We start from the raw sequence: 56,848 nt of genomic DNA on the forward strand, positions 1-56,848 counted from the left end.
TTGACTTTTGGCACGCTGTTGAGTTCTCAAGGAACGGTCGCTTCCTTTGTACTCACCCTCTCGGGCTTTCCTCCGGGCTTCCCTTCGGTGTTTCCAACCTTACCAGATCCGTTTTCCGTTCCGTTTCCGGTCGGAATTCAATTCCGGTGGCCGCTGGACAGCCTTTGCCTTTTCGATTGCCTTCCGGCTCTCTTTCGGCGAGTCCGACTTTATCAGAAGTTCTTGGCCGGTCTGACCGGCCACTCATTCCTGAGTAAATCGGGGGTGGCTTCAATGTCTCGGAGAGAACTCTCCGTTGTGAAGCAGATCGATTCTAACGATCAGCCCCGAACCTGTCCAGTTCTAGGCAACTGTTTGAATCTACCTCCCCATCCAACCCGTGTCAACGGGTCTTCCGGGGCGAAGAGGAGACTAGCAGCTCACAGGGGGTCTCCGCACATCAGGCGGCCGTCGGGACGAGCGCGCTGCGCTCGGACTCCTCAAGGTCACCCGTCTCGCCGGCGCGAGCGGCACGGCCGCCGACGACGAAGACGTAGGCGAGAAAGGCCAGCTCAGCGGCTACTCCGATGCTTATACGCGCCCACGTCGGCAGGCCCGATGGGGTGACGAAGCCTTCGATGGCACCGGAGACGAACAGGACGAGGGCCAGGCCGATCGCCATGCCCACGGCGGCGCGGCCCTCTTCGGCCAGGGCTGTACGGCGGCTGCGTGGGCCCGGGTCTATGAGGGTCCAGCCGAGGCGGAGTCCGGTTCCCGCGGCCACGTAGACCGCGGTGAGTTCCAGCAGCCCGTGCGGGAGGACCAGGCCCAGGAAGGTGTCGAGTCGGCCGGCCGAGGACATCAGGCCGAAGCCGACGCCCAGGTTCAGCATGTTCTCGAAGAGGATCCAGAGGACCGGGAGACCGAGGAAAACGCCCAGGACCAGGCACATCGCGGCGGCCCTGGCGTTGTTGGTCCACACCTGCGCGGCGAAGGAGGCCGCGGGATGGCTGGAGTAGTAGGTCTCGTACTCGCCGCCGGGGCGGGTCAGCTCGCGGAGCTGGCTGGGGGCCGCGATGGTCGACTGCACGTCCGGGTGGGTGCCGATCCACCAGCCCAGGACGATCGCGATGGCGGTGGATATGAGCGCGGTGGGCACCCACCAGTGGCGGGACCGGTAGACGGCGGCCGGGAATCCCTGTCCGAGGAAACGGGCGACGTCGCGCCAGGAGGCGCGGCGAGTGCCTGTCACGGCGCTACGCGCGCGTGCCACGAGTTGGCTGAGGCGGCCGGTGAGCTGTGGATCGGGAGCGCTGGACTGGATCAGGGACAGGTGGGTGGCGGTGCGCTGGTAGAGCACGACGAGTTCGTCGGCCTCGGCTCCGTTGAGGCGCCGCTGGCGACGGAGGAGCGCGTCGAGACGGTCCCACTCGGCTCGGTGCGCGGAGACGAAGACGTCGAGGTCCATCGGGTCTGCCTGCTCCTCGGCTGGTCGTCGACTGCCTGTCGTAGCAATGTCGCAGCTGTCAGCTTGTCGTACTGGGGCGCGATGCGCCCTCAGCTTGGCAGACTTGCGCTGTACAGGGCAGACCAGGGGAAGGCGGCGGGCGTGAGTGAGCTGGTGACAGGCGAGGCGGTGGCGCTCGAACTGCGTCCTGCGAGGCTGCCCAGCAGGGCGCTTGCCGTGCTGCTCGACCTGATCGTGACCTTCACCGTGTACCTCGGTGTCTTGATCGGCCTGGCGGCGGCCACGGCCTCGCTCGACGACGCCGCTCAGATCGCCCTGGCGATCGCGGCCTTCCTGCTGGTGCTGGTCGGTGCGCCGATCGCGGTGGAGACGCTGAGCCACGGGCGATCGCTCGGGAAGATGGCGTGCGGACTGCGGGTCGTGCGGGATGACGGCGGGCCCATCCGGTTCCGTCATGCGCTGGTGCGGGGCGCTCTCGGTGTGGTCGAGATTCTGATGACATTCGGCGTCGTCGCCTGTATCGCCTCGCTGGTCTCGGCACGGGGGCGGCGGCTCGGTGACGTGTTCGCGGGGACCCTCGTCGTGCGGGAGCGGGTGCCCGTCGGGCAGACTCGTTTCGTTCCGCCGCCTCCGCCCTGGCTGGCGGGGCGTTTCGCCGGGCTGGACCTGTCGGCAGTTCCGGACGCGCTGTGGCTCGCCGTCCGGCAGTACCTCACGCGGATGCAGCAGCTCGATCCGCAGGTCTCGTGGGCGATGGCCGCGCAGCTCGCGGGGGATCTCGCGACGCGGACGGGGACTCCGGCGCCGACGGACATTCCGCCGGCCGTGTATCTGGCGGCGGTGGTCCAGGAGCGGCAGGCCCGTGAAGCCCGGCGGGCCTTCGCCGACCATGCTCCTCCGTCTGCCGGTGTCCCCAACGCGTACGCGCCGCCGGTACCCGGTGCGCCCCCTGCACCTGCTCCTGTTCCCGCCCCCGCGCCGGTCCCTCCGCCGTCGGCTGTGCCCGTGGCTCCTCCCGCGGCGGCGGCCGAGCGGCCGGCGACCGGGTTCGTGCCGCCGGCCTAGACACGGTCCGGCCGGGGGGCCCGCTGCTCAGGTCTCGGGGTCCGGGAAGACCGACGGCGGTGACCGCAGGTCCTCCAACTCGATTCCGGGCGCCGCCAGGACCACGTCGCCGGCGAGGTGCACAGGGTGCTGTTCGCCCGTGTCCAGGGCTGTGACCTGGTACTCGTCCACGGTCAGAGGGCCGTTGTCAGTAGCGTGTGCTTCTCTTCTCAGCAAGGCCCAGGACTGGTCCACGGTGCGCGGGGCGAGGACCGGGTCCGTGAAGGCCACGAGGCGTACGCGGGTCGCGGCGGCGGAGGGGGTGAGACGCAGGAGACGGGCGGTGGCGACCAGGAACGCGGGGGACGTGCCGGTGAAGGCGTGGGCGCGCGCATTGCCTTCGGTGGCGTGGGTGCCGGTGGGGTCCGTACGGACCCAGGTGACGCCGTCGAGGGCGGCGCCACGGACCTGCCAGCCCCCGGCGTGGAGTTCCAGGCGGATGGGGCGGCCGAGGTAGTCCAGGGCGAGATCGACCGAGCCGCTGTGGTCACCGGAGGGGGTGGTCACCTGGGAGACATAACGCCAGCCGGAGGGGCCGGGGGCGCACTGGAAGTGTTCTTCGCCGAGGGGGGTGTGATCGTGCGGATCGTGGAGCGAATAGCGGCCGCGGGGCATGGGGGTCCTGGGGCTTGACGGGGCGTGGGTCCGGCGCTCGGACCTGCGGTACGGCCGCGCGAGCGGTCGACGGGCCAAAGGGGCAGGCCCCCGGCACGGGGGTGCGGGGGCCTGCCTCGGCGGAGCGGGGGACCTGCCACCGGGAGAGCGCGTCGGTGCACGGGCGCGCACTCCCGGTGGGCGGGATCCGGACTCAGTAGCGGTAGTGGTCCGACTTGTACGGACCCTCGACCTTCACGCCGATGTACGCGGCCTGCTCGGGGCGCAGCGTCGTCAGCTTCACGCCGAGCGAGTCCAGGTGCAGGCGGGCGACCTTCTCGTCGAGGTGCTTGGGCAGCGTGTAGACGCCGACCGGGTACTCGTCGGGCTTGGTGAACAGCTCGATCTGGGCCAGGGTCTGGTCCGCGAAGGAGTTGGACATCACGAACGAGGGGTGGCCGGTGGCGTTGCCCAGGTTCAGCAGGCGGCCCTCGGAGAGGACGATGAGCACCTTGCCGTCGGGGAAGGTCCAGGTGTGGACCTGCGGCTTGACCTCGTCCTTGACGATGCCGGGGACCTTGGCGAGGCCGGCCATGTCGATCTCGTTGTCGAAGTGGCCGATGTTGCCGACGATGGCCTGGTGCTTCATCTTGGCCATGTCCGAGGCCATGATGATGTCCTTGTTGCCGGTCGTGGTGACGAAGATGTCGGCCTTGTCGATGACCTCGTCGAGGGTCGTGACCTGGTAGCCGTCCATCGCGGCCTGAAGGGCGCAGATCGGGTCGATCTCGGTGATGATCACGCGGGCGCCCTGGCCGCGCAGGGACTCCGCGCAGCCCTTGCCCACGTCGCCGTAGCCGCAGACGACCGCGGTCTTGCCGCCGATCAGGACGTCGGTGGCGCGGTTGATGCCGTCGATCAGGGAGTGGCGGCAGCCGTACTTGTTGTCGAACTTCGACTTGGTGACGGCGTCGTTGACGTTGATCGCCGGGAACAGGAGGACGCCGTCGCGCTGCATCTCGTACAGGCGGTGGACGCCGGTCGTGGTCTCCTCGGTGACGCCGCGGATCTCGGACGCCAGCTGGGTCCACTTCTGCGAGCCGTCCGTGATGGTGCGGTGCAGGAGTTCGAGGATGACGCGGTGCTCGTCGGACTCGGCGGTGTCGACCGAGGGGACCTTGCCGTCCTTCTCGTACTCGACGCCCTTGTGGACGAGGAGGGTGGCGTCACCGCCGTCGTCGAGGATCATGTTGGGGCCGCCGGTGGGGCTGTCCGGCCAGGTCAGCGCCTGCTCGGTGCACCACCAGTACTCCTCCAGGGTCTCGCCCTTCCAGGCGAAGACCGGGATGCCCTGCGGGTTGTCGGGCGTGCCGTTCGGGCCGACGGCGATAGCGGCGGCCGCGTGGTCCTGGGTGGAGAAGATGTTGCAGGACGCCCAGCGGACCTGCGCGCCCAGGGCGACCAGGGTCTCGATCAGGACGGCGGTCTGCACGGTCATGTGCAGGGAGCCGGTGACGCGGGCGCCGGCCAGCGGCTGGGTCTCGGCGTACTCCTTGCGGATCGCCATCAGGCCGGGCATCTCGTGCTCGGCGAGGGTGATCTCCTTGCGGCCGAAGTCGGCCAGGGAGAGGTCGGCGACCTTGAAGTCCTGTCGGTTGTCGACAGTCGTCATTGCGAGCTGCTCCTCGGGTTGGGTCGAGGGTGGGTACGGCTGGTCTGCGCGGCGGCGGACACAGGGGTGCCCGAGAAGAGGACACAGGCATGCCCGCGTGCGCGCAGCGCAGTCCGTCGGAGGCCCTCTCTCCCTCGGACGGTCCGTCTGGGACCGCCCGACCGCCATCAGCAGCGACGTCTGGCTCCGTCCCAAGCTACACCGGAGGAGCGGGCCGTCCCCAGTCCGCCTCCGAACAGATCACGCCGTTCGAGGGGGTCAGTGGCCGGCGGAGTGGGGGGTCGGGCCGCCCGGGGTGGCTTCCGGGTCGGGGCCCTTGGCGGCCTCTGCCTCGCTGTAGATGTCGGGTTCCAGGTAGATCACGCGGGCGATGGGGACCGCGGTGCGGATGCGGGCCTCGGCGGCGTTGATGGCCTTGGCGACCTCGGCGGCCGTGTCGTCGTGCTGGACGGCGATCTTGGCGGCGACGAGGAGTTCCTCGGGGCCGAGGTGGAGCGTGCGCATGTGGATGATGCCGGTGACGGTGTCGCCGTCGACGATCGCGGCCTCGATCTTCTTGACCTCCTCGACGCCCGCGGCCTCGCCGAGCAGGAGGGACTTGGTCTCGGCGGCCAGGACCAGGGCGATCAGGACGAGCAGGACACCGATGCAGACCGTGCCGATGCCGTCCCAGACTCCGTCGCCGGTGAGTACGGCGAGGCCGACGCCGAGGAGGGCGAGGACCAGACCGATGAGGGCGCCGAAGTCCTCGAGGAGGACGACGGGCAGCTCGGGGGCCTTGGCGCGGCGGATGAACTGCGACCAGGACAGCTTGCCGCGCAGTTCGTTGGACTCCCTGATGGCCGTCTTGAAGGAGAAGCCCTCGGCGACGACCGCGAAGACGAGAACGCCCACCGGCCAGTACCAATGCTCGACCTCGTGCGGGTGGCTGATCTTCTCGTAGCCCTCGTAGATGGCGAACATGCCACCGACGGAGAAGAGCACGATGGAGACGAGGAAGGCGTAGATGTACCGCTCGCGGCCGTAGCCGAAGGGGTGCTGCGGGGTCGCCTCGCGCTGGGCCTTCTTGCCGCCGATGAGCAGCAGGAACTGGTTGCCGGAGTCGGCGAGCGAGTGGACGCCCTCGGCGAGCATCGACGAGGAGCCGCTGAACGCGAACGCCACGAACTTCGATGCCGCGATCGCGAGGTTGGCGCCGAGTGCCGCCACGATCGCCCTGGTGCCGCCTGACGCGCTCATGTGTTCGCGTTGTCCCTTCTCGTTCTCGCCGTCGTCCGTCTTTGCCGGTGCTCGTCTTTGCCCGTGCTTTGCCGGTGGGTCATTCTTGCAGCCCTGTCCGGGAACGGCTCATCAGGTATCCACACCACCGGTAGGACAATCAGACCCCGCGAGAGGCGCAGACCTCTCAGACGATCACCGTGGCGCGGAACACCGTGCCCGCGCCCGACACCTCCGCCTTCTCGGCCGCCGGGACGAACACGGAGCGGCCGGGGGCCAGGTCGTACTCGCCGACGCGGACCGAACCGGCCGTGCAGAGCAGGATCTGCGGGGTGGGCAGGGTCAGGTCATGAGCCGCGGCGCCCTCGGGCAGGACGTACCGGGAGAGCCGGAACTCGTCGATCGGCGTCTCGTAGACCTCCTCGCCGTCCGGGGCCGCCTCGGGGCGCAGCACACCGGCGTCGCCCGCCTCGAAGCGGACGATGCGGAGCAGTTCGGGGACGTCGACGTGCTTGGGGGTGAGGCCGCAGCGCAGGACGTTGTCGGAGTTGGCCATGATCTCGACGCCGAGGCCGTTGAGGTAGGCGTGCGGGATGCCGGCACCCAGGAAGAGGGCCTCGCCGGGCTGCAGGCGGACGTGGTTGAGGAGCATCGCGGCGATCACGCCGGGGTCGCCCGGGTAGTGGTGGGCGATGTCGGCGTAGGGCAGGTAGTCGCCGCCGAGGCGGGTACAGGCAGCCGTGGCCTCGGCGACCGTGTGGGCCATCTCCTCGCGGTCGGCGGTCAGGATCGCGGTGAGGACCTCGCGCAGAGCCGCTTCCTCGGGATGGACGCGCAGCAGGTCGACGTACGGCTTGAGGGAGTCGATGCCGAGGCCGTCGAGGAGTTCGGCCGTCCGCTCCGGGGCACGGAAGCCGCACAGGCCGTCGAACTCGGTGAGCGCGCAGATCAGTTCGGGCTTGTGGTTGGCGTCCTTGTAGTTGCGGTCCGGGGCGTCCACGGGAATGCCGCGCCGCTCCTCGTCCTCGTACCCCTCCCTGGCCTGCTCGAGGTCGGGGTGCACCTGGAGGGAGAGCGGGGCGCCGGCGGCGAGGATCTTGAGCAGGAAGGGCAGGCGCGGGCCGAACCTGGCCACGGCCTCCTCGCCCAGTTCGGCCCTCGGGTCCGCGTCGATGACCTCGACGAGCGTGCCGCGCGCGGTGCGCGAGGGGGCGCCGGGGTGCGCGCCCATCCACATCTCCGCCTGCGGCTCGCCGCTCGGCTCGACCCCGAGCAGCTTCGGAATGGCGGTCGGGGAACCCCAGGCGTAGGGGCGGATGGTGTTGTCGAGGAGATCCATGACTTCTCTCTGCCGGTTCTCTCTGCGGGCGGGGCAAACAGGGTTGCGCGGGGGCGCGGTGGCACGGGGCACATGGTCCGCCGTACGGGTCGTACTCCGGTGTACGGCGGTGTACGGCGGCCGTGTTCACCGTGTGTTTCCCTGCCGGTTCGCCTTCGTTACGGCCCTCAGGTCGTCCCTCGCGCGGCGGGCCCGGTGCCGGTGTCCACTTCAGGCCCTCGAAGCGAGCGTCAGGTAAACGGCGGCGAAATCCGTGACGGCGATCAGTTCCGCCAGGGTCTCCAGCTCGTCGCCCGCCTCGGGCTCCAGCTCGCTGATCGGGGTGTCGTGACTGAGGGCGAGGTCGCGGGCGGCGGGGGCGGCGGTGAGGCCGCCGATGGGGCGGTCGCGGAGCAGCACCACGCGCGCGTGCAGCGCCGGCGCCTCGTCCACGCGGTCGCGGAAGAAGTCTTCGGGGTCGGCGCTGGCGGCGAGCGGACCGGCGAGCAGGGCGGTGTGGGCCGCCAGGGCTTCGGGGAGTTCGGCGACCAAGGCGGGGCGGCCGGCCAGTTCGGCGAGGGCGGCGGCGAAGCGGCGGCCGGCCGGGCCTGCCGAGTCGCCCTCCGTCCAGACCACCGGGAGCGCGTCGGCGAGTTCCGCGGCGAGGGTCTTGGCCGGGTTGCTGTAGGTCACGATGGCCGGGCCGCAGCGCTCGGCGATGTGGTCGAGGCGGTCGGCGACCTTCTCCAGGGCCTCCGGCGGGGCGGTGACCAGGCCGATCCGGTCGAGGAGCGCGAGCAGCGGGGTGAGCAGTGCCCACAGGACGCCCGGGGAGGAGCCGGCGAGCGGCTCGCCGTGGTCGTACGGGGCCGTCGCCATCGGCATGAACAGGCCGTGGGCGCCGGCCACCGCCTCGGCGAGCGGGGTGCCGGCGGGAGCCACGGCGGCGACCGAGCAGCCGTGTCGGTAGGCCTGGTCGGCGAGGAGGGAGAGGCTGGGTTCGGTGCCGTCCGGGGTGGCGATCAGCAGCAGGTCGACGGAGCCGGCCCAGCCGGGTAGTTCCCAGCGCAGGGCGCCGGCGGCCGGGGCGACGCCGGTGGGGGCCAGGCGGGTGACGGGGCTGCCGGGGCCGGCCAGCGAGCCGAGGAGGTCGGCTGCGTGGGTGGCGGCGACGCCGGGGCCCGCGATCAGGACGGCGCGTGGGCGGCCGTCCGGCTTCAGCTCCTGGACACCGGCCTCGTTGGCGTGCCGGGCGGCCGTACGGACGCGGGCGCCGGCCTCGGCCGCGCCGCGCAGCAGACCTCGGCGGTCGGCCCTGGCGAGGTCCTCCGGGGTGTCGAGCAGCGTTTCGTCGAGCATGGAGCGGCCTCCGGTTGCCGGGGTCCTGATGTTTCGCGGTTGTGGGGCCTGCTGCTTACGCCGGGCGGCGGGCCTCGTCGACGAGGAGGACGGGGATGCCGTCGCGGACGGGGTACGCCAGGCCGCAGTCCTGGCCGGTGCAGATCAGCTCGGCGTCCTGCTCCTTGAGGGTGGCGTGGCAGGCCGGGCAGGCGAGGATCTCCAGGAGGCCGGCTTCGAGCGGCATGGGGGTTCCCTTCGGGGTGGATGTTCGCGTGCGGTCAGGTTACCGCCGGTGGGGTGGGTTGGGCTGGCCACGGGTGACGGCTGAGCGTCCGCCGGGGTGACCGCCCAGGGGGCTCCGCCCCCCGGAGCCCCGGGACCTTCGCCCACCCGCCGACCGACTCGGTCGATCGAGAAGCGAGGGCGGGGCGAGGCGACTCGGCCGGTGGAGAGGACCGGGGGACGGGGTGGCTCGGAGACCGACGGGGGCGCGGTGTGCCGTCTGCCGACTGCGGCGCCGTCGTGGTTGGTCGCGCAGTTCCTCCCCCAGCCTTCGGCCTTCGGGTACCCGCTTGGCGCCGCGGGCACCCTTCGGCCTCCGAATCGCCCGACGCCGCGGCCCTTCCGGCGGAATACTCAGGCGGATCGGGCCGCCGGCAGGTGAGCCGGGTGAGGAGTCGGGGTCAGGCCCTGATGATGGCCAGTACCTCGTCGCGGATCTTCGTCATCGTCGCCTCGTCCCTTGCCTCCGCGTTCAGGCGCAGCAGCGGTTCCGTGTTGGAGGGGCGGACGTTGAACCACCAGTCGGCGGCGGTGACGGTGAGGCCGTCGAGGTCGTCCAGGGTGAGGTCGTCGCGGTCGCCGTAGGCCGCGCGGATCGCCGCGAGGCTGGCCTGCTGGTCGGCGACCGTGGAGTTGATCTCGCCGGAGCCGGTGTAGCGGTCGTACTGGGCGACGAGGGAGGAGAGGGGGGCGGACTGGCCGCCCAGGGCCGCGAGGACGTGCAGGGCGGCCAGCATGCCCGTGTCGGCGTTCCAGAAGTCCTTGAAGTAGTAGTGGGCCGAGTGCTCGCCGCCGAAGATCGCGCCGGACGTCGCCATCTCGGCCTTGATGAAGGAGTGGCCGACGCGCGTGCGGACGGGGGTGCCGCCGTTCTCCCGGACCACCTCGGGGACGGTCCAGGACGTGATCAGGTTGTGGATGACCGTGCCCTTGCCGCCGTTCTTCGCCAGTTCGCGTGCGGCCACCAGGGCCGTGATCGCCGACGGGGAGACCGGCTCGCCGCGCTCGTCGACCACGAAGCAGCGGTCCGCGTCGCCGTCGAAGGCCAGGCCGAGGTCGGCCGACTCGGCGCGCACGCGCTGCTGGAGATCCACGAGGTTGGCGGGGTCGAGCGGGTTGGCCTCGTGGTTCGGGAAGGTGCCGTCCAGTTCGAAGTACATCGGGACCAGGGTCAGCGGGAGGCCCTCGAAGACCGTCGGGACCGTGTGGCCGCCCATGCCGTTGCCCGCGTCGACCACGACCTTCAGCGGGCGGATGGAGGTCAGGTCCACGAGCGAACGCAGGTAAGCCGCGTAGTCCGACAACGTCTCCCGGGTGGTGAGGGTTCCCGGCGTGGCGGCCGGCTCGGGGGCGCCCTCCTGCGACCAGCGCTGGGCCAGCTCCCGGATCTCCGCCAGGCCCGTGTCCTGGCCCACCGGCGCCGCTCCCGCGCGGCACATCTTGATGCCGTTGTACTGCGCGGGGTTGTGCGAGGCCGTGAACATCGCGCCGGGCAGGCCGAGGGCGCCCGAGGCGTAGTACAGCTGGTCGGTCGAGCACAGGCCGATCTCGGTGACGTCGACGCCCCGGGCCGCCGCACCGCGCGCGAAGGCGCGGGACAGAGCGGGCGAGGAGGGCCGCATGTCGTGGCCGACGACGATCGCGGCAGCACCGGTCACCTGGACGAACGCGGCGCCGAACAGCTCGGCGAGCGCCTCGTCCCACTGGTCCGGGACCACCCCGCGTACGTCGTACGCCTTCACGATCTGCGACAGATCAGCAACAGCCACCGGCCAGCCCTCCTGGAATCCTCTCGGTCGCCACAAACTACCTGTCCCGGGTGAGGAGCCGACGTGAGATCCCCCGGCGGACACCCGGCGGACTCCCGGCTGTGATCTGCGGTGATCCAACTCGGGCGAGCGCGATCGATCGCAGTCGATAGAAGTCGGCAGGAGTCGGCATGAGGTGGCAGGAGGTGGCGGGAGGTGGCGGGAGGTGGCGGGAGGCGTCAGCAGTCGATCGCGGCGACTGACGGCGACCGCCGTCGAACGCGGCCGAGCGTCGTTGAGCGCCCCGGTCGAGCGCCGTCGTCGAGCGCGGTCCGGCGGAGTCCGCCGCCCGCTCACCGGTCCCGCCCGGCCCTGCACCTGCCCGGCGCTGCTCGGCCCGGCCTTGCTCGGCTCGGCCCGGCCCGGCCCGGCCCGGCCCTGCTCAGCTGAGCTCAGCTCAGCTCAGCTCAGCTCAGCTCACGGCAGCATCCAGCCCAGCACCGGCCCGCTCTGTGCCACCACGATCAGGCACATCACCAGCAGCAGCCCGAGGCTCCACGGCAGCACCCTGCGCAGCAGGTCGCCCTCCCGGCCCGCCAGGCCCACGGCCGCGCAGGCGATGGTGAGGTTCTGCGGGGAGACCATCTTGCCGAGTACGCCGCCGGAACTGTTGGCTGCCGCCAGGAGTTCGGGCGAGAGGCCCGACTCGTGGGCGGCGCTCACCTGGAGGGCGCCGAAGAGCGCGTTCGCCGAGGTGTCGGAGCCGGAGACGGCGACGCCGAACCAGCCGAGGACCGGGGAGAGGAAGGCCAGACCCGCGCCCGCCGCCGCCACGAAGTGGCCGATCGTGGCCGCCTGTCCGGAGAGGTTCATGACGTAGGCGAGGGCGAGGACGGACGTCACGGTGAGGATCGCGAACCGCAACTCGCGTACGGTCGCCGCCCATTCCGCGATCGCCTCGCGCGCGTGCACGCGCAGGACGGCCGCCGTGGCGATGCCTGCGAACAGGACCAGTGTGCCGCCCGTGGAGACGACCGGCCAGGTGAAGAGATTTCCTCCGACCGGTTCACCCTTCGGGTTGACGACGTCCAGGAAGGGCCAGTCGTAGACCCGGTTAACCTTGGCCAGCCAGTCCTTGACCGGCGGGATCTGGGCGATCGAGAAGACCGCGATGATCAGGGCGTACGGGGCGTAGGCGCGCAGGATTCGAGGCCGTTCGTCGCGCTCGTCCAGGTCCACGTTGCGGGCGCCCGTGAGGACGGCCGCGCGGACCTCCTCGGTCGCCGGCACGCGCGCGTGCGGCACGGCGAGCAGGGCGGCCGTGCCGGCCAGGGCGGCGCAGATGTCGGCGAGTTGGGCGGAGACGTAGTTGGAGGCGGCGAACTGGGCGGCAGCGAAGGCGACTCCGCACGCCAGGGCCGGTAACCAGGTCTCGCGGAGGCCGCGCACGCCGTCGATCAGGCCGACCAGCACCAGAGGCACCACCAGGGCGAGGAGCGGGGTCTGGCGGCCGACGACGGAGGCGACCGAGTCCAGGGGCAGGCCGGTGACCTGAGCGAGCGTCACCACCGGGGTGCCCATCGCGCCGAAGGCCACCGGCGCGGTGTTGGCCACCAGGGAGACCACGGCCGCGCGGACCGGGTCGAAGCCGAGGGCGACGAGCATCACCGAGCAGATGGCGACCGGGGCGCCGAATCCGGCCAGTGCCTCCAGGAGGGCGCCGAAGCAGAAGGCGACCACGAGGGCCTGGATGCGCGGATCGTCGGAAAGTCGCCCGAACGAGCGGCGCAGGACGTCGAAGTGCCGGGTGCGGACCGTCATCCGGTACACCCACAGGGCGTTGACGACGATCCACAGAATGGGGAACAGGCCGAACGCGGCGCCCTGGGCGGCGCTGGAGAGGGTCTGGTCCAGCGGCATGCGGTAGGCGAGCCCCGCGACGAGTACGGCTGCGAGAAGGCCGCTCAGGCCTGCCAGATGCGCTTTCACGCGGACCCCGCCGAGCAGGACCAGGACGATCAGCAGCGGCAGGGCGGCGACGAGGGCGGACAGGCCGAGCGAGTCGGCGACGGGTTCCAGTTCCTGAACGTACACGGGCGCCTCCCCGGGTTCCGGCATGCGGAAAGCCATTTCCCGCCGACGGTTGTCCGGAATGGTCGTGTCCGCGACAAGCGCGCGTCAATGGGCGTGCAACGCGGAATGCACACGCGCGGAAGCCGCACACGGAAGGCACACACAGAAGGTGATCGCGCGGAAGGCGACCGCGCGAAGCGGGAGGCGATCGCGTCAGGCCGTCAGTTGTCCGGTGACCGCAGCACCCGCAGATGGCCGCGCCGCGCGACCTCCATCGGGTCCGCGCCACGGCCGCCGCCCGCCTCGGCCGCCCGCTCCTGGGGGCGGGCCGCCTCGCGCACCGCGTTCGCAAGCGCCTCCAGGTCGTCCCCGCTCGGACGGGCGGGAGCGGAGCCGTCCAGGAGGCGGACGACCTCCCAGCCGCGCGGGGCGGTGAGGCGCTCGGAGTGCTCGGCGCACAGGTCGTAGCAGTGGGGTTCGGCGTAGGTGGCGAGCGGGCCGAGGACCGCGGTCGAGTCGGCGTAGACGTACGTCAGCGTCGCGACGGCGGGTCGGCCGCAGGCGGTTCGCGAACAGCGACGTACAGGGCTCACGACGTTGGACGGTACCGCACTCTTGAGCGGGCCGCGACGACTCTCCCCCAGGTCACTCCACCGTGTCGTACTGTGAAACGCCCCACACACCCCTCCTGACACGCCCGACTGACCTGCGGAGAAGAGGTCGTCCGGGGTCATGGTCGACACCGCATCCGGTCACCAGTCGGTACAAACACCGTCAATTGCCTTGAGTTCACCGGTCTCGTGGAGATACGGAAACGAGCCCAACCTTGGCCGGAATGGTCATCCTGTGACATGCCGTCCCGGGCGGTGTCGGTGCGTGGAGCGGCGCGGCCGGAGCCTGCGAGGACTACGCTTCACCAGTGATGGACAACCGTGTACCGCCCCGTGCCGCCGGCCCCGGGCCCCGTCGACGCGATCGCCACGGTCGGGGCATGCGCGGGCCGATCGCACCACCTCAGGTGCCGCTGGCCGCGAGCCGCGCCGACGTGTTCGCGGACCTGGTGCAGGACTCAGTGGAACGCCTGGAGCGGCGCTGGCCGCAGCTCGCGGACATCGATTTCCTGGTGCTCGAGGTGCCCCGGCTGCAGGACCGGCACAGCGACAGCTGGGACGACGAGGCGGTGCCCCTGGGCGGCATCATTCCCGCGCGCGAGGGACGCCGGGCACGCGTGGTCGTCTACCGGCGTCCGGTCGAGATCCGCACCAAGGGGCGCGACGAGCGGGCCGCGCTGGTGCACGAGGTCGTCGTGGAGCAGGTCGCCGAGCTGCTCGGCCTCACCCCGGAGACGGTCGATCCCCGCTACGGCGAGGACTGAGCCCCCGGCGACCTCGCGCCGCCCGCCTACTTCTGCAGCACCGACACGTCCTGGTCCGCCTCCGGTACGGCCACCGTGCCGCGGTCGTCCGGAAGGGTCTGGATCGTGAAGCCCGGGACACCGCCCTCGGTGGCGGCCAGGGTGCGGGCGCCGTAGACCGGGCCGCCGGAGACCGTCTCCACGGTCAGGGCGTAGGTGCCCTTCAGGCCGGACGGGGCCGGGGCGTCGATGTTCTGGGTGGTGCCGGACTTGATCGTGAACGTCTTGGACACCGCCGTGCCGCCGCCGCTGCCCGCCGACGCCGTGACCTTGACCTGGGCGGTCGCGGTGGGCGCGGTCAGCGAGAGAGTGGTGCCCTTGCTGCTGTTGTCCGCGGACGTCGCGCGCGTGCCGACCGGCGCGGTCGCCGGGATGTACGCGGTCTCCTGGTTGCCGCCCTTGCCGCGGGTGACGCGCAGGGCGGCCACCACCGGGACGGACTGGTCGGTGGGCGTGAGGATCAGCGAGCCCGCCTCGCCGCGCGTGACGTCGCCGAGGTCGGCCGCGGTGGTCATGCCCGACTTCACGTGCAGCGTCTCGTTGCCCGCCGGGGTGATCGTGCCGTCCGGGGAGGCGAGGCGCACCTTCAGGTCCGCGTCGCTGTCGCCGGTGGTGAAGGCGATCAGCCGGACGTCGGTGGCGTCCTTGGGGATGCCCGGCAGCACCAGGCTGCCCGCCGGGTCGGCGGAGGCGGCCAGCCAGTCGCCGCCGGTCTTGTCGTCCAGGGCCTGCACGCTCGCGCCGACCCGGCCGCTGCGCACGCTCACGTGCACGGTCAGGTCGGTCTGCCGCTCGTCGGTGAGCGTGGAGAGCAGGACCGGCTCACTGGCGTGCGGCTGGACCGTGATGCCCTCCCCCACCGAGGACTTGAGCTGGCCGTCCTTGCCGTACAGCTCGATGTCGACCACGGCGGCGCTGTCGTCGGGGTTGGTGAGGTGCACGTAGTCGGTACGGCTCGCGGCGGTGCTGGCGCCGGGGAACCAGAAGTCGGTGTCGGCCGCCGTGCAGTTGACCCCCTGGAGACCGCGCCCGGTGCCCGCGGCGACCTCGGTGGTCTCCTGGACCGTCCACCCGGGGGCGTACTTGCCCTCGGCGGTGCCGACGTAGGCGGGTCCGTCCGCACCGGAGGTGTCTCCGGTGGCCGGGGTGCCGGGTGTCCTGGGGGTGAGGACGGGCTTGGCGGCCTTCTTCTTGCCGCCGCCGGTCCCGTCCGCCGACTGCTCGGTGGCGGCCTGGAGTTCGGCCTTGCCGTCGCTCGTGGTGCCCTTGGTGACGGGCGTGAACGACGTGTACGAGGTGTCCGCGATGTCGGACAGGCTGGGCGCCGGGCACAGCAGGGTGGTGCGCTCCACGGGCAGCTGGGCGGCCGCGTCGGCGGTGTGCGTGGGGGTGCCGGCCGCCGGGTCGAGCGCGGCGAACCCGGTGACCGCCGCGAGGGCCGCCGTACCGGCGAGCAGGGACAGGGTGGTGCGGTTCACTGCTGGCTCCCGTCGTGGTGCTCGCCGCCGGTGCCGTGGTGGTGCTGGGCGGCCGGGTCATAGGCGGGGTCGTAGGCGGGGTCGTAACCCTGCTGGTACGTCGGGTCGTACGCCGCCTGCCCCTGCTGGCCGCCGTAGGCGTACGGGTCGTACTGGCCGGTCTGGTAGGGGTCGTAGGTCTGCTGGTCGTAGCCGCCGGTCTGGTACTGGCCGGCGCCGGCGCCCTGGTACGGGTCCGCGTAGCCGGTGTCGTAGCCGTCGGCCTGCGGGTAGGACGCCGGGTCCCACTCGTCGTACGGCTGCTGCTGCGGGACCGCGGCCCGGGTCTCCTCCTGCGGAGCCTGCGCGGCCGCCGACGGCAAGTCGGTGTCCTCCGGGGTCTCCTGGGACTCCTCCTCGGCCTCCGCCTGGGCGCGCAGGCGGCGGGCGCGGCGGCCCTCGCCCTCGGTGGCCTGGGCGGGGATCGGCTGCTCCTCGGGGAGGTCGTCGTCGACGTCACGGCGGCGGCCGGGCAGGGCGAGGACGACCAGGACGACCGCGAGCGCGCCCTGCGCCCACAGCCAGGCGGTGTGGGTGAACGGGGTGTCGTAGGTGACGTCCAGCTTCCCGCCGGAGGAGGGGAGTTCGAAGCCCTGGGCCCAGCCGTCGACGGTGGTGCGGGTGAGCGGCTTGCCGTCCAGGGTGGCCGTCCAGCCCGGGGAGGCCGAGTCGGCCAGGCGCAGGATGCGGCCGTCGGCGCCGGACGGGACGGTGGTGTGGACGTCGACGGGTCCGGCGGCCACGGAGGCGGGGGTGCCGGAGCCGTTCGCGGAGACGATCGTCGCGCGGGAGACCTGCTGGTCGACGCGCCACAGGGCGCTGCCGTTCTGCTGGCTGAGCCGGGACAGGCCGGGGGTGGCGTCGAGCACGCGCGTGATGTCACGCGGCGCGCCCTTGCGGACGAGGACGTAGCGCACCGCGAACCCGCCGAGCTGGTCGGCCTGGTCGGCGCCGGAGCCGGCGACCAGGTTGGCGACGACCTTGTCGAGCGTGGCGTTCTCGCCGTCGGCGGCGGCCACTTCGGCGTCTCCCATGCGGGCGCCGGAGCCGCGCACCAGCATGTAGGTCACGCGCGCGGTGCTGTCGCTGTCCAGGACGAGGGTGCGGACCTGGTCGGTGGTGGTGCTGTCCTCGGCGACGAAGGCGGGCACCTGGGTGGGGTCGCGGCGCTCGACCGGGCCGTCGGCGCCCGCGATCATCCAGCCGGCGGCGAGCAGCAGCGGGCCCGCGGCGGCGGCGAAGGCGATCAGGGCGGCCACCGGCTGGCGCCAGCCGAAGCTCTGCTCGGCGACCCGCGAGCGCGCCCCGTCGGCGCCGAGCGCGCCGGCGGCCAGGATCGCGATGCCGTAGACGAGGGTCGCGGGGCCGGCCCAGGTGGACTTGTTGGACAGGACCGCGAAGACCAGGCCGACCAGGGCGACCGCCCAGGCGGTGCGGACCGCCGACTGGCGCTCGGAGCGCAGCAGGGCGGCGAGCGCGGCCAGGACGACGCCGATGAGCAGCAGTCCGTCGACGGTGCCGGGGCCGCCCGGGCTGGCGCCGAGCAGGTCGAGGGCGGAGGCGGCCGAGGAGCCGTAATCCAGCCCGGCCTCCTTGAAGAAGCCGAACGGCAGCAGGGTCAGCGACCAGGGGGCGAGGACCAGCAGCGGGGTGCCGAGCTGGGCCAGCAGCCGCAGGCCGGAGGCGACCAGGTCGGAGCGGCGCACGGCGAGCACGGCGAGGCCGAGGACCAGGGCGATCGGCCAGACGATCGGCGTGAACGCGGTGGTGAGGGTCAGCAGAAGCGCGTACGCCCAGGTGGCGCGCCAGCTGCCGCGTGCTCCGGAGGAGTGCGTGAGGCCGCTGGCCGCGATGCCCGCGCGGGCGATCAGCGGCAGCAGGATCGCGAGGACGGCGGTGCCGATGCGGCCGCCCGCGAGGGCGCCGGTGGCGGCGGGCAGGAAGGCGTAGGCGATGGCCGCCCAGGCGCGCAGCAGGCGCGAGGTGACCAGCGGGCGGGAGGCGAAGTAGGCGGTGAACCCGGCCAGCGGCACCGAGGCGACCAGGAGCACGGTGACGGCGAGCCCGGTGGAGCCGAACAGCAGAGAGGCGAACGAGGCGATGATCGCGAGGTACGGCGGCGCGGCGGGGGTGCCGCCGGCGCCGACCGCGTGCCAGGCGTCCAGGTAGCGCGACCACAGCTCGCTCGCGGTGCCCGGTGCGGGCAGCAGGGCGCCGCCCGCGAGGGCGCCGGAGCCGAGCAGCGCGCGGCAGGCGACCAGGGAGAACAGCAGCAGCACCAGGAAGAGCACCGGGCCCGGTTTGCGGGCGATGCGCTTGAGGCGGGCGAACTGCTCGATCTCCAGGAAGTCGGCGTCGTCGCCGCCGGGCCCGGACTCGACCGCGCCGCCGTGCCGGCCGGCCGCGGAGATCTCGTCGTCGCCGCCGAAGAAGTTGCCCGCGACCTGTTCGACGGTGGCCCGGACGGTGGCGCCGGGCGGCGGGAACAGGGGGCGCAGCTCGCCCTTGTCGACCTGGGAGCGGCCGCGCCTGCGCCGCCCGGCGATGATCCGCTCGGGCCGCAGCAGGGTGCCGAGGAGGCCGCGGATCTCGTCGAGGGCCTGTCCGGGGACCTTGCCGACGAGGTAGGCGACGGTGCGCAGCAGGGTGCCGAGGACCAGGCGGAACAGGATCCAGGGCAGCACGGCCGTACGGGCGTTGACCAGCAGGGTGTAGATGGCGCCGGCCTTGTCGACCTTGTGCGGCGAGGTGGCGGTGCGGCCTGCGCAGTCGACGGTGCGGCGCTCGCGGGAGGCGGCCTCGGCGTGCCGTACGACGGCCTCGGGCGCGACCAGGACGCGGTGGCCGGCGTTGTGCGCGCGCCAGCACAGGTCGACGTCGTCGCGCATCAGGGGCAGCCGGCGGTCGAAGCCGCCGAGTTCCTCGAAGACGTCGCGGCGGATCAGCATGCCGGCGGTGGAGACGGAGAGCACGGGCCGCACGTGGTCGTGCTGGCCCTGGTCCTGCTCACGGCGGTCCAGGCCGGTCCAGCGGCGGCCGGAGTTGGCGATGGTGACGCCGACCTCCAGGAGCTGTCGGCGGTCGTACCAGCCGCGCAGCTTGGGGCCGACGACCGCCACGTCGTCGCGGCCCAGCTCCAGCTCGTTGTCGACGACCCGCAGCAGCTGGGCCAGGGCGTCGGGTTCCGGGGCGCAGTCGTCGTGCAGCAGCCACAGCCACTGGACCGGCTCGCCATACGGCAGCTCGGGCATGTCGTACGCGTCGTCGCGCCACTGGCGGGTGACCGGGTCCCAGCCGCTGGGCCGCTTCAGGTACGGCAGGTCGTCCGGGGTGAGGACGGGCGCGGTGCGGCTCGCCTCCTCGACGGCCTGGCCGAAGCCGGTGCGGCGGGCGAGGTGCAGGACGTTGGCGTCGCCGAGGGACGCGGTGAGCTGCTGGGCGGAGTCGTCCGCGCTGCCGGTGTCGGCCGCGACGGCGTACTGGACCGGGCGCTCCTGGCCGAGCAGCCCGGCGAGCGCGTCGGGCAGCCAGCGGGCGCCGTCGTGGGAGACGAGCACCGCGGTCACCACATGACGCGGAAACTCAGGTGTGGCAGCGGTGTCTTGGGCTGCCGTGTGGCTGTGCACGGACATCGAGGTACGGGCCCCGGTTCGATGGACTGCGGTGGACTCCTGCGCCCGCTGGTGGCGGCGAGGCGTCTCGGACGAGCGCCCACACTATCGGCTGGGCATGTCGACGGCCCGCCGCCTGTGGATAACCCACCTGCGACGGGCCGTTCGCGCAGCTCAGATGTGTGCGTTGTGTGGACGTCCGCTTCGGACGGCAGCCCCTGCGGGTCAGACGGCGGCCTTCTTGAGACGGCGGCGCTCCCGCTCGGAGAGTCCGCCCCAGATACCGAACCGCTCGTCGTTGGCGAGGGCGTACTCGAGGCACTCGGAGCGCACCTCGCAGGCGAGGCAGACCTTCTTGGCCTCTCTGGTGGAGCCGCCCTTCTCGGGGAAGAAGGACTCGGGGTCGGTCTGGGCGCACAGCGCGCGCTCCTGCCAGCCGAGTTCCTCGTCCGCGTCGTCGACCAGCAGTTGCTGCACCAGCTCGGTCATGTGCGCCCCTCGTCTGTCTTTCACGTCCCCGTGCCCGGCCGTTACCGATTTCGGCTGAACGACACGAGTGAAATTACAAGTGTGCTGCTCCGGGCGAGTCAAGCCGAGATCTGCTATTGGGCCCGTTATTCACTCTGCGGAACCAAGGCCGTGCGGAAAGTGTTCAAATCGGCATAAACCTTGACATGCAGACGAGGCCCCGCTCGAGGCCTCCGACCCCATACAGAGCTTGTACGGAGAAGGACGCCCAGATGTTCGATCGCGTTCCGAAGTGGCTCGCGCGCCCGGTTGTGCGCCATGTGTCCCGGGTGCCCAGTGAACAAACCTTTCGCCAGCGAGATGGACCGGATGAGGTGAACCATGTCCCACATACCGGGCGTCGAGTTGACACGAGAGGTGTGAACCGATGTGCTGGTGGGCATGCTCGCGAACTTGGCACCCACCTCGACCCGCACCGCCGGGTCCCACGGTGCTGCCCGCGCTCGCTGTAGCTGTTGCTGTTCCAGCTGTTGAGCCGTAGCCGTCCCCGACCGCTCCCGCTCCGGCTGCAGACCGAGTCCCCCGGACTCGGTCTTCGCTTTTCGTTCCCCGCTGACCATCTTCACTGAGGAACCACCGCACCCCCATGAACAGCGACAACGACCTCCAGATCGCCGGCGACATCCTCGAAGTCACGCACCTGCTGCAGCCCCCGCGCGAGCACCCGGTCACCGTGGCCGAGTACGTCGGCCTGGCCCGCGCGATCGCCGCCGACCGTGCGCAGTGGGAGCACCTCGTCCAGTACGACGCGACCAGCCGCTGGTACCACCGGCTGCGCACCGGCCCCGGCTACGAGGTGTGGCTGCTGTCCTGGGTGCCGGGACAGGGCAGCGGACTGCACGACCACGGCCGCTCCTCCGGCGTGCTGACCGTCCTGGAGGGCACGCTCACCGAACGCACCGTACGCGGCACGCGCGCGCTGGGCGCCGGTGCACAACGGGCGTTCGCGCCGGGGTACGCGCACGAGGTGGTGAACGACGCGCTGGAGCCCGCGGTGAGCCTGCACGTCTACTACCCGGGGCTGACCGAGATGCCGATGCACACGGCGGCGGCAGGCGCCTGCGAGGCCCGTCCCGTGACTGCGTGACGCGTTGTCGGACCCGCCTGCAAGACTTGGCGCATGCGCATTGTGGTTCTGGCAGGCGGCATCGGCGGTGCCCGGTTCCTGCGCGGTCTGAAGCAGGCCGTGCCGGACGCCGACGTGACCGTCATCGGCAACACCGGGGACGACATCCACCTCTTCGGGCTGAAGGTCTGCCCGGACCTCGACACGGTGATGTACACGCTCGGTGGCGGTATCAACGAGGAGCAGGGCTGGGGGCGCGCCGAGGAGACCTTCCACCTCAAGGAGGAGCTCGCCGCCTACGGAGTGGGGCCGGACTGGTTCGGGCTGGGTGACCGGGACTTCGCGACGCACATCGTGCGCACCCAGATGCTGGGCGCCGGATATCCGCTGAGCGCGGTCACCGAGGCGCTGTGCGACCGGTGGAAGCCGGGCGTGAAGCTCATCCCGATGACCGACGACCGGGTCGAGACCCATGTGGCCGTCGAGGTCGACGGCGAGCGCAAGGCCGTGCACTTCCAGGAGTACTGGGTACGGCTGCGGGCGGGCGTCCCCGCCGAGGCGGTCGTCCCGGTCGGCGCCGAGCAGTCCAAGCCGGCGCCCGGTGTCCTGGAGGCGATCGCCGCGGCGGACGTGATCCTCTTCCCGCCGTCCAACCCGGTGGTCTCCGTCGGCACGATCCTCGCGGTGCCCGGCATCCGGGAGGCCATCGCGGACGCCGGGGTGCCGGTGGTGGGCCTCTCCCCCATCGTCGGGGACGCGCCGGTGCGCGGGATGGCCGACAAGGTGCTCGCGGCGGTGGGCGTGGAGTCGACGGCGGCGGCGGTCGCCGAGCACTACGGCTCCGGGCTGCTGGACGGCTGGCTCGTCGACTCCGTGGACGCGGGCAGCGTCGCGCGCGTGGAGGCGGCCGGCATCCGCTGCCGGGCCGTACCGCTGATGATGACCGACCTGGACGCGGCCGCGCAGATGGCCCGCGAGGCGCTGGCGCTGGCCGAGGAGGTGCGCGGGGCATGACCGACGCGATCGACACGACCGGCACGGCCGACGCGGTGCCCGCGTACCGGGTGTGGGCGCTGCCCGGGATCCCCGAGGTCCAGCAGGGCGACGACCTGGCGAAGCTGATCGCCGCGGCCGAGCCGGGGCTGGCCGACGGGGACGTGGTGATCGTCACCTCCAAGATCGTCTCCAAGGCCGAGGGACGGATCGTCGAGGCGGCCGACCGGGAGGCGGCGATCGACGCCGAGACCGTACGGGTGGTGGCCCGGCGCGGCGCCCTGCGGATCGTGGAGAACCGGCAGGGCCTGGTCATGGCGGCGGCCGGGGTGGACGCGTCCAACACCCCGTCCGGGACCGTGCTGTTGCTGCCCGAGGATCCCGACGCCTCGGCCCGTGCCGTCCGCGCGGGCCTCCGGGACGCGCTGGGCGTCAACGTGGGGGTGGTCGTCACGGACACCTTCGGGCGACCCTGGCGCTCGGGGCTCACCGACGTCACCATCGGCGCCGCCGGCGTGGAGGTGCTGGACGATCTGCGCGGGGGCGTGGACGCGTACGGCAACCCGCTGGTCGCGACGGTCGTCGCCACGGCCGACGAACTGGCCGCCGCCGGTGACCTGGTGAAGGGCAAGGCCACGGGGATGCCGGTCGCCGTGGTGCGGGGGCTCGCGCATGTCGTGGCGGACGCCGACGACGACGGGGACGGCGCGCGGGCGCTGGTCCGGGACGCGGGCAGCGACATGTTCCGGCTCGGCACGTCCGAGGCGGTCCGGGAGGCGGTGACGCTGCGGCGGACGGTGCGGGCGTTCACCGACGACCCCGTCGACCCCGGGGCGGTACGGCGGGCGGTCGCCGCGGCCGTGACCGCGCCGGCGCCGCACCACACGACGCCGTGGCGGTTCGTGCTGCTGGAATCGGCCGGGTCGCGTGTCCGGCTGCTGGACGCGATGCGGGACGCGTGGATCGCCGACCTGAGGAAGGACGGCAAGTCGCAGGAGTCCATCGCGAAGCGGGTGCGGCGGGGGGACGTGCTGCGGAACGCGCCGTACCTGGTCGTGCCCTGCCTCGTGATGGACGGGTCGCACACCTACGGGGACGCGCGGCGGGACGCGGCCGAGCGGGAGATGTTCGTGGTCGCGGCGGGGGCCGCGGTGCAGAACCTGCTGGTCGCGCTGGCCGGGGAGGGGCTGGGGTCGGCGTGGGTGTCGTCGACGATGTTCTGCCGGGATGTGGTCCGGGAGGTGCTCGCGCTTCCGGCGGGGTGGGAGCCGATGGGGGCGGTTGCCGTGGGGAAGGCTGCGGAGGCTCCGCGGGAGCGGGCGCCGAGGGAGGTCGGGGACTTTGTCGAGGTGCGGTGAGCTGCTTTGCGCCTGCGGTCCGGGGTGCACCGGCGCATCGGCGAGTGCGGGTTGTGGGGGTTGATCGCGCAGTTCCCCGCGCCCCTTTCAGGGGCGCTTGAGGCCTAGGATTCTTTGGATGGCTGGTCGGTTTGCTCCCAAGCCCACGCGTACGACTGTGCGGGGTGGGCAGGTCGTCGTGCCTGCCCGCGGTTTTCCGAAGCAGGCTGTCGCAGCGGGGCGGGTGCGGGTCTGGAAGCCGGACGGAGTCCTTGATCTGGGGCTGGTGCTGGGGCCGCTGCGGCGGGGGCCCGGGGATCCGACCTTTCGGGCCACCCGTGACGGGTCCGTGTGGCGGGCCAGCCTCACCCCTGCCGGGCCGGGGACGCTGCGGGTCGCCGTGTACGGCGGTGAGGTGCGCGGGGAGGCCTGGGGGCCGGGGGCCGAGTGGCTGCTGGAGCAGCTGCCGGAGATGCTCGGCTCCGCCGATGACCCGTCCCTGTTCGTGCCCCGGCACCGGGTCGTGGCAGCGGCCCGGCATCGGCGGCCGGGGCTGCGCCTGACGCGGACCGGGCTGGTGCTGGAGTCGCTGATCCCGTCGGTCCTGGAGCAGAAGGTCACCACCGACGAGGCCTACCGGGCCTGGCGGTTGCTGGTGCGCAGGTTCGGGGAGCGTGCGCCGGGACCCGCGGGGGTGGGCGAGCGGCCGATGTGGGTGATGCCGGCGCCGCGTACCTGGGCGCTGATTCCTTCCTGGGAGTGGCACAAGGCCGGGGTCGACGACAAGCGGGCCTCGACGATCCTGCGGGCGGTGCGGGTCGCCGCGCGGCTCGAGCAGGCCGTGGGGATGGCGGCGGAGGCGGCGCAGGCGCGGCTGGAGGTGGTGCCGGGGGTGGGGCCGTGGACGTCGGCGGAGACCGTGCAGCGCAGTCATGGGGCGGCGGATGCGGTGACGGTCGGGGACCTGCACCTGCCGGGGATCGTCGGGTTTGCGCTGGCCGGGGACCGGCATGCCGACGACGAGGTGATGCTGCGGTTGCTGGAGCCCTATGCGGGGCAGCGGCATCGGGCGGCTCGGTTGATCCTGCTGAGTGGGCATACGCCGGCGAGGAGGGCGCCGCGGATGACGCGGGGCGACATCGGCCGGTTGTGAGGTGCGGGTCTGCTGGGGCGGGGTGGGGACGCTTACCGGCGCTTGCAGGGTGCTGCCCGCGGGCACCCGCGCCGCCCCAGCGGCACGGGTGCCCGCGGCTTGAGAAACGGGGGAGGAGCGCCCCTTCAGGGGCGCGGGGAACTGCGCGACCAGCCCCCACGCACCCGCGGTCAAAAAGTCGCCCGCACCACCCCTACTGGTCCGAAGAGAACCGCACCGCCCCCGCCGGGATCGTCGCGTCGCACCACACCCGCACGCCGTCCCGCAGTTCGTTGTCGGCGCCGACGACCGCGCCGTCGCCGATCACCGTGCCGGTGAGGACCGAGCGTTCGCCGATGCGGGCGCGGTTGCCGATGAGGGAGTCGGTGATGACGGCGCCGGGTTCGATCACGGCGCCCGGGAGGATCGTCGAGCCGAAGACCCGCGCGCCCTCCGCCACGAACGCGCCCTCGCCCACCACCGTGCCGCCCGTCAGCTTCGCGTCCGCCGCTACCCGGGCCGTGGGGAGGACGAGACGGTCGCCGCAGCGACCGGGCACCGCCGGGGACGGGGCGCGGCCGAGGACGAGGTCCGCCGAGCCGCGGACGAAGGCCGCGGGCGTGCCGAGGTCGAGCCAGTACGTGGAGTCGACCATGCCCTGGAGGTGGGCACCGGCCGACAGGAGTTCCGGGAAGGTCTCCCGCTCCACCGACACCGGGCGGCCCGCCGGGATCGTGTCGATGACCGAGCGGCGGAAGACGTACGCCCCCGCGTTGATCTGGTCGGTGACGATCTCCTCCGGCGTCTGCGGCTTCTCCAGGAAGGCGAGGACCCTGCCCGTCCCGTCGGTGGGGACGAGGCCGTACGCGCGGGGGTCCGTCACCTTCGTGAGGTGGAGGGAGACGTCGGCGGACGCCGACTCGTGCGTGGCCACCAGGGTGCGGATGTCCAGGCCCGTCAGGATGTCGCCGTTGAAGATCAGGACCGGGTCGTCGGGGCCCGAGTGCAGGCGGGCGGCCACGTTGCGGATCGCGCCGCCGGTGCCGAGGGGCTCCTCCTCGGTGACGTACTCGATGTGCAGGCCGAGTGCCGCGCCGTCGCCGAAGTACGGTTCGAAGACCTCCGCCAGGTAGCTCGTCGCGAGGACGATGTGCTCCACGCCCGCCGCTCTGGCTCTGGCCAGCTGGTGCGTCAGGAACGGTACGCCGGCCGCCGGGACCATCGGCTTGGGCGTGTGGACCGTGAGCGGGCGCAGCCGGGTGCCTTTGCCGCCGACCAGGAGGATCGCTTCTGTCACCTGTCGTCTCTGCTTCCTGCCGGGACCGGCCGACTCTGTGTCGGCCGGCCAGTGTATGCAGACCGTGCGACGGCGCCCTCGACGGCCGCGCGGTGCCACGCGGCATGGGTGTGCGGTTTCCCCCGACTGCCCCCGACGGCGTCGACCGCCGGCCCCGTACTCAGCGTCCCTGAAGGCGCGCGGAGCTGGTCCGGGCCGAGCCGAGCTTGGCGTAGAGCTTGGCGCCTGGGCAGTCGGTGGCGTACCCGTCCCTGTGGCCGGAGATCACGTTCAGTCGTACGTTCTTCCCCTTTGGGTAGAGATTGCCACCCCCGGACTTCAGATATGTCTTTCCCTTCGGATTGGCCCCGAAGAGCCCGAGTTTCCACGCGGTGAGCTTGGCGACGCCGGTCACGGCGGCCGCGGGCGGCTTGTGCGAGCCGAAGGTGCCGATCACCGCGACGCCCATGCTGTTGTTGTTGAACCCGAGCGTGTGGGCACCCCTGACGGCCTTCGCCGCTCCCCCGGCGCGGCCCTCGTAGACGGTTCCGCACTTGTCGACGAGGAAGTTGTAGCCGATGTCCCGCCAGCCCATGCTCACGACGTGGTAGCGGTAGATACTGCGGATGACGGACGGGGCCTCCGAGCAGCGGTAACCGTTGCCGGAGGCGGTGTGGTGGACGAAGGCCGCCTTGACCTTCCCCGTGTAGACGAACCCCTTCTCGCGCAGCGACTCGTCGGCGCCCCAGCCGCGGCGGGTGACGATTCTCGGGCGCGGCCCGATGTACGGCTTCGCGAGCGGGGCGCCGGCGCCGTTCAGCTCGCGGAGTTCGCGTTCGGTGTCCTCCCGGCTCAGCGCGGGGATCTCGGTGGCGGCGAAGGACACGAGGCCGGCGTTGACGGTGGCCGCGGGGTCGGCCTCGGTGTCGGTGCGCGGGCTGTCGGCGGCCGGACCCTCGGACGGGGCCTCGTCGCCGGGGTCGACGAGTTCGAGGCGCAGGCCGGCCGGGAGCAGGTCGCGTCCGACGCCGGGGCCGGGGCCGGGGCCGGCTTCGGTGCGCACGCGTACGTCGACTCCGTTCGAGTCGCCCACCCACAGGGGCGCGGTGGCTCCGTGCACGCGGCCGGAGGAGGCCTCCGCCGTGCCCGGGTCGGCGCCGTGGTCGGCGTTGTGCGGGTCGACGTCCTGCCAGCCCGACCAGTCGCCGGTGGCGGCGGACCGGGTGCGTACCTGGACCTGGCCGTGCAGTTCGGCTCCGGGGCTGTCCCAGATGACGCCGACGAGCGAGAAGGGCCGTACGTCGGTGCTGTACGCGCCCTGTTCGGGGGCCTGGCCGAGGACACGCTCACGGGTGCGGGGGGTGAGGGGCAGCGACTGGGTGCTGCCGGAAAGGGCCGTCGTGGTCCGGTCCGCGGGTGCGGCGGCCGCGGACGGCACGTTCAGCACGGCCGGCAGGAGGGTGAGGGCCGCCGCGCAGGTGGCGCCGGTCGGGCAAGTCAGGAATCCACGCATGCCCCTGATATTGAACATAGTCAGACAAACATGTCCATTGCGGAATTGACGGTCCGTCGGGGCCCGCTACGCCGAACCGGTGGCCCCGTCGGCCGGTGCGGGCACCGGGCGCGGCGTACGCTTGCGCGGGTGAACGCCACCGATCGCACCCCTGCCGACCTGCTGCGTTCCGCGCTCGCCGCGGATCCCGGACGCCCCCTGGTGACCTTCTACGACGACGCGACGGGCGAGCGCGTCGAATTGTCCGTGGCCACCTTCGCCAATTGGGTGGCGAAGACGGCGAATCTGTTGCAGAGCGATCTCGCGGCGGGGCCGGGCGACCGGGTCGCTCTGCTGCTGCCGGCGCACTGGCAGACGGCGGTGTGGTTGCTGGCCTGTTCGTCGGTGGGCGCGATCGCCGACGTGGCCGGGGAGCCGGCCGCGGCCGACGTGGTCGTCAGCGGGCCGGACTCGCTGGAGGCGGCACGGGCGTGCCGGGGCGAGCGGGTCGCTCTCGCGCTGCGACCGCTGGGTGGGCGGTTCCCGCAGACGCCGGAGGGGTTCGTCGACTACGCCGTCGAGGTGCCGAGTCAGGGGGACCGGTTCGTGCCGTTCTCGCCCGTGGACCCGGAGGAGCCCGCGCTGATCGTCGCGGGGGCCGAGATGAGTGGCGCCGAGGTCGTGGAGCGGGCGCTCGGGGATGCGGCGGGGCTGGATCTGACCGGGCCGGGGTCGCGGTTGCTGTCGGGGCTAGGGTACGACACGTGGGAGGGGCTGAGCGCGGGGTTGTACGCGCCGCTCGCGGTCGGGGGGTCGGTGGTGTTGTGCCGGCATCTGGATGAGCTGGGTGAGGAAGGGATCGCGAAGCGGATCGAGAGTGAGCGGGTTACGGCTTCCGCTCGCTGAGGTCGTGTTTCGGCTGCGGCCGGGTGGGGGCTGGTCGCGCAGTTCCCCGCGCCCCCAAGAAGGTGGGACCAGTCACCCGCATCACCAGCCGACCGCCCCCTGACAAGACCAGGCACCCGCGTGAACAGCCGGCGCCCCTTGGTCGTACCGCTCATCCGCGTCAGCAGCCGCCCCTCCCCGCCAAGACCAAGCACCCGCGTCACCAACCGACCACCCCCGCCAAGACCAAGCACCCGCGTCACCAACCGACCACCCCCGCCAAGACCAAGCACCCGCGTCACCAACCGACCACCCCCGCCAAGACCAAGCACCCGCGTCACCAACCGACCACCCCTGCCAAGACCAAGCACCCGCGTGAGCAGCCGGCGCCCCATGGTCGGATCGCTCACCCGCGTGGACCAGTTACCCCGCCCTCGCGTCTCGTCCCAAGGCACTGTTGAGGAGTGACCGACGTCGTAGGGGCATCCGCCACCGGGTACGGGATTGCCCGGCGGCGGCGTCGGCGTTGGGTTCGGGGGGTGGCGCTCGGGGTCGGTGTGGTTCTCGTCGGGGCCGTCGGCGGGGGCTGGGCCCTGTACGCCAAGCTCAGTCACAACATCACCGCCGACGAGGCGGCCGAGGCCGAGCTCGCCCGGTACGAGCGGGAGCGGCCCACCGCGCTGGTGCGGGGCGCGCAGAACATCCTCCTCATCGGGTCGGACACCCGCGCCGGGGCCGGCAACGGCCGCTACGGCAAGGACTCGGGCACCCAACGCTCCGACACCACCATCCTGCTGCACCTCGCCCGCGACCGGCGCAGCGCCACCGCCGTCTCGCTGCCCCGGGACCTGATGGTGCACGTGCCCGGCTGCCTGCGCGGCGACGGGCGGCGCAGCGAGCCCTCGTTCACGCTGTTCAACTCGGCGTTCGAGGTGGGGGGTTCGGCGTGCACCATCCGTACCGTCGAGAAGCTCACGGACATCCGGATCGATCATCACGTCGTCGTCGACTTCAGCGGGTTCAAGGACATGGTCGACGCGATCGACGGGGTGCAGGTGTGCCTGAAGAAGCCGATCGACGACAAGGCGGCGAAGCTGCGGCTGCCCGCCGGGCGGGTCACCCTCGACGGGGAGCAGGCGCTGGGGTACGTACGGGTGCGCAAGTCGCTCGGGGACGGCAGTGACACCGGGCGGATGGACCGCCAGCAGCAGTTCCTGGGGGCGCTCGTCAACAAGGTGCAGAGCAGTGACGTACTGCTGAATCCGGCGAAGCTCTACCCGCTGCTGGACGCGGCGACCTCCGCGCTCACCACCGATCCGGAGCTGGCCAGTCTGCGGGGGCTGTACCAGCTGGTGCGCGGGCTGCGGGACATCCCCACCGACCAGGTGCAGTTCCTCACCGTGCCGCGGGAGCCGTATGTGTACGACTCCAACCGGGACCAGCTGGTGGCGGGCAGGGCGGACGCGCTGTTCGCGCTGCTGCGGGACGACCGGCCGGTGAAGATCGCCAAGAAGAGCGCTTCCTCCTCCGGGGACTCCTCGGCGTCCACGTTTCGCGGTAACACCGCCGCCGAGGACAGTTGCGAGTAAAGCACGCGCCAAGGCGGCGAACTTCCGCGCCGTTCGTTGTCAGTTAAATGAGATGGATTGCCCGCTTGTAGGGAGGATGAATTTGTCACTGGCGTCACTCGACGCTGAACTGGGCGGATAGTGTGAGCGCTCCGGTGCACCCGGCCGCGAGGTCCGTCCTGGGGTCGCGCACCGCGAAACGTGACCGAGCGCCTTGGTGGGGGGAAGGCGCCGCGTGGCCCCGACGGAGGATTCGGACAACCGTGGACGCGCAAGGCCGTGGGCGGGCGGACAACATCGATCCCGCAGACCAGTGGGTGCTCAATCCGAACACCGGTGAATACGAACTGCGACTGACGCCTTCCGCACCGCAGTCGCCGGTACCCGGACCGCGCAGGCCGGCCTCGCCGGGCACCGGCGCGGGCGGTCCCCGGGAGACCGCGAGCCCGGAGATCCCGGGGCAGCGCAGACGGCGTGCCGAGCCCGAGCCACCGGCGGGGCGCCGTTCGCGGCGGCAGCCGGTGAAGAAGAAGTCGAAGGCCAAGAAGGTCCTGTTGTGGACCGGCGGGACGATGGCCTTCGTACTGGTCGCCGCCTCGGCCGCCGGGTACCTCTACATCAAGCACCTCAACGACAACATCACGTCCGTCTCCGACGACGGCGCGAGCACCGGTGGCTTCAGCAAGGACAAGGCCATCAACCTGCTGATCATCGGCACCGACAAGCGGACGGGCTCGGGCAACGAGGGCTACGGCGACGCAGGCAGCGTCGGGCACGCCGACACCACGATCCTGCTGCACATCTCCAAGGACCGCTCGAACGCCACCGCCCTGAGCATCCCGCGTGACCTCATCGTCGACGTGCCCGACTGCCAGACGCAGCAGTCGGACGGGAGCGAGAAGGTCATCGCGGGCACCGAGAACGTCCGGTTCAACACCAGCCTCGGCCAGGACGGCCGTACCGCCAGCTGCACCGTGCGCACGGTGACCGAGCTGACCGGGATCCAGGCCGACAACTTCATGGTGGCCGACTTCAACGCGGTCAAGACGCTGACCGACGCGGTCGGCGGCGTCGAGGTCTGCCTCGGCAAGGACATCGACGACAAGCAGTCGCACCTGAAGCTGTCCGAGGGCACCCACAAGATCTCCGGCGAGACCGCGCTGGCGTTCGTGCGCACCCGGCACTCGGTCGGCTTCGGCGGCGACCTGAGCCGGATCCAGCTCCAACAGCAGTTCCTGAGCGCCCTGATGCGCAAGCTCAGCTCCAACTCGACGCTCACCAGCCCCACCAAGCTGCTGAAGCTGGCCGAGGTCGGCACCAAGGCGCTCACCGTCGACTCCCAGCTGGACAGCATCGGCAAGCTGAAGGACCTCGGTCTGGAGCTCGGCAAGCTCAACCCGAAGAACCTGACCTTCACCACCATCCCGGTCCTGGACAACCCGGCGGAGAAGGTGAAGGCGACCGTCGTGCTCAACGAGACGAAGGCCCCCGCCGTCTTCCAGGCGATCAAGGACGACGTCTCCTTCACGGCCGTCAAGAAGAAGCAGGCGCAGGCCAGCAAGGACGCGGCCGCCGCGCGCCTGGAGGGCAGCAAGTCCGCGGCCTCCGAGGTGCGGGTGCGGATCCTCAACGGCGGGGCCCCGGCCGGCAGCGCCCAGGAGACCCTCAGCTGGCTGCAGAACCAGGAGGGCGTCCTCAAGTCGGAGAACGCCGGCAACGCGGACGCCGAACTCAGCAAGACCACCCTGGAGTACGCGCCCGACCAGGCCGATCAGGCGCGTGAACTGGCCGGTCTCATGGGGCTGTCCGGCTCCGCGATGAAGCCCGGCAAGAGCGTGATCAACTCCCAGGGTCTGCCCGCGATCACCCTGACGCTGGGCAAGGACTTCCAGGGGGCGGGAGTCTCCCTCACCACTCCGACGAAGGCGCCGGACGTGGACAGCAAGACGACGGCGGACAAGGTGACCTGCGCCAAGTAGGGCTCCGCGACGGAGAGTTACACCGCACGACCGCCAAGTAACAGCGAATTGGCAGGTAACCCTATGGGTCCGTCGCGCGTCTAACCGGGCGCGGGGCGGACCCGTGTGGTCCGTGTGGCGTCCGACGGGGGGCGTGGCGGCGGGCCTGTGCGCGCAGGGCGCAGGGTGGGGAGGGCGGGGAGTTGACGCAGAGCGATGTGCGGGGGGAGGTGCCCGCGGTCGAGGACACGATGTCGCTCGCACCGAAGGCACACAAGGCACCGAAGGCACCGAAGGCACCCGACGCACCGGGCGGTACCGGCGGCGGGCGCCCGAGGGGCGGCTCGAACGGCGGCCGGGGGAAACGCGGCCGGCGGGTACTGCGCTGGTCGGCGACCGTGCTGTCGGTGGTGATCCTCGGTACGGCCGGTGCCGGTTACCTCTACTACCAGCACCTGAACGGCAACATCCACAAGGGCGAGCGCAGCAGCGGCGACGCCAAGGCGCGCAAGACGGCGGCCAACGCGGCCGGTCAGACGCCGATGAACATCCTGTTGATCGGCTCCGACAGCCGTAACTCCGACGCGAACGTGAAGCTCGGCGGCGCCAAGTACGACCGGGGCAGCCCGCCGCTCGGCGACGTGCAGATGCTGATCCACCTGTCGGCGGACCGGAAGAGCGCGGCGATGGTGAGCATCCCCCGGGACACCCGCGTCGACATCCCCAAGTGCACGGACCCGAAGACCGGCAAGGTGTACCCGGCGACCAACACCATCATCAACGAGTCGCTGGCCCGGGGCGGCGCCGGCTGCACGCTGGCCACCTGGGAGAACCTCACCGGGGTCTACATCGACCACTGGATCACGATCGACTTCTCGGGCGTGGTGAACATGGCGGACGCCATCGGCGGCGTCGACGTGTGTGTGAAGCAGAACGTGTGGGACCGGCCGACGGCCGCGGTGCCCGGCGGCTCCGGGCTGAAGATGACGGCCGGCACGCACAAGGTGAAGGGTGAGAAGGCCCTGCAGTGGCTGCGCACCCGGCACGCCTGGGGCAGCGACCTGATGCGGGCCCGCGCCCAGCACATGTACCTGAACTCGATGATCCGGACGTTGAAGGGGCAGAACGTCTTCACCGACACCGGCAGGCTGATGGACCTGGCCGAGGCGGCCACCAAGTCCCTGACGGTGTCCGAGGAGATCGGCACCCCGAAGAAGCTCTACGACCTGGGCATGCAGCTCAAGTCGGTGCCGACCAACCGCATCACCAGCGTGACGATGCCGAACGTCGAGGACCCGCAGAACAAGGACCACGTGGTGCCGGACACCGCCAACGCCGACAAGATGTGGCAGATGCTCCGCGACGACGTGGCGTTCGACAAGAACGGCAGCGCCAAGGAGAGCAAGAAGAAGACCACGGCGAGCGCCCGGCCCACCAAGGAGCCGTCGGTCTCCGCGGGCAGCCTCGGCGTGCTGGTGCGCAACGCCACCGGTACCGCCACCGAGGCCGCGGTCGGCGGCCGGGCGCGGGCGCTCGCCCAGGAGCTGGCCGCCAAGGGCTACACCAGGGCGGCGGCGGACACCTCGGGGGCCGCGGAGTCGGTGGAGAAGACGGTGGTCCAGTATCCGAGCGCGGACCTGGAGGGCGACGCCCAGGCGGTCGCCGAGGCGCTGGGCATCCCGACGAGCCAGATCGAGCAGACCACCGATGTGTCGGGGGTCACGCTCGTCGTCGGCGCCGACTGGCGGGACGGGACGGCGTACCCGAAGCGGTCCGCGCCGAAGGCCGGTGACCTGCCGGACAACGCCGACGCCATCAACGGTTCGGACACCAAGCAGTGCATGGACGTGTACGCGCCCTACCGCTGGTAGCGACCCGTGCCGCCGGTCCCGTACCGGGTCGTCACCGGCGGCACGGTCTCTCCACACACAGGTCCGCACAGGTAGGCACAGGTAACTCCTAAACCACTGCATGACACTGCCGCCGTGCCCAGGTGCCCGGGAGTTCCGGGTGTGGTGGCAGGTGCGAGCGGGAGGGCGGGCAAGGTGGTGCGCAGCAGTGTGCGGGGGGAGGTGTCCGACGTGGTGTCCGCGGTCGAGGACACCATGTCTCTCACGCCTCAGGACGGCGGGGACCGGCGCAGACGGGGCGCGGACGGTGACCGCCGGCGCCGCAGACGCCGGATCGTACGCTGGTCCGCCTCGGTCCTGGCGCTGGCCATGGCCGGCACCGCCACCGCCGGATACCTGTACTACGCGCACCTCAACGGCAACATCAAGAAGGAGAACCTCAACAACGCCGACGCCAAGGACCGCGCGACCAAGACCAAGGCGAACGCGGCCGGCCAGACCCCGCTGAACATCCTGCTGATCGGTTCCGACGCCCGGGACACCGCCGAGAACGTGAAGCTGGGCGGCGCCAAGGACATCGGCACCGCCGCCCGCGCCGACGTCCAGATGCTGCTGCACGTCTCCGCCGACCGCACCAACATGTCGGTGGTGTCCATGCCCCGTGACACCCTGGTCTCCATCCCCAAGTGCACCGATGCCAAGACCGGCAAGGTCTACGCGGCCACCGACGACACGATGACCAACGCCTCCCTGGAACGCGGCGGGCCCGGCTGCACGGTGGCCACCTGGGAGAAGCTCACCGACATCCACATCGACCACTTCATGATGGTCGACTTCTCGGGCGTGGTGTCCATGGCGGACGCGATCGGCGGGGTGCCGGTGTGCGTGGACGCCGACATCTACTCGCACACCTCCACCGGCCACGGCTCCGGCCTGAAGCTGAAGAAGGGCACCACCTTCGTCAAGGGCAAGCAGGCCCTGCAGTGGCTGCGCACCCGCTACGGGTTCGAGGACGGCAGTGACATAGCCCGGACCAAGGCCCAGCACATGTACATGAACTCGATGGTCCGGCAGCTGCGGTCCAACGCCACCCTCAGCAACCCCGACAAGCTGCTGGGGCTCGCCGAGACGGCCACCAAGGCGCTCACGGTCGACACCGGCCTCGGCTCGGTCACCAAGCTCTACGACCTGAGCAAGGAGCTGAAGAAGGTCCCCACGAACCGCATCACCATGACGACGATGCCGTTCGTGTACTCCTCCGACGGCAACCGCGTCCTGCCCAAGCCCACCGACGCGGCCAGGCTGTGGCGGCTGGTCCGCGAGGACGTCGCGCTGGACGGCAAGGACAAGAAGAAGACGACGACGGCCACGACGAAGGTCACCGACAAGGCGGCGGCCGACGACGAGATCGCCGTACAGGTGCAGAACGGTACGAGGAGCAGCACCGAGTCCGCCGTCACCGGCCGGGCCGCGGCCGTCACCGCCCTGCTGGCCGGCAAGGGCTTCACCAAGGCGGCCGCCGACACCTCGGCGCTGCTGAGCGAGGACCGGACACTGGTGCGCTATCCGACCGCGGACCTGGCGGGCGACGCCCAGCGGGTCGCCAAGGCCCTGGGCATCCCCACCGACCAGGTGAGGAAGTCCACGGACGTCGACGGCGTCACGCTGGTCGTCGGCGCCGACTGGCGGTCGGGCAGCAAGTACCGCGCCGACGACGATGACACCACCCCGGCGTCGGCGAACGCCCTCAACGCCTCGGACACCAAGGCGTGCATGCACGTCGACCCGGACTACACCTGGTGAAGCCCGAGGGGGCGGTGCTCAGTTGGAGGAAGGGCTGAGCACCGCGGGGCGACGGGACGCGATGACCCGCTTCGCCAGCGACCGGGGGCTGGTCAGGAAGCCGTACCCCCACGACATGTGCATGGTGGCGAGGGCGACGGGGATCTGCAGCCGGGCCCGGAGCGGCAGCCCCTTGCCGGCGGGGAGGGACCCGGCGACGATCGCCGCGAGGTAGCCGCCCGGGATCACGAAGCCGAACGGGGTCACCAGCGCCCCGACGACGATCCCCGCGGCTATCGCGCACACCGCCACCGGCGGGGCGAGGTAGCGCAGGTTGATGGAGCCCTCGTGGTAGCGGGCGACGACGTGCCGCCAACGGCCGTAGTCCTTGTACTGCTTGGCGAGCGCCTTCACGCTCGGCCGCGGCCGGTACGACACCTTCAGCTCCGGCGAGAACCAGATCAGCCCGCCGGCCTCCCGGATCCGGAAGTTCAGCTCCCAGTCCTGGGCTCGGATGAACTCCTCGTTGTAGCCGCCCTGTTGCTCCAGCGCCGCGCGCCGGAAGACGCCCAGGTAGACCGTCTCGGCGGGACCGGCCTCGCCGCCCGTGTGGAAGGCGGCGTTCCCGACGCCGATCTTCGAGGTCATGGCCGCCGCGACCGCGTGCTCCCAGGCGTTCTCGCCCTCGGCGTGCATGATGCCGCCGACGTTCTGCGCACCGGTCTCCTCGAGGAGGCGGACGGCGGTCGCGATGTAGTTCGGGGAGAGCATGCCGTGGCCGTCGACGCGGACCACGATCGGGTGCCGGGAGGCCTTGATCGCGGCGTTCAGCGCGGCCGGGGTGCGCCCGGTCGGGTTCGGGACGGTGTGCACGCGGGGGTCCTCGGCCACGAGCTCGGCGGCTATCTCGTCCGTGCGGTCCGTGGACGGACCGAGGGCGATGACGACCTCCAGCTCGCCGGCGTACTCCTGCGCGAGGATCGCTTGGACGGCCCCGCGCAGATGCCGCTCCTCGTCGAGGACGGGCATGATCACAGAAACTGCGGGGTGCCGCACGTCGGACTTGGCGTTCATAGGGGGCTCACGTTACCGCGAACGGGGGACACCGGTGCGCGCCGCATCGGCGGTGGCGCGGGCTGAAGGTCGTATCGGCCTACCGTGCTCACGGATCCCACGTACGGCCTCGTCCGGAGGTGTCCTTTGTCCGCCAGCCCGCCCCGGTCCCCCGCCCGGCCCGTCCGGCCGCAGCGCCGACCGCAGCCCACCCGTCAGGCCCCGCGGCCGCCGGTACGACCCAGCAGGCCCCGGCGGCCGCGCTGGGCCATGCGGGCGGTCACCACACTCTCGGTGGTGGTGCTGGCGTCGGCCGGGATCGGACACTCGGTGATGGCCGGCCTGGACGCGGACATCGCCCGGGTCGACCCCTTCAAGGACATGAAGAACCGTCCCGCCGCCGGTCACGGCATGAACGTGCTGCTGGTCGGCACCGACGGCCGCGACAAGATCACCGAGCGGGAGCGGCGGAAGTACCGGCTGGGCGGGGCGCCCTGCCACTGCACCGACACGATCATGATCGTGCACATCTCGGCGGACCGGGAGCGGGCGACGGTGGTCAGCCTGCCGCGCGACTCGTACGCCGAGGTCCCGGCGCATGTGGACGAGACGACGCACCGCCCGTCCCCCGCCCACCCCATCAAGCTGAACGCGGCCTACGCGGAGGGCGGGCCGCAGCTGACCGTGCGCACGGTCGAGGACATGACCCATCTGAAGATCGACCACTACCTGGAGGTCGACTTCATCACGTTCATGCGGACCGTGGACGTGCTCGGCGGGGTCCAGGTCTGCACCGCCGTGCCGATGAAGGACTCCTACACCGGCCTGAACCTCTCCCCCGGCACGCACACCCTGGGCGGCGGCCAGGCCCTGCAGTACGTCCGCGCCCGGCACGTCGACGCGGCGAGCGACCTGGGCCGGATGAAGCGGCAGCAGCGGTTCCTGGCGTCGCTGATCGAGCGGGCGACGTCGAGCGGGGTGCTGCTCAACCCGATCCGGTTCCGGGACGTGACGCGGGCGGTGCTGGGGTCGGTGCGGGCCGACACGGGCTTCGGCACGGACGAGCTGCTGGACCTCGGCCGGGCGATGCGCAACTTCTCGCCGTCCTCGTCCGAGTTCACGACCGTTCCCATCGGGCAGCTGGCGTACCCCGTGAAGGGGATCGGCTCGACGCTGAAGTGGGACCGGGCCGGGTCGGACCGGCTGTTCCGGTCCCTGCGCGACGACAAGCCGCTCGCGCCGCCCGCGCCCGCGCCCACGCATGCGCCCGCGGCCTCGCCGAAGCCGCCGGGGCCGCCGCCGGCGACCGTGGAGGTGGCACCGGCGACGATCCGGGTCCAGGTGGAGAACGGCACCGGTACGGCGGGGGTGGCGCGGCGGATGGACGCGGCGCTGGCGGCGACGGGCTTCGCGACGAACCACCGGCCGGTGACCGCCGCCCACCGCGACCTGAAGCGGACGGTGGTCTCCTTCGACCCGCGATGGGACCGCTCGGCCCGCTCCCTGGCGGCGGCGCTGCCGGGCAGCGAGCTGCGGGCCGTGCCCGGACTTGGGCCGGTGCTGCGGGTGACGGTGGGGGCGGACTTCAAGGGGGCGGTGCGGAAGGTGCGGGTGGACGAGCCGGCACCGCAGGGAGCCTCTGCCGTCATCCGGGGGGACGAGAAGGTGTGCTGAGAGGTCGTGTTTCGGCTGCCGCCCGGTGGGGGCTGGTCGCGCAGTTCCCCGCGCCCCTAAAAGAAGGGGCGCTGGGGGTACCCCCGGCCGAAGGCTGGGGAGGAACTGCGCGACCAGCCACGACGGCGCCGCAGTCGACGACGCACCGCCCTAGTCCAGGTACCCCTCCGCCACCCTGCGCTCGCGCAGCTCACGGATCTCCCGGCGGCGGGCCAGCCGGTGCGTGCGCCGGATCTGGGCCTCCTGGTAGCGCCGGCGGTCGCGGTCCGTCTCCGGCAGCACCGGCGGTACCCGGCGCGGCTTGCCGTCCGCGTCGACCGCCGCGAAGACGAGGTAGGCCGAGCCGACCTGGGTGGCGGGAGTCGACTCGTTCCAACGCTCGGCGAGGACCCGCACCCCCACCTCCATCGACGTCCGGCCGGTCCAGTTGACCTGGGCCTTGACGTGGACCAGGTCACCGACGCGGACCGGCTCCAGGAACGCCATCTCGTCCATGGACGCGGTGACGGCGGGACCGCCCGAGTGCCGGCCGGCGACCGCGCCCGCCGCGTCGTCCACGAGCTTCATGATCACACCGCCGTGCACCGTCCCGAGGAGGTTGGTGTCGCCGTGGGTCATGATGTGGCTCAGCGTGGTCCGGGACGCGGACGTCGGCTTGCCGGGTATGTCGGATTCCGCCTCGGGGGCCTGGTCTGTCATGGCCCCCACCTTATGCCGAGGCGGCAATCGCGGAATTTGTGTCGGGTTCGCAACAGCGGTGACCTGATTTTCCGACGACCCTTGTAAGAGGCACAGTCGCTGCCTGCACACTGGGGCCCATGAACGAATGGCCCGAGGGATGGTCGGACGGCAACCGCGGCAACGGATACGGACGCGGTAGTGCAGGCGCGCAGCCTGAGGGCGCCCGCGTGATGCGCCAGGTACGGCGCGGAGAGCCGTCGGCTCCGCCGTACGGCGCCCCGCAGCAGGGCGGCGGCGGTTACGCCGGGGTCCCGCAGCAGCCGTCGTACAACAGCGGGTACGACGACGGTGGCGGGTACGACGGCTACGACAGCGGGTACAACACGGGCCAGGTCTACGGCGGCGGTCCCGGGGGCGGTGGGGGCGGCGGTGCGTACGAGCCCGTCCCGCGTCGCGCACCGAACTGGCGCAAGCGGATCAAGTGGACGGCGATCGTCGTCCTCAGTGTGCTGATCGTCACGTCCGTCGCGACCTACTTCTGGGCCGACTCCAAGCTGCACCGGGACGTCGACCTCTCGAAGGTCATCGACCGTCCCGCGGCGGGCAAGGGCACCAACTACCTGATCGTCGGCTCCGACAGCCGCCAGGGCCTGTCCGACGCGCAGAAGAAGGAACTGCACACGGGTTCGGCCGAGGGCAAGCGCACGGACTCGATGATGATCCTGCACGTCGGCGACAACGGCGACACGCTGATCTCGCTGCCCCGTGACTCGGACGTGGAGATCCCGTCGTACCAGGGGTCGACGTCCGGCAAGGTCTACAAGGGCACCGGCCGCCACACGAAGCTGAACGCGGCCTACGCCGAGGACGGCCCGACGCTGCTGGTGCGCACGGTCGAGTACAACACCGGCCTGCACATCGACCACTACGTGGAGATCGGCTTCGCCGGCTTCGCGAACATCGTGGACGCGGTCGGCGGCGTCACGATCGACATCGACAAGGGCTTCAAGGACAAGTACTCGGGCGCGGACTTCAAGGCCGGCAAGCAGACCCTGAACGGCGAGGAGGCCCTGGCCTTCGTCCGTACCCGGCACGCCTTCGCCACGTCCGACCTCCAGCGCACCAAGAACCAGCAGAAGTTCCTGGCCGCCCTGGCCCACCAGGTGGCCACCCCGGGGACGATCCTCAACCCCTTCAAGCTCTACCCCACCCTCGGCGCGGGCCTCGACTCCCTCACCGTCGACAAGGACATGAGCCTGTGGGACCTCGGCTCGATGTTCTTCGCGATGAAGGACGTCAACGGCGGCAACGGCATCTCGATGAACATGCCGATCTCCGGCTCCACGGGCGGCAACCTCGTCTGGGACAAGGCCAAGGTCAAGACCCTGGTGGACGAGCTGAAGAACGACGAGAAGGTCACCGTCAGCGGCAACTAGGCCGTACCGGCGGTCAACCCGGCCGCATCCCGGTCGAGGGCACCCGGTGGGTGCCCTCGCCGGCGTGTGGGGGGGCCGGGCGTCACATGGGCATCGTCGCCATCGAACGGCACATCTCGGCGCAGCGGCGACACGCCTCCGCGCAGCGCTTCATCTGCGGGTCGTCGGGCATGGACATACACGCCTCGGCGCAGATGTCACAGGCTTTGGCGCACATCGCGCACATCTCGGGCGACAGCGGCGAGCGCCGCATCATCATGTCGGCGGACATGCGGGTCGCCTCGGAGCAGTCCATGAGCGCGCGCATGATGCGCATGTGGGCCTGGCCGCCCTCCATCGACATGCAGGAGCTCAGGGTCTCCTCGCACATCGTGTGCGTGGCCATGCACATGTTCACGCACTCCTGCATCTGCTTGGACATGGCCGTCATGGGTCCGGTCTGGGTCATGGCTCCTCCAGGTGGGGGGCGGGGTCCGGGGCGGTCCCCGTCTGGTTCCCGTCCTAAGCCCGACCGTCCGGTAGTGCCATTCGGGACACGGACGGAAAAGGCGCCCCGAGGGGCGCCTTCTCGCCGGACACCGGTGCGGTCACGGCAGGTTGCGGGCCATGACGATCCGCTGGACCTGGTTCGTGCCTTCGTAGATCTGGGTGATCTTCGCGTCGCGCATCATGCGCTCGACCGGGTAGTCGCGGGTGTAGCCGTAGCCGCCGAGGAGCTGGACGGCGTCCGTGGTGACCTCCATGGCGACGTCGGAGGCGAAGCACTTCGCCGCCGCGCCCTGGAAGGTGAGGTCGGCGTCGCCACGCTCGGAGGCGGCCGCGGCCTGGTAGGTGAGGGCGCGGGCGGCGGCGATCTTCATGGCCATGTCGGCGAGCATGAACTGGATGCCCTGGAAGTCGGCGATCGGCTTGCCGAACTGCTTGCGCTCCTGGACATAGCCCTTGGCGTAGTCGAGGGCGCCCTGGGCGACGCCGAGGGCCTGGGCGGCGATGGTGATCCGGGTGTGGTCCAGGGTCTTCATCGCGGTGGCGAAGCCGGTGCCCTCCGCGCCGATCATGCGGTCGGCGGGGATGCGGACGTTGTCGAAGTAGACCTCGCGGGTCGGCGAGCCCTTGATGCCGAGCTTCTTCTCCGGGGCGCCGAAGGAGACGCCCTCGTCGGACTTCTCGACGACGAAGGCCGAGATTCCCTTCGAGCGCTTCTCGGGGTCGGTGACCGCCATCACCGTGTAGTAGTCGGAGACGCCCGCGTTGGTGATCCAGCGCTTCACACCGTTGAGGACGTAGTGGTCGCCGTCGCGGACCGCCTTCGTCCTCATGCCGGCCGCGTCGGAACCGGCCTCCGGCTCGGAGAGGCAGTACGAGAACATCGCGTCGCCCTTGGCCAGCGGCGTGAGGTACCTCTTCTTCAGGTCCTCGGAGCCGGAGAGGATCACCGGGAGCGAGCCCAGCTTGTTCACGGCCGGGATGAGGGAGGAGGAGACGCAGGCACGGGCGACCTCCTCGATCACGATGACCGTGGCGAGCGCGTCGGCGCCGGCCCCGCCGTACTCCTCGGGGACGTGCACGGCGTGCAGGTCGTTGGCGACCAGGGCGTCGAGCGCCTCCTGCGGGAAGCGGGCCTCCTCGTCGACCGCGGCGGCGTACGGGGCGATCTTCGCCTCGACCAGCGCGCGGACGACGTCCCGGAGCATGTCGTGCTCCTCGGACGGGCGGTACAGGTCGAAGTCAGCCGATCCGGCCAAGGTCTCTCACTCCAGACGCAGTGATGCTGACGCTAATTACTGTTAAGTAACTCAAAGTTTAGAACGCTGCCCACCCAACGGTGACGTGAGGTACGCGACAGCGGGAAAGTTGCCCGCGAGGGGGCCCGGTTATGCTCGGCCCCGCAGCAGCACCAACGTCCCCGAGCTGGAGCATTCCATGAGCCTCAAGATCACTGTGATCGGCACCGGCTATCTCGGCGCCACGCATGCCGCGGCCATGGCGGAGCTCGGCTTCGAGGTGCTCGGGCTCGACGTCGTACCCGAGAAGATCGCGATGCTGGAGCGCGGCGAGACCCCGATGTACGAGCCGGGTCTCGACGAGCTGCTGCGCCGGCACGTGGCGGGTTTCGAGGGCTCCTCCGGGCGGCTGCGCTTCACCACCGACTGGGCCGAGGTGGGCGCCTTCGGTGACGTCCACTTCGTCTGTGTGAACACCCCGCAGAAGCACGGCGAGTACGCCTGCGACATGTCGTACGTCGACTCCGCGATCGCGTCGCTGGCCCCGCATCTGACCGGGCCCGCCCTCGTCGTCGGCAAGTCCACGGTGCCGGTCGGCTCGGCGGAACGGCTGGCCGCGTACCTCGCCGAGAACGCGCCGGCCGGGGCCGATGCCGAACTGGCCTGGAACCCGGAGTTCCTGCGCGAGGGCTTCGCCGTCCAGGACACCCTGCACCCGGACCGGATCGTGGTCGGCGTGCGCGGCGAACGCGCCGAGAAGCTGCTGCGCGAGGTGTACGCGACGCCGGTCGGCGAGGGTACGCCGTTCGTGGTGACCGACTTCCCGACGGCCGAGCTGGTGAAGACCTCGGCGAACTCCTTCCTGGCCACGAAGATCTCCTTCATCAACGCGATGGCGGAGGTCTGCGAGGCCGCGGGCGGCGATGTCGCCAAGCTCGCCGAGGCGATCGGGCACGACGACCGGATCGGGAAGAAGTTCCTGCGCGCCGGGATCGGGTTCGGCGGCGGCTGCCTGCCGAAGGACATCCGCGCCTTCATGGCCCGTGCGGGCGAGCTGGGCGCCGACCAGGCGCTGACCTTCCTGCGCGAGATCGACTCCATCAACATGCGGCGCCGGGGACAGATGGTCGAGATGGCCCGCGAGGCGCTCGGCGGCGGGTCCTTCCTCGGGAAGCGGGTCGCGGTGCTCGGCGCGACGTTCAAGCCGGACTCGGACGACGTCCGGGACTCGCCGGCGCTGAACGTCGCCGGGCAGATCCATCTGCAGGGCGGCCAGGTGACGGTGTACGACCCGAAGGGGATGGCGAACGCGCGGCGGCTGTTCCCGACATTGGGCTACGCCGGTAGCGCCGAGGAGTGTGTGCGGGGGGCCGATGTGGTGCTGCACCTCACCGAGTGGCGGGAGTTCAGGGAGCTGGATCCGGCGGAACTGGGAGAGGCGGCCTCGGAGAAGGTGATCCTCGACGGGCGGAACGCGCTGGATCCGGAGGTTTGGCGGCGGGCGGGGTGGACGTATCGCGCCATGGGGCGTCCGACCGCCTGAGTCTGCGGGTGGGTGGGGGCTGGTCGCGCAGTTCCTCCCCCGGCCTTCGGCCGGGGGTACCCCCAGCGCCCCTGACGGGGCGCTTCAGCGCAGGGCGTCGATACCTGAACGACACCGGTTCGGCCGAGGCTCAGTCGGCCGAACCGGTGTCTTGTTGCATTCTGCACCACCCGGCTCATCCATACCCGGTGAACCGGCTGTGCCTTACCGGTCCTTGGCCCGGTACCGGCGCATCTTCTCGCGCGCCCCGCACACCTGCATCGAGCACCAGCGGCCGCGGCCGGCCGGGCTGCGGTCGTAGTACGCCCAGTGGCAGGTGTCGGCCTCGCAGGCCTTGAGGCGGGTCCAGGTGCCCTCGATCGCGGCGGTGGCGACGGCCGCCGCGACGCGGGAGAGCAGCGGGGCCGGGTCGGCGGGGGCGAGGGTCGCCGAGCCGTCGGCGGGGTCGACGGCGACGTGCAGGGGGGCCTGCGCGAGCAGTTCGCCCAGGGGGGTGACCTCGCGGTGCGGGGGGTACCCGGCGTGGGCGAGAAGAGCGGCGCGCAGGGACTCGCGCAGAGCGCGGGCCGGGGAGAGGCCGGCCTCCGTGATGCCGAGACGTGCCCTGCCGTCCGCGGTGTCGAGCGCGTCGGCGCCCGACTCGAGGTCCAGGGTGTTCACCAGGGCCTCGACCAGGGCCAGGCCGCCCGGCGCGGGCGATCTCTCACTCATCTCTGCACGTTACCTCCAGGAATCCGGTTGCGACGTTACCCCCGGTGCGGGAGCATGCGGTAACCGAAGTTACTGGTTGAACGGCTTTAGAGGTAACTCCTACTTCGAGGAGGAAGTCATGGCTCTCGCCAAGCTCGGTGTCGTCGTCCTGGACTGCCCCGACCCGTCCGCGCTCGCCGGTTTCTACGCCGGGGTGCTGGGCGGCAGTGTCGAGGGGGACGGGGACTGGGTGGACCTGGCGGTGCCCGGCGGACAGGCGCTGGCGTTCCAGAAGGCACCCGGATTCGTGGCGCCGCAGTGGCCCGCGCCCGACGACTCGCAGCAGTTCCACCTGGACCTGGTGGTGGACGACCTGGACACGGCCGAGAAGGGGGTGCTGGAGCTGGGCGCGAAGCCGCTGGACGCGGCCGACCGGGAGCGCAGCTTCCGGGTGTACGCCGACCCGGCCGGGCACCCGTTCTGTCTCTGCGCCTGCTGAGAGAAGAGAGAGAAGGAGCGCTCATGGCGTCCGTCGCCCGCTTGCGCAACGTGGTGATCGACTGTCCCGACCCGCACGCGCTGGCCGCCTTCTACGCGGCCGTCGCCGGCGGTTCCCTGGTGGTCGAGGAGGAGGACTGGGTCGTGCTGAGGCTGGAGGACGGGCTGCGGCTGTGTTTCCAGCTGGCGGAGGGGTACACCCCGCCCGAGTGGCCCCGGGCCGACCGCGACTCCCAGCAGTTCCATCTCGACTTCGACGCGGGGCCGACCTGGGAGGACGTCGACGTGGCGGAGAAGAAGGTGCTGGCCCTCGGGGCCCGGCTGCTGCGGCGGGAGGAGGACCCGGTCGCGGAGGACTTCCGGGTGTACGCCGATCCGGCCGGCCATCCGTTCTGCCTGTGCCGGATCCCCTGACCGAGCGGGGTCTCAGCTCTCCTGGTCCGCCGGGCGGGGCGGGGTCGGTTCCCTGCGGCGCTGGGTCGCGCGGGCGGTGAAGTCGGCGCTGCGCAGCGCCCGCTGGATGTTTCCCCAGGTCAGCAGCGACAGCTCGGTCTCCGACCAGCCTCGCCGGAGCAGCTCGGCGATCAGGTGGGGGTAGCGGGAGGTGTCGTCGAGGTCGCGGGGGTGGGCGGTGCCGGAGTCGTAGGTACCGGACAGGGCGACGCACTCGGGGCCCGCGACCGAGCGGACGTGGTCGAGATGGTCGGCGACGTCCGGGACGGTCGGCCCGGTCTGTTCGGCGGTCAGCGGCACCATGCACACGCCCTTGTGCTCCCCCAGCTGCCCGAGCAGCTCGTCGGAGAGGTTGGCGGGATGCGGGCGCAGGGCCGCGGCGGCGGAGCGGGTGCACAGGACCGGGGTCTTGGAGAGCGCCAGCGCCCGGGCGAGGGTGGCCTCCGGGGCGCCGGACAGATCGGCGAGCACCCCGAGCCGGTTCATCTCCCGGACCACCTCCTCGCCGAACCGGGTCAGCCCCTCCTCGCCCGCCCAGGCGGCACCGGCCAGGGAGAGCACCCGCAGGCCCAGGGACTGCAGGACCCGCAGGATGCCGAGGGAGTCGCCGAGGGCGGCGGCGGAGGCCGGGCCGAGGACGACGGCGACCCGGCCGCAGTTGCGGGCGTCGATGACCTGCCCGGCGGTGCGCACCAGCCGCAGCCCCTCCGGGTGCATCTCGACCACCCGGCGCACCAGGTCCAGCTGCTCCAGGGTGGCCCCCACGGCCCGGTCGCCCCACTCCCGCGCCGGCAGGTCCAGCGACCAGAACAACGCGCCCACGTGTCCCTCGCGCAGCCGGGGCACGTCCGTGGCCACGGCTGTCTCGCCCAGTTCCAGGTCGTACCAGGGCAGCGCCCCGAGCGCCCGGGGCAGCCCGCTGTAGCCGTCCGCGACCGGGTGCGCCTCGAGCAGCGCGTGGGCCCGCTCCAGGTACGCGGCGTCGGGTTCCAGCAGGACGGAGGTCTCCCCGGCTCGGGCGAAGCCGAGAACCGGGAGGGAGTCGTCCGGGAGGCTGTCCTCCCTGCCGACCTCGGTCGTGGTGTGGATGTCGTGCTGGAGGTCGGCCATGAAGGGCTCCGTACGTCGTCGTGAGCTACGTCGTGAAGGGGCTGTAGCTCACCGTCGCACGCCCGCCCGGGAGGGTTCCTGGTGGACGGGGCGTTCGGGGGTACGCCCCGAACGCCCACGTTCTCCGCGCGGCGCTCGAGGTCCGCGCTGTTCCGTCAGCCGTCCAGCTCGGAGATGGTGGCGTGGGACGGCCCCCGCGTCTCCTGGAGGCCGCGGGCCACGTCCTCCGCCGCGCCCAGCACACGGACCGCGTTCTGCCAGGTCAGCTTCGCCAGATCGGCCCTGGACCAGCCACGGTCCAGCAGCTCGGCGATCAGGTTGGGGTAGCCGGAGACGTCGTTCAGGCCGTCGGGGGTGAAGGCGGTGCCGTCGTAGTCGCCGCCGATGCCGAGGTGGTCGATGCCGGCGACCTCGCGCATGTGGTCGAGATGGTCGGCGACCGTGGCGGTGGTGGCGACCGGGCGCGGGTTGGTCTCCTCGAAGGCCCGGTGGACCTTCATCGCCTCCTCGGTGGTGTCGAGGTGGTGGAAACCGTGGGCGCGCATGTTGTCGTCGGCCGCCGCCGTCCAGTCGACCGCCGCCTGGAGCACGAACTTCGGTACGAACGTCACCATCGCCATGCCGCCGTTGCCGGGGAGGCGTTCGAGGACGTCGTCCGGGATGTTGCGGGGGTGGTCGCAGACGGCCCGGGAGGAGGAGTGCGAGAAGATCACCGGGGCGGCGGTGGTGTCGAGGGCGGCGCGCATGGTGGTGGCCGCCACGTGGGAGAGGTCGACCAGCATGCCCAGGCGGTTCATCTCCCGCACGACCTCGCGGCCGAAGGCCGACAGGCCGCCGACGTTCGGCTTGTCGGTCGCCGAGTCCGCCCAGTCGTTGTTGTCGTTGTGGGTGAGCGTCATGTAGCGCACGCCCAGCTCGTACAGACCGCGCAGGGTGCCCAGCGAGTTGTCGATGGAGTGGCCGCCCTCCGCGCCCATCAGGGAGGCGATACGGCCCTCGGCGCGCGCCGCCTCCATGTCGGCGGCGGTCAGCGCGGCCCGCAGGTCGGCCGGGTAACGGGCGATCAACTGCCGTACGCAGTCGATCTGTTCGAGGGTCGCCGGGACCGCGCCCGGCAGGTCCGAGCGGACGTACACCGACCAGTACTGCGCGCCGACCCCGCCGTCCCGCAGCCGCGGGATGTCGGTGTGCAGGTGCGTGTTCTGGTGGGTGGCGATGTCACGGGCGTCGAGGTCGTAGCGGACCTGCTCGCGCAGTGCGTACGGCAGGTCGTTGTGGCCGTCGACGACCGGGAACTCGCGCAGCAGGGACCGGGCTTCATCGAGGGACGTCATTGCCTGTTACTTCCCGGAGTCCTACTTGCCGAAGCCGAAGCCGCTCGGCCCCTCGACCTTGGCACGCAGCCGCTTGCCCTTCTCGGTGGCCTGGTCGTTGAGGTCCTGCTGGAAGTCGCGCATCTTCTGCAGCAGGTCCTCGTCGTGGGCGGCGAGGATGCGGGCGGCCAGCAGACCCGCGTTGCGGGCACCGGCGACCGAGACCGTGGCGACCGGGACCCCGGCCGGCATCTGCACGATGGACAGGAGGCTGTCCATGCCGTCGAGGTACTTCAGCGGGACGGGCACGCCGATGACCGGGAGGGGGGTGACGGAGGCGAGCATGCCCGGGAGGTGGGCCGCTCCCCCGGCACCCGCGATGATCACCTTCAGGCCGCGCTCGGCGGCGTGCTCGCCGTACGTCACCATCTCGCGCGGCATGCGGTGCGCGGAGACGACGTCCACCTCGTACTCGATCTCGAACTCGTCGAGGGCCTTGGCGGCGGCCTCCATGACGGGCCAGTCGGAGTCCGAACCCATGACGATGCCAACAAGGGGGCTCATTCGGTGATCGTGCCTCTCAGGTAGCCGGCAGCGTGACGTGCGCGCTCGAGAACGTCGTCCAGGTCGTCGCCGTAGGTGTTGACGTGGCCGACCTTGCGGCCGGGCTTCACGTCCTTGCCGTACATGTGGATCTTCAGTTTGGGGTCGCGGGCCATGCAGTGCAGGTACGCGGAGTACATGTCCGGGTAGTCGCCGCCCAGGACGTTGACCATGACCGTCCACTTCGCGCGCGGGCGCGGGTCGCCGAGGGGCAGGTCGAGGACGGCGCGGACGTGGTTGGCGAACTGCGAGGTGATCGCGCCGTCCTGGCTCCAGTGGCCGCTGTTGTGCGGGCGCATCGCCAGTTCGTTGACGAGGATGCGGCCGTCGCGGGTCTGGAACAGCTCGACGGCCAGGTGGCCGACCACGCCCAGCTCCTTGGCGATCCGCAGGGCCATCTCCTCGGCCTGCAGGGCGAGCGTCTCGTCCAGGTCGGGTGCGGGCGCGATCACGGTGTCGCAGACGCCGTTGACCTGCTGGGACTCGACGACCGGGTAGGCGACGGCCTGGCCGTGCGGGGAGCGTACGACGTTGGCGGCGAGCTCGCGGACGTAGTCGACCTTCTCCTCGGCGAGGACGGGCACCCCGGCCCGGAAGGGGTCGGTGGCCTCCTCCGCGGTCTCGACGACCCACACGCCCTTGCCGTCGTAGCCGCCGCGCACGGTCTTCAGGACGACGGGGAAGCCGTCGCCCTCGGCCGCGAACCGGACCACGTCCTCCTGGTCGGCCACGATCCGGTGGCGCGGGCACGGGATGCCGATCGCGTCGAGCTTCGCCCGCATCACGCCCTTGTCCTGGGCGTGCACCAGCGCGTCGGGACCGGGGCGCACGGGGATGCCGTCCGCCTCCAGGGCCCGCAGGTGCTCGGTCGGCACGTGCTCGTGATCGAAGGTGATCACGTCGCAGCCGCGCGCGAACGCGCGCAGCGTCTCCAGGTCGCGGTAGTCGCCGACGACGACATCGCTCACCACCTGGGCCGCGGAATCCTGGGGAGTGTCACTGAGGAGCTTGAACCTGATGCCCAACGGGATGCCCGCCTCGTGCGTCATACGCGCGAGCTGACCCCCGCCGACCATGCCGACTACCGGGAACGTCACGCCCCTAGGGTATCGGCCGCGCCGGGGTGGCCGGTCTGCGCGGCCGCGACCAGGGCTCTTACCCGCCGCTTCGGCGCCTCTTGCCCTGCTTTTCCCGCGCTTTTCCGGTGCTCTTCCCAAGCCTTTCCCGACCTGTGTCGCCATCCACAGGCATCGGAGATACTGGGTCGTTAGAGTGGCTGGGTCGCAATACCTACGGACGGGAGCCCGCACAACCATGGAACGTGGTTCCTCGGGGCTGCAACGGCTCGCACGCGAGGTCGCCAAATTCGGCGCGGTCGGCGGGGCCGGCATTCTCGTCAATCTCGGCGTCTTCAACCTGGTCCGGCACGTCACCGACCTGCCCGTGGTGCGGGCGAGCGTCATAGCGACGGTCGTCGCCATCGTCTTCAACTACCTCGGCTTCCGCTACTGGACGTACCGGGACCGCGAGAAGAGCGGCCGCACCAAGGAACTCACCCTGTTCCTGCTGTTCAGCGCGGTCGGCCTGGTGATCGAGAACGGTCTGCTGTACCTGGCCACCTACGGCTTCGGCTGGGACAGCCCGCTGCAGAGCAACGTCTTCAAGTTCGTCGGCATCGGCGTGGCGACGCTGTTCCGGTTCTGGTCGTACCGCACGTGGGTGTTCAAGGCGCTGCCGGCCCGTGAGGCGGTCGCGGACGCGGAGGCCATCCTGGAGCAGGCCGCCGACGCCGAGAACCCCGCGCAGCGGGTCCGATAGCACACCCCGGCAGGTCCTAGCGGACCATCGGCAGGTCGTCGTCCGGCTTGTGCGGCGGCGGGGTGCGGGACAGGAACAGGCCGAACACCGGCGGCTGGGCCTGGAGCAGCTCGAGACGGCCCCCGTCGGCCTCCGCGAGGTCACGCGCGACGGCCAGCCCGATCCCGGTGGAGTTCCGGCCGCTGATGGTCCGCTCGAAGATGCGGTTGCCCAGGTCGGCGGGGACGCCGGCGCCCTCGTCGGTCACCTCGACCACCGCCTGGTTGCCGGTGACACGGGTGCGCAGGGCGACCGTGCCGCCCCCGTGCATCAGCGAGTTCTCGATCAGCGCGGCCAGCACCTGCGCCACCGCGCCCGGCGTGCCGACCGCGCGCAGGTGCCGTTTGCCGGAGCTGACGATCGCCCGGCCCACGCTGCGGTAGGCGGGGCGCCACTCGGCGAGCTGCTGCTGGATGACCTCGTCCAGGTCGAAGGAGACGGCGGAGCCGGTACGCGGATCCCGGGAGTTCGTCAGCAGCCGCTCCACGACGTCCGTCAACCGCTCCACCTGCGTGAGCGCCACGTTCGCCTCCTCCTTCACGATGTCCGGGTCGTCGGTGAGGGTGATCTCCTCGAGCCGCATGGACAGCGCGGTCAGGGGTGTGCGCAGCTGGTGGGAGGCGTCGGCGGCGAGGCGCCGCTCGGCGGTGAGCATCCGCCCGATCCGCTCGGCGGAGGAGTCCAGTACGTCGGCGACCCGGTCCAGCTCGGGGACGCCGTACCGCTTGTGCCGGGGGCGCGGGTCACCGGACCCCAGCCGCTCGGCGGTCTCCGCGAGGTCGGTGAGCGGGGAGGCCAGCCGGTTGGCCTGCCGGATGGCGAGCAGCACGGCGGCGATCACGGCGAGCAGCGCGACGGCCCCGATGATCAGCAGCGTACGGCCGACCTCCCGGGTCACGGTCGAGCGCGGCTCCTGGACGGTGACCGTCTCGCCTTCCTCACCGTCGGCCGTGTAGTGGATGACGTCGCCCTCGGGCTTCACACCCAGCTCGATCGGAGGCTTGCCCGGGATCCGGATGACGGCGTACTGCTCCTTGCCGACCTGACTGCGCAGTATGTCGGCGGTGATGTCCTCGTCTTCGAGAATCCGGCTGTCGACGATGCTGGCGAGACGCAGCGCCTCGGAGTCGACGCGTTCCTGGGCGCTGTTGCTGATGGTCCGACTCTCGACGATCACCAAGGAGACGCCGAACACGGCGATGACGACGAGCACGACGGCGAGGGTGGACTGGATCAGACGACGACGCACAGCACTCTCCGGGAAACGGCGACTTCAGCGCCCCTTCAGGGGCGCGGGGCGCTGACATATGCGGCTCCGCCGCGTGGGCGCGACCGGCCCACCACGACGGCCGGTCGCGCACATCTCACCAGCCACCCACGGCGCAACGCGCGTAGCCGGCCTAGCTCTTCTCGAAACGGAACCCGACACCACGCACGGTAGCGATGTACCGAGGGTTCGCCGCATCGTCGCCGAGCTTCTTGCGCAGCCACGAGATGTGCATGTCGAGCGTCTTGGTCGACGACCACCACGTCGTGTCCCAGACCTCCCGCATCAGCTGGTCCCGCGTGACGACCCGCCCCGCGTCCCGCACCAGCACCCGCAGCAGGTCGAACTCCTTCGCCGTGAGCTGGAGTTCCTCGTCGCCCATCCACGCCCGGTGCGACTCGACGTCGATCCGCACACCGTGCGTGGCCGGCGGCTGCGCCGGCTCCGCGGCACCGCGCCGCAGCAGCGCCCGCACCCGGGCGAGCAGTTCGGCGAGACGGAACGGCTTGGTGACGTAGTCGTCGGCACCCGCGTCGAGGCCGACGACGGTGTCCACCTCGTCGGCCCGCGCGGTCAGGATGAGGATCGGCACGGCGTGGCCCTCGGCACGCAGTCGGCGCGCCACCTCGAGGCCGTCCATGCCGGGCAGCCCGAGGTCCAGCACGACCAGGTCGACGCCGCCCTGCATTCCGGCGTCGAGCGCGGTGGGTCCGTCCTCGCGCACCTCGACCTCGTAACCTTCCCGACGCAGTGCGCGGGCCAGCGGCTCCGAGATGGACGCGTCGTCCTCGGCGAGCAGTACACGGGTCATGGGGTGATGGTAGTCCGATTACGCGCAGTACTGGAGTGTGATCGGCGCCAGGGATTCTTACCTTGGGGCACAGTGGTACGAACCTATGGGCGCGAGGTGCGATCGTAGGAGGGACCTTCGAAACCGGGTGCGAGGTTCCGTCGACACCTGTGATCCGTGTCTCAAGTCCTTCCATATCCGGCAGTGTCCTGACGTACAGTGACGTGAACGCCTGTAGTACACCCGGGGACCTTTGGTGGGCATGTCGCGCTGAAGGTCTCTTTTGTGTGCGGGCTGGTCTGCCAGCCTTGAAAAGGAATGACCTCTGGCCGGGCTCCGGACGCGACGCAGCGTCACGGGGCGTGGATCCCGGTGGTCGCCGTCCACCGCCCCGCGACCCGGGGCGGAATCCCTGTCGGGCGTGGGGTGGACGGGCGGACCCTGCCGGTGCCGGCCGCTCCCCCCCACGGGCGCGCAAAGCCCCACCGCGCGCTCCGACCAGCAAGGAACGACCATGGCGTCCAGCCTGACGAAGGACTCGGTCCGACCGGGCACCCCCGGTTCCGAGAAGACCTTCTTCGGCCACCCCCGCGGACTGGCCACCCTCTTCATGACCGAGATGTGGGAGCGATTCTCCTACTACGGCATGAAGGCCCTGCTCCCGCTGTACCTGGTCGCTCCCGGCGGCCTGCACATGAGCGCGGCCACGGCGACGGCGATCTACTCCGTGTACCTGTCGCTCGTGTACCTGCTCGCCCTGCCGGGCGGCTGGTTCGCCGACCGCCTCCTCGGCCCCCGCAAGACGGTCGCCGTCGCGGGCACGATCATCATGCTCGGCCACCTGACGCTGGCGCTGCCCAGCTCCGGCACGTTCTTCGCGGGTCTCGGCCTGGTCGCCATAGGTTCCGGTCTGCTCAAGGCCAACATCTCCACGATGGTCGGTCACCTGTATGACGGTCCGGACGACCCGCGCCGTGACGGTGGCTTCACGCTCTTCTACATCGGCATCAACCTGGGCGCGTTCGCCGCGCCGCTGGTCATCGGCACGGTCGGTGAGAACTACAACTGGCACCTGGGCTTCGCGCTGGCCGCGGTCGGCATGGCGCTGGGTCTCGTCCAGTTCCTGCTCGGCACCCGCCACCTGAGCTCGCGCTCGGACATCGTCCCGACGCCGCTGTCCGCCGCGGAGAAGAAGTCGACGATGACGAAGGCCGCCTTCTGGGCCGCCGTCGCCGCGGTCTTCTACGTCGTCGTGGGTGTCTCCGGCGTCTACACGCTGAACTGGCTGCTGGTCCCGATCACGATCGCCGGTCTGCTGATCCCGGTCGTCGTCATCGCCCGCATCAAGCGGGACAAGGACCTGGACCGCGCCGAGCAGTCCAAGATGAGCGCCTACATCTGGTTCTTCGTGGCCGCCGCCGTCTTCTGGATGATCTACGACCAGGGCGGCTCGACCGTCTCCCTGTTCGCCGACGCGTCCGCCAAGAACACGATCTTCGGCTGGAACTTCCCGGTCTCCTGGTACCAGTCCGTCAACCCGGTCATGATCATGGCGTTCGCGCCCGTCTTCGCCTGGGCGTGGCTGGCGATGGCGCGGCGCGGCAAGGAGCCGAGCACGGCCGTGAAGTTCGCCGGTGGCCTGGTGCTGATCGGTGCGTCGTTCTTCCTGTTCCTCGCGCCGCTGTCGATCGCGGACGGCGGTCACAAGGCCGCGGCGATGTGGCTGGTCGGGATCTACTTCGTGCAGACCGTGGGTGAGCTGATGCTGTCCCCGGTGGGTCTGTCCGTGACGACCAAGATGGCTCCGGCGAAGTACGCGTCCCAGATGATGGGTGTGTGGTTCCTGGCGGTCACCGCGGGTGACGCGACGACCGGTCTGCTGTCCATCGCGGGTGTCGACCTGAACAAGACGGGGATCGTGGCGTTCCAGGCGGCGCTGGCGGTGCTCGCCGGTGCGGCTGTGTGGATGTACCGGAAGAAGGTTCGGGAGCTCATGGGGGACGTTCACTGACGTCTTCGACAGAGGGCCACCGCATTCTTTTGAATGAGGTGGCCCTCGTGCTTGTCGGCTAACGGTTCGTGGGGGCTGGTCGCGCCCACGCGGCGGAGCCGCCAGTCAGATACAGCCCCGCGCCCCTGGCTTTCTCATCGTGTCCTTCGTTTTGGCATGAAGGTGAACACCGCGCCGCCCAGCAGGATCGCCGTTCCTGCCACCAGACCCAGCGCCTTGAGCGCCCCATTGCTGCTGTCGCCGGTCTCCGCGAGTCCACCGCTGCTGTTCGAACTGCTCGACGAACCGCCCGACGTCGACGAACCCGACGCGCCGCTCGCCTGCTCCGCCGTGTCCAGGGTCAGCGAGACCTCCGTCTTCGTAGGCGTGCACGTCGTGGTCGTACCCAGTGCCTTGACCGTCAGGACGCCCGGCGACAGGGTCGACTCGCCGCTCGCCCCCGGCTTGTACGTGCCCGTCAGGTCCGGGATCTCGATCGGGTCGCCGGACTTGATCGCGGAGGAGTTGGTGGGGCCCTCCACATGGACCGTGCCCTTGTCGGCGCCGCCCAGGACCACCTCCATCGACGGCTTCACCGAGTCCGCCGGGATGTCGGCGGGGCTGTCCATCACCGACCCGTTGAACTTCACGGTGAGGTCGAAGCTGCCGCCGTCCTTCTTCGCGTTGATCTGCACCGGCGAGGTCGCGCTCTTGTCGCCGATGGGTGTCTTGCAGGCGTAGGGGATGTCGACCTCCTTGCCCGTGAAGTCGGTCTGGCCGCTGCCCGTGCCGTCGGAGGCGGACGCCGAGGCGGAGGCGGACGTGGAGGCCGACGCCGAGTCGGAAGGGGACGCCGAGCCGGAGGGGGACGTCGACGCCGACGTGGTGTCCGACGGGCTCGCCGAACCGCTCGAACCGCTTCCGGTCACCTCGATCGTGGCCGCCTTGTCCACCGTGCCCGTCGGGGTGCACACGGTGTCCGTCCCGTACGCGTTGACGGTGTACGCGCCCGGGGTGAGCGTCACCTCGCCGGGCGACGTCAGTTTCAGCGAGCCCGTCATGTCGGACAGCACCATGTCGCCGCCCTTGGGGATCGCCGGGTTCTCGCGCGGCCCCTGCATGGCGATGTCGGCTGCCTGGGCGCCGGCCGCCTTGACCGTGCCGGACGGCTGGACCGTGTTCGCGGGCAGGTCGATGATGTCCGGGTTCTTGGACGCGGCCTGCACGAACTTCCAGGTGATGTCGACGGTGTCGCCGACCTTCGCCGTGGCCGGCGCGGTGATCTCGACCTTGGTGGTCCCGTCGATCGGGTCGGCGACCCCGGCGGGCGGTACGCAGTGGGTGGCGTACGACACCTCGGCCGCCTGGGCGGTCCCCGCGGCCGCGCCGAGCAGGGCGCCCGCCCCGGCGAGGACCAGCGCGGCCGCCGCCGCGCCCGCTCTGGCCGGTACCGGTGTCACTCTCCTTCGCATGATCACGTCGGTCCTTTCGTCGTCGGAGTCGTGGGACTCGCGGAACTCTCGTCGTGCGGTGCGGAGAGCCGGCCGGCCGTCGCGCCCGGATCGGAGTCCGGGGTGAACCACGGCAGGGTCGAAGTGGTGGAGGCCGCTGAGGGCGCGGGCTCCGGGGCGGCGCGCCGGCGCGGCACGCGGAAGGCCGGGCGGGGCACTCCCCGGTGCCGGATGCCGCCGGCGCGGGGCGGCCGTACCCGGTCCACCACCGCCATCCCGATGCGGAAGACCGCCGCCGGCACGACCACGCAGAGCAGGAGCCAGAAGAGGGTGACGCCCCAGGGGCGGCCGACGCCCCAGGGCTGCTCGGCGAGGACCTTGCCGTCGTACCTCAAAGAGACGGCGTAGTCGCCGTGGGCCCCGGCGGAGAGTTCGACGGGCAGTTTGACCTGCGCCTTCTTGCCGGGTGCGAGGGTGCCGTGCCACTGCTGCTCGTCCCACTGGGGGGCGAACACGCCGTGCGCGGTGCCGACCTGGAAGACGGGGTCCTTCAGAGTGGAGGTGCCCGCGTTGCCGATGGTGAACACGAGGGTGCGGGACGGGGGTGCGCCGAACCAGGTCAGCAGTCCCGAGGAGCCGTCGAGGCGGGTGTCGGTGAGCATCGACAGGCGGCCGCCGGTGGACTCGGCGGGCAGCGCCTTGACGGGGTGTCCGGCGACCTGGAAGGCGGCGTCCGCGTCGGCACTGGTACCGGTCACGGTGGCCACGTGCACCACACAGGGGCAGGGGACCGGCGGTTCGGCGACCGGGAGCTGCTTGCTGAAGGAGCCGTTCGCGTCGGTGGTGACGGCCCTTCCGTCGGCGTTGGCGCAGGAGTTGGTGCCGCCGATCACGCCCCGGGACGGGCTGGACCGGCCGCAGACCAGCATCATCAGCAGGGTGTGCGGCCGCCAGCCGGTGCCGCTGACGGTGACCGAACCGCCGGTGCCGGCCTGCGACTTGGAGACCTTGACGGTCGGTCCGCCGGCGGCTGCCGCCATGGGCACGAGGAGCAGCGAGAACACCGCCGCCAGCGCCGTCAGTGCCGCCAGTACCGGGACCGGTCTCGGGACCGCACGCACCCTCACCTCGCTGCTCCCGTCAACTCGACGTCCATGGACTCGGGTTCGGCCGCCTGGTCGGCACGCCGTCCGCGCAGTCGTACGACCGTCACGGCGGCCCCCGCCGTGAGTACGCCCGCTGCCCCCGCGACCGCGCCCCAGGGCACGAACCGTGCCTCGGTCTCCGCCGTGTCGTGCGCGCCGTCCGCCGCCGTCGCCGTCAGCCGGACGTCGACCGCGTCCAGGGCGGGGTGGCCGGGCCAGGGCTCGCTGAGTGCGGTGCGGGTGCCGGGGGCGAGCCGGACCGGGAGGGTGCGCGCGGTCCGGTCGAGCAGGACCCGGCCGAAGAGGCCGTGGGCGCGCACCGCCAGCTTCGGTGCGAGCACGGTCGTACCCCGGTTGACCAGCT

At 71.3% G+C, this 56,848-nt stretch carries 47 protein-coding genes (1 of these 47 cut by a window edge); 18 read left to right on the forward strand and 29 right to left on the reverse strand.

Features of this window, described 5'->3' with window-relative positions; all coding sequences use genetic code 11:
• Positions 1-439: 439 nt before the first annotated feature.
• Entirely contained in the window at positions 440-1,447 is a 1,008-nt protein-coding gene (locus ACFY0P_RS35025; RefSeq protein WP_388922482.1) for a stage II sporulation protein M, read from the reverse strand.
• Positions 1,448-1,588: 141 nt separating this feature from the next.
• Here ACFY0P_RS35025 and ACFY0P_RS35030 point away from each other — a divergent pair, with 141 nt between their 5' ends.
• A complete protein-coding gene (locus tag ACFY0P_RS35030) occupies positions 1,589-2,512 on the forward strand; it encodes an RDD family protein (protein ID WP_388923177.1) in 924 nt (307 codons plus the stop codon).
• A 27-nt stretch (positions 2,513-2,539) separates the two neighbouring features.
• Here ACFY0P_RS35030 and ACFY0P_RS35035 read toward each other — a convergent pair whose 3' ends face one another.
• From ACFY0P_RS35035 to ACFY0P_RS35075, 9 genes are all read right to left on the reverse strand, one after another.
• Positions 2,540-3,166 (reverse strand): hypothetical protein, encoded by a 627-nt coding sequence (locus ACFY0P_RS35035; RefSeq protein ID WP_388922485.1) that lies wholly within the window; start codon positions 3,164-3,166, stop codon positions 2,540-2,542.
• A gap of 193 nt (positions 3,167-3,359) precedes the next feature.
• Positions 3,360-4,817: an adenosylhomocysteinase gene (gene ahcY, locus ACFY0P_RS35040; RefSeq protein WP_388922488.1), complete on the reverse strand. Its 1,458-nt coding sequence runs from the start codon at positions 4,815-4,817 to the stop codon at positions 3,360-3,362.
• A 258-nt stretch (positions 4,818-5,075) separates the two neighbouring features.
• A complete protein-coding gene (locus ACFY0P_RS35045; RefSeq protein WP_388922490.1) occupies positions 5,076-6,056 on the reverse strand; it encodes a cation diffusion facilitator family transporter in 981 nt (326 codons plus the stop codon).
• Positions 6,057-6,222: 166 nt separating this feature from the next.
• Positions 6,223-7,374: a mannose-6-phosphate isomerase, class I gene (gene manA / locus ACFY0P_RS35050; protein ID WP_388922493.1), complete on the reverse strand. Its 1,152-nt coding sequence runs from the start codon at positions 7,372-7,374 to the stop codon at positions 6,223-6,225.
• Between the two features lie 210 nt (positions 7,375-7,584).
• Positions 7,585-8,712: an SIS domain-containing protein gene (locus ACFY0P_RS35055; protein WP_388922496.1), complete on the reverse strand. Its 1,128-nt coding sequence runs from the start codon at positions 8,710-8,712 to the stop codon at positions 7,585-7,587.
• A gap of 55 nt (positions 8,713-8,767) precedes the next feature.
• Positions 8,768-8,938, reverse strand: a complete 171-nt coding sequence (locus tag ACFY0P_RS35060) for a Trm112 family protein (RefSeq protein WP_293993735.1) — start codon at positions 8,936-8,938, stop codon at positions 8,768-8,770.
• A gap of 439 nt (positions 8,939-9,377) precedes the next feature.
• On the reverse strand, positions 9,378-10,745 hold the full coding sequence (locus ACFY0P_RS35065) for a phosphomannomutase/phosphoglucomutase (RefSeq protein ID WP_388922499.1): 1,368 nt from the start codon (positions 10,743-10,745) through the stop codon (positions 9,378-9,380).
• Positions 10,746-11,201: 456 nt separating this feature from the next.
• A complete protein-coding gene (locus ACFY0P_RS35070) occupies positions 11,202-12,818 on the reverse strand; it encodes an L-lactate permease (RefSeq protein ID WP_388922501.1) in 1,617 nt (538 codons plus the stop codon).
• 200 nt (positions 12,819-13,018) lie between these two features.
• Entirely contained in the window at positions 13,019-13,441 is a 423-nt protein-coding gene (locus ACFY0P_RS35075; RefSeq protein WP_293994172.1) for a DUF3499 domain-containing protein, read from the reverse strand.
• A gap of 278 nt (positions 13,442-13,719) precedes the next feature.
• Here ACFY0P_RS35075 and ACFY0P_RS35080 point away from each other — a divergent pair, with 278 nt between their 5' ends.
• Positions 13,720-14,172: a metallopeptidase family protein gene (locus ACFY0P_RS35080; RefSeq protein ID WP_388923180.1), complete on the forward strand. Its 453-nt coding sequence runs from the start codon at positions 13,720-13,722 to the stop codon at positions 14,170-14,172.
• Between the two features lie 26 nt (positions 14,173-14,198).
• On the opposite strand, the gene ACFY0P_RS35085 is transcribed toward ACFY0P_RS35080, so the two are convergent.
• The 3 genes from ACFY0P_RS35085 to ACFY0P_RS35095 form a co-directional block, all read right to left on the reverse strand.
• Complete coding sequence (locus ACFY0P_RS35085) at positions 14,199-15,689, reverse strand: DUF5719 family protein (RefSeq protein WP_388922504.1); 1,491 nt, start codon at positions 15,687-15,689, stop codon at positions 14,199-14,201.
• Positions 15,686-19,360, reverse strand: coding sequence for a glycosyltransferase family 2 protein (locus ACFY0P_RS35090; protein WP_388922506.1), 3,675 nt, complete (start codon positions 19,358-19,360; stop codon positions 15,686-15,688). Before ACFY0P_RS35090 ends, ACFY0P_RS35085 begins: the two co-directional genes overlap by 4 nt.
• A gap of 204 nt (positions 19,361-19,564) precedes the next feature.
• Complete coding sequence (locus ACFY0P_RS35095; RefSeq protein ID WP_003975777.1) at positions 19,565-19,828, reverse strand: WhiB family transcriptional regulator; 264 nt, start codon at positions 19,826-19,828, stop codon at positions 19,565-19,567.
• Positions 19,829-20,453: 625 nt separating this feature from the next.
• Here ACFY0P_RS35095 and ACFY0P_RS35100 point away from each other — a divergent pair.
• The 4 genes from ACFY0P_RS35100 (at position 20,454) to ACFY0P_RS35115 (ending at position 24,416) form a co-directional block, all read left to right on the forward strand.
• On the forward strand, positions 20,454-20,954 hold the full coding sequence (locus ACFY0P_RS35100) for a cysteine dioxygenase (RefSeq protein ID WP_388922508.1): 501 nt from the start codon (positions 20,454-20,456) through the stop codon (positions 20,952-20,954).
• A 33-nt stretch (positions 20,955-20,987) separates the two neighbouring features.
• Positions 20,988-21,947, forward strand: coding sequence for a 2-phospho-L-lactate transferase (gene cofD, locus ACFY0P_RS35105; protein ID WP_388922511.1), 960 nt, complete (start codon positions 20,988-20,990; stop codon positions 21,945-21,947).
• The gene (locus ACFY0P_RS35110; protein ID WP_388922514.1) at positions 21,944-23,284 is read left to right on the forward strand and encodes a coenzyme F420-0:L-glutamate ligase; all 1,341 of its coding nucleotides are present in this window, start codon (positions 21,944-21,946) and stop codon (positions 23,282-23,284) included. Before cofD ends, ACFY0P_RS35110 begins: the two co-directional genes overlap by 4 nt.
• Positions 23,285-23,402: 118 nt before the next feature.
• Positions 23,403-24,416 (forward strand): DNA-3-methyladenine glycosylase family protein, encoded by a 1,014-nt coding sequence (locus tag ACFY0P_RS35115; protein WP_388922517.1) that lies wholly within the window; start codon positions 23,403-23,405, stop codon positions 24,414-24,416.
• A gap of 193 nt (positions 24,417-24,609) precedes the next feature.
• Here ACFY0P_RS35115 and ACFY0P_RS35120 read toward each other — a convergent pair whose 3' ends face one another.
• Positions 24,610-25,692: a sugar phosphate nucleotidyltransferase gene (locus tag ACFY0P_RS35120; RefSeq protein WP_388922520.1), complete on the reverse strand. Its 1,083-nt coding sequence runs from the start codon at positions 25,690-25,692 to the stop codon at positions 24,610-24,612.
• 160 nt (positions 25,693-25,852) lie between these two features.
• Positions 25,853-27,202 carry a peptidoglycan recognition protein gene (locus ACFY0P_RS35125; RefSeq protein ID WP_388922523.1) on the reverse strand — a complete coding sequence of 450 codons (1,350 nt, stop codon included), beginning with the start codon at positions 27,200-27,202 and terminating at the stop codon, positions 25,853-25,855.
• Between the two features lie 111 nt (positions 27,203-27,313).
• Between ACFY0P_RS35125 and ACFY0P_RS35130 the strand changes: the two genes are divergently transcribed.
• The 5 genes from ACFY0P_RS35130 (at position 27,314) to ACFY0P_RS35150 (ending at position 35,227) form a co-directional block, all read left to right on the forward strand.
• Positions 27,314-28,069: a TIGR03089 family protein gene (locus ACFY0P_RS35130; protein WP_388922526.1), complete on the forward strand. Its 756-nt coding sequence runs from the start codon at positions 27,314-27,316 to the stop codon at positions 28,067-28,069.
• A 443-nt stretch (positions 28,070-28,512) separates the two neighbouring features.
• Positions 28,513-29,637, forward strand: a complete 1,125-nt coding sequence (locus tag ACFY0P_RS35135) for an LCP family protein (protein WP_388922528.1) — start codon at positions 28,513-28,515, stop codon at positions 29,635-29,637.
• Between the two features lie 242 nt (positions 29,638-29,879).
• A complete protein-coding gene (locus ACFY0P_RS35140; RefSeq protein WP_388922531.1) occupies positions 29,880-31,595 on the forward strand; it encodes an LCP family protein in 1,716 nt (571 codons plus the stop codon).
• A gap of 230 nt (positions 31,596-31,825) precedes the next feature.
• Positions 31,826-33,445: an LCP family protein gene (locus tag ACFY0P_RS35145; RefSeq protein WP_388923183.1), complete on the forward strand. Its 1,620-nt coding sequence runs from the start codon at positions 31,826-31,828 to the stop codon at positions 33,443-33,445.
• A 234-nt stretch (positions 33,446-33,679) separates the two neighbouring features.
• Positions 33,680-35,227, forward strand: a complete 1,548-nt coding sequence (locus ACFY0P_RS35150; protein WP_388922534.1) for an LCP family protein — start codon at positions 33,680-33,682, stop codon at positions 35,225-35,227.
• 18 nt (positions 35,228-35,245) lie between these two features.
• Here ACFY0P_RS35150 and ACFY0P_RS35155 read toward each other — a convergent pair whose 3' ends face one another.
• Positions 35,246-36,280, reverse strand: a complete 1,035-nt coding sequence (locus tag ACFY0P_RS35155; protein ID WP_388922536.1) for a glycosyltransferase family 2 protein — start codon at positions 36,278-36,280, stop codon at positions 35,246-35,248.
• Between the two features lie 249 nt (positions 36,281-36,529).
• Here ACFY0P_RS35155 and ACFY0P_RS35160 point away from each other — a divergent pair, with 249 nt between their 5' ends.
• Positions 36,530-37,933, forward strand: coding sequence for an LCP family protein (locus ACFY0P_RS35160; RefSeq protein WP_388922538.1), 1,404 nt, complete (start codon positions 36,530-36,532; stop codon positions 37,931-37,933).
• A gap of 150 nt (positions 37,934-38,083) precedes the next feature.
• Here the strand turns inward: ACFY0P_RS35160 and ACFY0P_RS35165 are convergent, their stop codons facing one another.
• Positions 38,084-38,632 carry an acyl-CoA thioesterase gene (locus ACFY0P_RS35165; protein WP_388922541.1) on the reverse strand — a complete coding sequence of 183 codons (549 nt, stop codon included), beginning with the start codon at positions 38,630-38,632 and terminating at the stop codon, positions 38,084-38,086.
• 119 nt (positions 38,633-38,751) lie between these two features.
• On the opposite strand from ACFY0P_RS35165, the gene ACFY0P_RS35170 reads away from it, so the two are divergent.
• Entirely contained in the window at positions 38,752-40,050 is a 1,299-nt protein-coding gene (locus ACFY0P_RS35170) for an LCP family protein (protein WP_388922544.1), read from the forward strand.
• A gap of 82 nt (positions 40,051-40,132) precedes the next feature.
• Here ACFY0P_RS35170 and ACFY0P_RS35175 read toward each other — a convergent pair whose 3' ends face one another.
• Positions 40,133-40,498, reverse strand: a complete 366-nt coding sequence (locus ACFY0P_RS35175) for a four-helix bundle copper-binding protein (protein ID WP_388922547.1) — start codon at positions 40,496-40,498, stop codon at positions 40,133-40,135.
• Positions 40,499-40,637: 139 nt separating this feature from the next.
• Positions 40,638-41,795 carry an acyl-CoA dehydrogenase gene (locus ACFY0P_RS35180; protein WP_388922550.1) on the reverse strand — a complete coding sequence of 386 codons (1,158 nt, stop codon included), beginning with the start codon at positions 41,793-41,795 and terminating at the stop codon, positions 40,638-40,640.
• A 178-nt stretch (positions 41,796-41,973) separates the two neighbouring features.
• Between ACFY0P_RS35180 and ACFY0P_RS35185 the strand changes: the two genes are divergently transcribed.
• Positions 41,974-43,317 (forward strand): UDP-glucose dehydrogenase family protein, encoded by a 1,344-nt coding sequence (locus tag ACFY0P_RS35185; protein WP_388922552.1) that lies wholly within the window; start codon positions 41,974-41,976, stop codon positions 43,315-43,317.
• 204 nt (positions 43,318-43,521) lie between these two features.
• On the opposite strand, the gene ACFY0P_RS35190 is transcribed toward ACFY0P_RS35185, so the two are convergent.
• The gene (locus tag ACFY0P_RS35190) at positions 43,522-44,028 is read right to left on the reverse strand and encodes a CGNR zinc finger domain-containing protein (RefSeq protein WP_388922555.1); all 507 of its coding nucleotides are present in this window, start codon (positions 44,026-44,028) and stop codon (positions 43,522-43,524) included.
• Between the two features lie 118 nt (positions 44,029-44,146).
• Between ACFY0P_RS35190 and ACFY0P_RS35195 the strand changes: the two genes are divergently transcribed.
• Both ACFY0P_RS35195 and ACFY0P_RS35200 read left to right on the forward strand, forming a co-directional pair.
• Positions 44,147-44,506 carry a VOC family protein gene (locus ACFY0P_RS35195; protein WP_388922557.1) on the forward strand — a complete coding sequence of 120 codons (360 nt, stop codon included), beginning with the start codon at positions 44,147-44,149 and terminating at the stop codon, positions 44,504-44,506.
• Positions 44,507-44,529: 23 nt separating this feature from the next.
• Complete coding sequence (locus ACFY0P_RS35200) at positions 44,530-44,919, forward strand: VOC family protein (RefSeq protein WP_388922560.1); 390 nt, start codon at positions 44,530-44,532, stop codon at positions 44,917-44,919.
• 12 nt (positions 44,920-44,931) lie between these two features.
• Here the strand turns inward: ACFY0P_RS35200 and ACFY0P_RS35205 are convergent, their stop codons facing one another.
• The 4 genes from ACFY0P_RS35205 to ACFY0P_RS35220 form a co-directional block, all read right to left on the reverse strand.
• Positions 44,932-46,068, reverse strand: a complete 1,137-nt coding sequence (locus ACFY0P_RS35205; protein ID WP_388922563.1) for a dipeptidase — start codon at positions 46,066-46,068, stop codon at positions 44,932-44,934.
• A gap of 155 nt (positions 46,069-46,223) precedes the next feature.
• Entirely contained in the window at positions 46,224-47,402 is a 1,179-nt protein-coding gene (locus ACFY0P_RS35210; RefSeq protein ID WP_388922566.1) for a dipeptidase, read from the reverse strand.
• Positions 47,403-47,423: 21 nt separating this feature from the next.
• Positions 47,424-47,945 (reverse strand): 5-(carboxyamino)imidazole ribonucleotide mutase, encoded by a 522-nt coding sequence (gene purE, locus ACFY0P_RS35215; RefSeq protein ID WP_388922569.1) that lies wholly within the window; start codon positions 47,943-47,945, stop codon positions 47,424-47,426.
• A complete protein-coding gene (locus ACFY0P_RS35220) occupies positions 47,942-49,081 on the reverse strand; it encodes a 5-(carboxyamino)imidazole ribonucleotide synthase (RefSeq protein WP_388922572.1) in 1,140 nt (379 codons plus the stop codon). The genes purE and ACFY0P_RS35220 overlap by 4 nt, the downstream gene beginning before the upstream one ends.
• A 217-nt stretch (positions 49,082-49,298) precedes the next feature.
• Between ACFY0P_RS35220 and ACFY0P_RS35225 the strand changes: the two genes are divergently transcribed.
• Entirely contained in the window at positions 49,299-49,802 is a 504-nt protein-coding gene (locus ACFY0P_RS35225; protein ID WP_388922575.1) for a GtrA family protein, read from the forward strand.
• Between the two features lie 16 nt (positions 49,803-49,818).
• Here ACFY0P_RS35225 and ACFY0P_RS35230 read toward each other — a convergent pair whose 3' ends face one another.
• Positions 49,819-51,090, reverse strand: a complete 1,272-nt coding sequence (locus tag ACFY0P_RS35230; RefSeq protein WP_388922578.1) for an ATP-binding protein — start codon at positions 51,088-51,090, stop codon at positions 49,819-49,821.
• A 151-nt stretch (positions 51,091-51,241) separates the two neighbouring features.
• The gene (locus ACFY0P_RS35235; protein WP_016436346.1) at positions 51,242-51,919 is read right to left on the reverse strand and encodes a response regulator transcription factor; all 678 of its coding nucleotides are present in this window, start codon (positions 51,917-51,919) and stop codon (positions 51,242-51,244) included.
• 493 nt (positions 51,920-52,412) lie between these two features.
• Between ACFY0P_RS35235 and ACFY0P_RS35240 the strand changes: the two genes are divergently transcribed.
• The gene (locus ACFY0P_RS35240; protein ID WP_388922581.1) at positions 52,413-53,909 is read left to right on the forward strand and encodes an oligopeptide:H+ symporter; all 1,497 of its coding nucleotides are present in this window, start codon (positions 52,413-52,415) and stop codon (positions 53,907-53,909) included.
• A 134-nt stretch (positions 53,910-54,043) separates the two neighbouring features.
• Here the strand turns inward: ACFY0P_RS35240 and ACFY0P_RS35245 are convergent, their stop codons facing one another.
• From ACFY0P_RS35245 to ACFY0P_RS35255, 3 genes are all read right to left on the reverse strand, one after another.
• Positions 54,044-55,360, reverse strand: a complete 1,317-nt coding sequence (locus ACFY0P_RS35245; protein WP_388922584.1) for a hypothetical protein — start codon at positions 55,358-55,360, stop codon at positions 54,044-54,046.
• 2 nt (positions 55,361-55,362) lie between these two features.
• The gene (locus ACFY0P_RS35250; RefSeq protein WP_388923186.1) at positions 55,363-56,379 is read right to left on the reverse strand and encodes a hypothetical protein; all 1,017 of its coding nucleotides are present in this window, start codon (positions 56,377-56,379) and stop codon (positions 55,363-55,365) included.
• Positions 56,380-56,462: 83 nt separating this feature from the next.
• Positions 56,463-56,848 carry the end of a hypothetical protein gene (locus ACFY0P_RS35255; RefSeq protein ID WP_388922587.1) on the reverse strand. It continues 475 nt past the right edge of the window, so 386 of the gene's 861 nt are visible here — the last part of the coding sequence; its start codon lies beyond the right edge, outside the window — the gene reads right to left on this strand; it ends in the stop codon at positions 56,463-56,465.

It is taken from the genome of Streptomyces sp. NPDC001714, assembly GCF_042892755.1.
In the GTDB taxonomy this organism is placed as follows: Bacteria; Actinomycetota; Actinomycetes; order Streptomycetales; family Streptomycetaceae; genus Streptomyces.

Excerpts from the sequence above, each read along its gene's own strand:
- ACFY0P_RS35025 (WP_388922482.1), bottom strand. The coding sequence starts at position 1,447 with ATGGACCTCGACGTCTTCGTCTCCGCGCACCGAGCCGAGTGGGACCGT.
- ACFY0P_RS35035 (WP_388922485.1), bottom strand. The coding sequence starts at position 3,166 with ATGCCCCGCGGCCGCTATTCGCTCCACGATCCGCACGATCACACCCCC.
- ahcY (WP_388922488.1), bottom strand. The coding sequence starts at position 4,817 with ATGACGACTGTCGACAACCGACAGGACTTCAAGGTCGCCGACCTCTCC.
- ACFY0P_RS35045 (WP_388922490.1), bottom strand. The coding sequence starts at position 6,056 with ATGAGCGCGTCAGGCGGCACCAGGGCGATCGTGGCGGCACTCGGCGCC.
- manA (WP_388922493.1), bottom strand. The coding sequence starts at position 7,374 with ATGGATCTCCTCGACAACACCATCCGCCCCTACGCCTGGGGTTCCCCG.
- ACFY0P_RS35055 (WP_388922496.1), bottom strand. The coding sequence starts at position 8,712 with ATGCTCGACGAAACGCTGCTCGACACCCCGGAGGACCTCGCCAGGGCC.
- ACFY0P_RS35060 (WP_293993735.1), bottom strand. The coding sequence starts at position 8,938 with ATGCCGCTCGAAGCCGGCCTCCTGGAGATCCTCGCCTGCCCGGCCTGC.
- ACFY0P_RS35080 (WP_388923180.1), top strand. The coding sequence starts at position 13,720 with ATGGACAACCGTGTACCGCCCCGTGCCGCCGGCCCCGGGCCCCGTCGA.
- ACFY0P_RS35090 (WP_388922506.1), bottom strand. The coding sequence starts at position 19,360 with ATGTCCGTGCACAGCCACACGGCAGCCCAAGACACCGCTGCCACACCT.
- ACFY0P_RS35095 (WP_003975777.1), bottom strand. The coding sequence starts at position 19,828 with ATGACCGAGCTGGTGCAGCAACTGCTGGTCGACGACGCGGACGAGGAA.
- ACFY0P_RS35100 (WP_388922508.1), top strand. The coding sequence starts at position 20,454 with ATGAACAGCGACAACGACCTCCAGATCGCCGGCGACATCCTCGAAGTC.
- cofD (WP_388922511.1), top strand. The coding sequence starts at position 20,988 with ATGCGCATTGTGGTTCTGGCAGGCGGCATCGGCGGTGCCCGGTTCCTG.
- ACFY0P_RS35110 (WP_388922514.1), top strand. The coding sequence starts at position 21,944 with ATGACCGACGCGATCGACACGACCGGCACGGCCGACGCGGTGCCCGCG.
- ACFY0P_RS35115 (WP_388922517.1), top strand. The coding sequence starts at position 23,403 with ATGGCTGGTCGGTTTGCTCCCAAGCCCACGCGTACGACTGTGCGGGGT.
- ACFY0P_RS35125 (WP_388922523.1), bottom strand. The coding sequence starts at position 27,202 with ATGTTCAATATCAGGGGCATGCGTGGATTCCTGACTTGCCCGACCGGC.
- ACFY0P_RS35145 (WP_388923183.1), top strand. The coding sequence starts at position 31,826 with ATGTCGCTCGCACCGAAGGCACACAAGGCACCGAAGGCACCGAAGGCA.
- ACFY0P_RS35150 (WP_388922534.1), top strand. The coding sequence starts at position 33,680 with ATGTCTCTCACGCCTCAGGACGGCGGGGACCGGCGCAGACGGGGCGCG.
- ACFY0P_RS35155 (WP_388922536.1), bottom strand. The coding sequence starts at position 36,280 with ATGAACGCCAAGTCCGACGTGCGGCACCCCGCAGTTTCTGTGATCATG.
- ACFY0P_RS35160 (WP_388922538.1), top strand. The coding sequence starts at position 36,530 with ATGCGGGCGGTCACCACACTCTCGGTGGTGGTGCTGGCGTCGGCCGGG.
- ACFY0P_RS35165 (WP_388922541.1), bottom strand. The coding sequence starts at position 38,632 with ATGACAGACCAGGCCCCCGAGGCGGAATCCGACATACCCGGCAAGCCG.
- ACFY0P_RS35170 (WP_388922544.1), top strand. The coding sequence starts at position 38,752 with ATGAACGAATGGCCCGAGGGATGGTCGGACGGCAACCGCGGCAACGGA.
- ACFY0P_RS35175 (WP_388922547.1), bottom strand. The coding sequence starts at position 40,498 with ATGACCCAGACCGGACCCATGACGGCCATGTCCAAGCAGATGCAGGAG.
- ACFY0P_RS35185 (WP_388922552.1), top strand. The coding sequence starts at position 41,974 with ATGAGCCTCAAGATCACTGTGATCGGCACCGGCTATCTCGGCGCCACG.
- ACFY0P_RS35190 (WP_388922555.1), bottom strand. The coding sequence starts at position 44,028 with ATGAGTGAGAGATCGCCCGCGCCGGGCGGCCTGGCCCTGGTCGAGGCC.
- ACFY0P_RS35195 (WP_388922557.1), top strand. The coding sequence starts at position 44,147 with ATGGCTCTCGCCAAGCTCGGTGTCGTCGTCCTGGACTGCCCCGACCCG.
- ACFY0P_RS35200 (WP_388922560.1), top strand. The coding sequence starts at position 44,530 with ATGGCGTCCGTCGCCCGCTTGCGCAACGTGGTGATCGACTGTCCCGAC.
- ACFY0P_RS35205 (WP_388922563.1), bottom strand. The coding sequence starts at position 46,068 with ATGGCCGACCTCCAGCACGACATCCACACCACGACCGAGGTCGGCAGG.
- ACFY0P_RS35210 (WP_388922566.1), bottom strand. The coding sequence starts at position 47,402 with ATGACGTCCCTCGATGAAGCCCGGTCCCTGCTGCGCGAGTTCCCGGTC.
- purE (WP_388922569.1), bottom strand. The coding sequence starts at position 47,945 with ATGAGCCCCCTTGTTGGCATCGTCATGGGTTCGGACTCCGACTGGCCC.
- ACFY0P_RS35225 (WP_388922575.1), top strand. The coding sequence starts at position 49,299 with ATGGAACGTGGTTCCTCGGGGCTGCAACGGCTCGCACGCGAGGTCGCC.
- ACFY0P_RS35235 (WP_016436346.1), bottom strand. The coding sequence starts at position 51,919 with ATGACCCGTGTACTGCTCGCCGAGGACGACGCGTCCATCTCGGAGCCG.
- ACFY0P_RS35240 (WP_388922581.1), top strand. The coding sequence starts at position 52,413 with ATGGCGTCCAGCCTGACGAAGGACTCGGTCCGACCGGGCACCCCCGGT.
- ACFY0P_RS35245 (WP_388922584.1), bottom strand. The coding sequence starts at position 55,360 with ATGCGAAGGAGAGTGACACCGGTACCGGCCAGAGCGGGCGCGGCGGCG.
- ACFY0P_RS35250 (WP_388923186.1), bottom strand. The coding sequence starts at position 56,379 with ATGGCGGCAGCCGCCGGCGGACCGACCGTCAAGGTCTCCAAGTCGCAG.